Annotated in this window: 51 protein-coding genes and 2 riboswitches (1 of these 53 only partly in view); of the genes, 23 read left to right on the top strand and 28 right to left on the bottom strand. The window is 64.6% G+C overall.

The genetic code is table 11. From position 1 onward, the window contains the following. From AC1DB0_RS16415 to AC1DB0_RS16405, 3 genes are all read right to left on the bottom strand, one after another. A partial coding sequence (locus AC1DB0_RS16415) for a T6SS effector BTH_I2691 family protein (protein WP_476758705.1) occupies positions 1-2,473 on the bottom strand: 2,473 nt, incomplete at its 3' end. Next, positions 2,470-3,405: a hypothetical protein gene (locus AC1DB0_RS16410; RefSeq protein WP_476758542.1), complete on the bottom strand. Its 936-nt coding sequence runs from the start codon at positions 3,403-3,405 to the stop codon at positions 2,470-2,472. The genes AC1DB0_RS16415 and AC1DB0_RS16410, both read right to left, overlap by 4 nt. Next, positions 3,405-5,402: a type VI secretion system Vgr family protein gene (locus AC1DB0_RS16405; protein WP_476758704.1), complete on the bottom strand. Its 1,998-nt coding sequence runs from the start codon at positions 5,400-5,402 to the stop codon at positions 3,405-3,407. The genes AC1DB0_RS16410 and AC1DB0_RS16405 overlap by 1 nt, the downstream gene beginning before the upstream one ends. Positions 5,403-5,818: 416 nt before the next feature. On the opposite strand from AC1DB0_RS16405, the gene AC1DB0_RS16400 reads away from it, so the two are divergent. The 6 genes from AC1DB0_RS16400 (at position 5,819) to AC1DB0_RS16375 (ending at position 12,838) form a co-directional block, all read left to right on the top strand. Then, on the top strand, positions 5,819-7,090 hold the full coding sequence (locus tag AC1DB0_RS16400; protein ID WP_476757302.1) for a carboxylesterase family protein: 1,272 nt from the start codon (positions 5,819-5,821) through the stop codon (positions 7,088-7,090). Between the two features lie 109 nt (positions 7,091-7,199). Next, complete coding sequence (locus AC1DB0_RS16395) at positions 7,200-8,147, top strand: Bug family tripartite tricarboxylate transporter substrate binding protein (RefSeq protein WP_054422067.1); 948 nt, start codon at positions 7,200-7,202, stop codon at positions 8,145-8,147. 161 nt (positions 8,148-8,308) lie between these two features. Beyond that, complete coding sequence (locus AC1DB0_RS16390) at positions 8,309-9,697, top strand: amidohydrolase (protein ID WP_427946834.1); 1,389 nt, start codon at positions 8,309-8,311, stop codon at positions 9,695-9,697. A 289-nt stretch (positions 9,698-9,986) separates the two neighbouring features. After that, positions 9,987-10,964: a Bug family tripartite tricarboxylate transporter substrate binding protein gene (locus tag AC1DB0_RS16385; RefSeq protein WP_175171276.1), complete on the top strand. Its 978-nt coding sequence runs from the start codon at positions 9,987-9,989 to the stop codon at positions 10,962-10,964. Continuing rightward, positions 10,961-11,878: a BMP family lipoprotein gene (locus tag AC1DB0_RS16380; RefSeq protein WP_476757301.1), complete on the top strand. Its 918-nt coding sequence runs from the start codon at positions 10,961-10,963 to the stop codon at positions 11,876-11,878. Before AC1DB0_RS16385 ends, AC1DB0_RS16380 begins: the two co-directional genes overlap by 4 nt. Before the next feature lie 156 nt (positions 11,879-12,034). Next, entirely contained in the window at positions 12,035-12,838 is an 804-nt protein-coding gene (locus tag AC1DB0_RS16375) for an aspartate dehydrogenase (RefSeq protein WP_054422071.1), read from the top strand. Here AC1DB0_RS16375 and AC1DB0_RS16370 read toward each other — a convergent pair whose 3' ends face one another. Together AC1DB0_RS16370 and AC1DB0_RS16365 are read right to left on the bottom strand one after the other, a co-directional pair. Then, positions 12,839-14,671, bottom strand: coding sequence for an ABC transporter ATP-binding protein/permease (locus tag AC1DB0_RS16370; protein WP_476757300.1), 1,833 nt, complete (start codon positions 14,669-14,671; stop codon positions 12,839-12,841). It lies immediately after the preceding gene. A gap of 128 nt (positions 14,672-14,799) precedes the next feature. Beyond that, positions 14,800-15,687 (bottom strand): LysR family transcriptional regulator, encoded by an 888-nt coding sequence (locus AC1DB0_RS16365; RefSeq protein WP_175171279.1) that lies wholly within the window; start codon positions 15,685-15,687, stop codon positions 14,800-14,802. 181 nt (positions 15,688-15,868) lie between these two features. Here AC1DB0_RS16365 and AC1DB0_RS16360 point away from each other — a divergent pair, with 181 nt between their 5' ends. The 5 genes from AC1DB0_RS16360 to AC1DB0_RS16340 all read left to right on the top strand — a co-directional run bounded on the left by AC1DB0_RS16360 (position 15,869) and on the right by AC1DB0_RS16340 (position 18,945). Next, positions 15,869-16,705: an amidohydrolase family protein gene (locus tag AC1DB0_RS16360; protein ID WP_476757299.1), complete on the top strand. Its 837-nt coding sequence runs from the start codon at positions 15,869-15,871 to the stop codon at positions 16,703-16,705. Continuing rightward, positions 16,702-17,691, top strand: a complete 990-nt coding sequence (locus AC1DB0_RS16355) for a tripartite tricarboxylate transporter substrate binding protein (RefSeq protein ID WP_427946842.1) — start codon at positions 16,702-16,704, stop codon at positions 17,689-17,691. The genes AC1DB0_RS16360 and AC1DB0_RS16355 overlap by 4 nt, the downstream gene beginning before the upstream one ends. Positions 17,692-17,832: 141 nt before the next feature. Beyond that, complete coding sequence (locus AC1DB0_RS16350; protein WP_054422075.1) at positions 17,833-18,213, top strand: RNA-binding S4 domain-containing protein; 381 nt, start codon at positions 17,833-17,835, stop codon at positions 18,211-18,213. Further along, positions 18,213-18,575, top strand: coding sequence for a translation initiation factor Sui1 (locus AC1DB0_RS16345; protein WP_346550909.1), 363 nt, complete (start codon positions 18,213-18,215; stop codon positions 18,573-18,575). Before AC1DB0_RS16350 ends, AC1DB0_RS16345 begins: the two co-directional genes overlap by 1 nt. A 16-nt stretch (positions 18,576-18,591) precedes the next feature. Beyond that, positions 18,592-18,945, top strand: coding sequence for a DOPA 4,5-dioxygenase family protein (locus AC1DB0_RS16340; RefSeq protein WP_476757298.1), 354 nt, complete (start codon positions 18,592-18,594; stop codon positions 18,943-18,945). Between the two features lie 155 nt (positions 18,946-19,100). Here AC1DB0_RS16340 and ppk2 read toward each other — a convergent pair whose 3' ends face one another. After that, on the bottom strand, positions 19,101-20,336 hold the full coding sequence (ppk2, locus tag AC1DB0_RS16335) for a polyphosphate kinase 2 (protein WP_476757297.1): 1,236 nt from the start codon (positions 20,334-20,336) through the stop codon (positions 19,101-19,103). Between the two features lie 202 nt (positions 20,337-20,538). Here ppk2 and AC1DB0_RS16330 point away from each other — a divergent pair, with 202 nt between their 5' ends. Further along, a complete protein-coding gene (locus AC1DB0_RS16330; protein WP_476757296.1) occupies positions 20,539-21,138 on the top strand; it encodes a hypothetical protein in 600 nt (199 codons plus the stop codon). Here the strand turns inward: AC1DB0_RS16330 and AC1DB0_RS16325 are convergent. Further along, positions 21,113-22,303, bottom strand: a complete 1,191-nt coding sequence (locus AC1DB0_RS16325; RefSeq protein ID WP_054422078.1) for a trans-sulfuration enzyme family protein — start codon at positions 22,301-22,303, stop codon at positions 21,113-21,115. The two genes, AC1DB0_RS16330 and AC1DB0_RS16325, sit on opposite strands and share 26 nt — an antisense overlap. A 139-nt stretch (positions 22,304-22,442) precedes the next feature. On the opposite strand from AC1DB0_RS16325, the gene AC1DB0_RS16320 reads away from it, so the two are divergent. Continuing rightward, positions 22,443-23,261, top strand: a complete 819-nt coding sequence (locus tag AC1DB0_RS16320) for a hypothetical protein (protein WP_175171285.1) — start codon at positions 22,443-22,445, stop codon at positions 23,259-23,261. Positions 23,262-23,319: 58 nt separating this feature from the next. Here AC1DB0_RS16320 and AC1DB0_RS16315 read toward each other — a convergent pair whose 3' ends face one another. The 12 genes from AC1DB0_RS16315 to AC1DB0_RS16260 form a co-directional block, all read right to left on the bottom strand. Next, positions 23,320-23,976 carry a methionine ABC transporter permease gene (locus AC1DB0_RS16315; protein ID WP_054422080.1) on the bottom strand — a complete coding sequence of 219 codons (657 nt, stop codon included), beginning with the start codon at positions 23,974-23,976 and terminating at the stop codon, positions 23,320-23,322. After that, on the bottom strand, positions 23,957-25,063 hold the full coding sequence (locus AC1DB0_RS16310; protein WP_346550529.1) for a methionine ABC transporter ATP-binding protein: 1,107 nt from the start codon (positions 25,061-25,063) through the stop codon (positions 23,957-23,959). Before AC1DB0_RS16310 ends, AC1DB0_RS16315 begins: the two co-directional genes overlap by 20 nt. A gap of 13 nt (positions 25,064-25,076) precedes the next feature. After that, positions 25,077-25,838, bottom strand: coding sequence for a MetQ/NlpA family ABC transporter substrate-binding protein (locus AC1DB0_RS16305; RefSeq protein WP_054422429.1), 762 nt, complete (start codon positions 25,836-25,838; stop codon positions 25,077-25,079). A 337-nt stretch (positions 25,839-26,175) separates the two neighbouring features. Then, positions 26,176-26,601, bottom strand: coding sequence for a CopD family protein (locus tag AC1DB0_RS16300; protein ID WP_476757295.1), 426 nt, complete (start codon positions 26,599-26,601; stop codon positions 26,176-26,178). Between the two features lie 118 nt (positions 26,602-26,719). Beyond that, the gene (locus AC1DB0_RS16295; RefSeq protein ID WP_245636279.1) at positions 26,720-27,523 is read right to left on the bottom strand and encodes a DUF2242 domain-containing protein; all 804 of its coding nucleotides are present in this window, start codon (positions 27,521-27,523) and stop codon (positions 26,720-26,722) included. A 262-nt stretch (positions 27,524-27,785) separates the two neighbouring features. Next, complete coding sequence (locus tag AC1DB0_RS16290) at positions 27,786-28,763, bottom strand: ABC transporter ATP-binding protein (protein ID WP_054422084.1); 978 nt, start codon at positions 28,761-28,763, stop codon at positions 27,786-27,788. Next, positions 28,760-29,815 carry an ABC transporter ATP-binding protein gene (locus AC1DB0_RS16285; RefSeq protein ID WP_181953174.1) on the bottom strand — a complete coding sequence of 352 codons (1,056 nt, stop codon included), beginning with the start codon at positions 29,813-29,815 and terminating at the stop codon, positions 28,760-28,762. The genes AC1DB0_RS16290 and AC1DB0_RS16285 overlap by 4 nt, the downstream gene beginning before the upstream one ends. Further along, positions 29,812-30,708 (bottom strand): ABC transporter permease, encoded by an 897-nt coding sequence (locus tag AC1DB0_RS16280; protein ID WP_476757294.1) that lies wholly within the window; start codon positions 30,706-30,708, stop codon positions 29,812-29,814. Before AC1DB0_RS16280 ends, AC1DB0_RS16285 begins: the two co-directional genes overlap by 4 nt. A gap of 1 nt (position 30,709) precedes the next feature. Continuing rightward, positions 30,710-31,663: an ABC transporter permease gene (locus tag AC1DB0_RS16275; protein WP_054422086.1), complete on the bottom strand. Its 954-nt coding sequence runs from the start codon at positions 31,661-31,663 to the stop codon at positions 30,710-30,712. A 69-nt stretch (positions 31,664-31,732) separates the two neighbouring features. Continuing rightward, positions 31,733-33,400, bottom strand: coding sequence for an ABC transporter substrate-binding protein (locus AC1DB0_RS16270; RefSeq protein WP_476758703.1), 1,668 nt, complete (start codon positions 33,398-33,400; stop codon positions 31,733-31,735). Positions 33,401-33,860: 460 nt separating this feature from the next. Beyond that, entirely contained in the window at positions 33,861-35,132 is a 1,272-nt protein-coding gene (locus AC1DB0_RS16265) for a Zn-dependent hydrolase (protein WP_054422088.1), read from the bottom strand. 90 nt (positions 35,133-35,222) lie between these two features. Then, complete coding sequence (locus tag AC1DB0_RS16260) at positions 35,223-36,578, bottom strand: spinster family MFS transporter (protein WP_054422089.1); 1,356 nt, start codon at positions 36,576-36,578, stop codon at positions 35,223-35,225. Positions 36,579-36,672: 94 nt separating this feature from the next. Here AC1DB0_RS16260 and AC1DB0_RS16255 point away from each other — a divergent pair, with 94 nt between their 5' ends. From AC1DB0_RS16255 to AC1DB0_RS16240, 4 genes are read left to right on the top strand one after another with little or no spacing between them, the layout of a single operon-like run. Continuing rightward, positions 36,673-37,656, top strand: a complete 984-nt coding sequence (locus AC1DB0_RS16255) for an AraC-like ligand-binding domain-containing protein (protein WP_054422090.1) — start codon at positions 36,673-36,675, stop codon at positions 37,654-37,656. A gap of 18 nt (positions 37,657-37,674) precedes the next feature. After that, the gene (locus tag AC1DB0_RS16250) at positions 37,675-37,926 is read left to right on the top strand and encodes a hypothetical protein (protein WP_476757292.1); all 252 of its coding nucleotides are present in this window, start codon (positions 37,675-37,677) and stop codon (positions 37,924-37,926) included. Between the two features lie 2 nt (positions 37,927-37,928). Beyond that, a complete protein-coding gene (locus AC1DB0_RS16245; RefSeq protein WP_476757291.1) occupies positions 37,929-39,026 on the top strand; it encodes an NAD/NADP octopine/nopaline dehydrogenase family protein in 1,098 nt (365 codons plus the stop codon). Then, positions 39,020-40,039 (top strand): 3-hydroxybutyryl-CoA dehydrogenase, encoded by a 1,020-nt coding sequence (locus tag AC1DB0_RS16240; protein ID WP_476757290.1) that lies wholly within the window; start codon positions 39,020-39,022, stop codon positions 40,037-40,039. Before AC1DB0_RS16245 ends, AC1DB0_RS16240 begins: the two co-directional genes overlap by 7 nt. Before the next feature lie 59 nt (positions 40,040-40,098). Here AC1DB0_RS16240 and ampC read toward each other — a convergent pair whose 3' ends face one another. Continuing rightward, positions 40,099-41,244 (bottom strand): class C beta-lactamase, encoded by a 1,146-nt coding sequence (gene ampC / locus AC1DB0_RS16235; protein WP_476757310.1) that lies wholly within the window; start codon positions 41,242-41,244, stop codon positions 40,099-40,101. Between the two features lie 121 nt (positions 41,245-41,365). After that, positions 41,366-41,456: riboswitch (glycine riboswitch) on the top strand. Next, positions 41,457-41,556: riboswitch (glycine riboswitch) on the top strand. A 40-nt stretch (positions 41,557-41,596) separates the two neighbouring features. On the opposite strand from ampC, the gene AC1DB0_RS16230 reads away from it, so the two are divergent. Next, positions 41,597-42,826, top strand: a complete 1,230-nt coding sequence (locus AC1DB0_RS16230) for a D-amino acid dehydrogenase (protein WP_054422094.1) — start codon at positions 41,597-41,599, stop codon at positions 42,824-42,826. A 143-nt stretch (positions 42,827-42,969) separates the two neighbouring features. Here AC1DB0_RS16230 and AC1DB0_RS16225 read toward each other — a convergent pair whose 3' ends face one another. The 5 genes from AC1DB0_RS16225 to AC1DB0_RS16205 all read right to left on the bottom strand — a co-directional run bounded on the left by AC1DB0_RS16225 (position 42,970) and on the right by AC1DB0_RS16205 (position 48,683). Continuing rightward, on the bottom strand, positions 42,970-43,557 hold the full coding sequence (locus AC1DB0_RS16225; protein ID WP_175171297.1) for an SMI1/KNR4 family protein: 588 nt from the start codon (positions 43,555-43,557) through the stop codon (positions 42,970-42,972). Between the two features lie 39 nt (positions 43,558-43,596). After that, entirely contained in the window at positions 43,597-44,172 is a 576-nt protein-coding gene (locus tag AC1DB0_RS16220) for a M23 family metallopeptidase (RefSeq protein ID WP_441371554.1), read from the bottom strand. 534 nt (positions 44,173-44,706) lie between these two features. Further along, positions 44,707-45,924, bottom strand: a complete 1,218-nt coding sequence (locus AC1DB0_RS16215) for a lactonase family protein (protein ID WP_476757288.1) — start codon at positions 45,922-45,924, stop codon at positions 44,707-44,709. Positions 45,925-45,955: 31 nt separating this feature from the next. Beyond that, positions 45,956-47,476 carry an FAD-binding oxidoreductase gene (locus AC1DB0_RS16210; protein WP_476757287.1) on the bottom strand — a complete coding sequence of 507 codons (1,521 nt, stop codon included), beginning with the start codon at positions 47,474-47,476 and terminating at the stop codon, positions 45,956-45,958. Between the two features lie 232 nt (positions 47,477-47,708). Next, positions 47,709-48,683: a GlxA family transcriptional regulator gene (locus AC1DB0_RS16205; RefSeq protein WP_476758702.1), complete on the bottom strand. Its 975-nt coding sequence runs from the start codon at positions 48,681-48,683 to the stop codon at positions 47,709-47,711. A 171-nt stretch (positions 48,684-48,854) separates the two neighbouring features. On the opposite strand from AC1DB0_RS16205, the gene AC1DB0_RS16200 reads away from it, so the two are divergent. Then, a complete protein-coding gene (locus AC1DB0_RS16200; RefSeq protein ID WP_476757286.1) occupies positions 48,855-49,211 on the top strand; it encodes a DUF1428 domain-containing protein in 357 nt (118 codons plus the stop codon). 162 nt (positions 49,212-49,373) lie between these two features. Continuing rightward, the gene (locus AC1DB0_RS16195) at positions 49,374-49,871 is read left to right on the top strand and encodes a VOC family protein (protein WP_476757285.1); all 498 of its coding nucleotides are present in this window, start codon (positions 49,374-49,376) and stop codon (positions 49,869-49,871) included. A gap of 184 nt (positions 49,872-50,055) precedes the next feature. Here the strand turns inward: AC1DB0_RS16195 and AC1DB0_RS16190 are convergent, their stop codons facing one another. Both AC1DB0_RS16190 and AC1DB0_RS16185 read right to left on the bottom strand, forming a co-directional pair. Next, positions 50,056-50,571: a DUF1993 domain-containing protein gene (locus AC1DB0_RS16190; RefSeq protein ID WP_342067679.1), complete on the bottom strand. Its 516-nt coding sequence runs from the start codon at positions 50,569-50,571 to the stop codon at positions 50,056-50,058. Between the two features lie 207 nt (positions 50,572-50,778). After that, entirely contained in the window at positions 50,779-51,897 is a 1,119-nt protein-coding gene (locus tag AC1DB0_RS16185) for an extracellular catalytic domain type 1 short-chain-length polyhydroxyalkanoate depolymerase (protein WP_476757284.1), read from the bottom strand. Positions 51,898-52,385: 488 nt separating this feature from the next. Here AC1DB0_RS16185 and trhA point away from each other — a divergent pair, with 488 nt between their 5' ends. Then, positions 52,386-53,030: a PAQR family membrane homeostasis protein TrhA gene (trhA, locus tag AC1DB0_RS16180; RefSeq protein ID WP_054422432.1), complete on the top strand. Its 645-nt coding sequence runs from the start codon at positions 52,386-52,388 to the stop codon at positions 53,028-53,030. Between the two features lie 26 nt (positions 53,031-53,056). On the opposite strand, the gene AC1DB0_RS16175 is transcribed toward trhA, so the two are convergent. Continuing rightward, on the bottom strand, positions 53,057-53,824 hold the full coding sequence (locus AC1DB0_RS16175) for an AraC family transcriptional regulator (protein WP_476757283.1): 768 nt from the start codon (positions 53,822-53,824) through the stop codon (positions 53,057-53,059). A 109-nt stretch (positions 53,825-53,933) separates the two neighbouring features. Between AC1DB0_RS16175 and AC1DB0_RS16170 the strand changes: the two genes are divergently transcribed. Both AC1DB0_RS16170 and AC1DB0_RS16165 read left to right on the top strand, forming a co-directional pair. Further along, positions 53,934-54,749 (top strand): sulfite exporter TauE/SafE family protein, encoded by an 816-nt coding sequence (locus AC1DB0_RS16170; protein WP_476757309.1) that lies wholly within the window; start codon positions 53,934-53,936, stop codon positions 54,747-54,749. A gap of 299 nt (positions 54,750-55,048) precedes the next feature. Further along, positions 55,049-55,355, top strand: partial view of a DUF4168 domain-containing protein gene (locus tag AC1DB0_RS16165; RefSeq protein WP_054422105.1) — the 5' portion only. 92 nt of this gene lie beyond the right edge of the window; the window shows 307 of its 399 coding nt (coding positions 1-307); it begins with the start codon at positions 55,049-55,051; the stop codon falls past the right edge of the window.

The following is a 55,355-nucleotide window of genomic DNA, read 5'->3' as shown; positions in this document are numbered from 1 at the left end:
CCGCCGCAAAACTCCCCACCCCATCCGCCACCCCTCCCAACGCCGCTATCACTCCCCCTGCCTTGATCAGCGTCTTCCCCATCCCAATCGCCCTGGCCACGGCCCCACCTTCTACCGCCGCCACCCGTCGCATGAACGGCTGTACGCTCTCCGCGCCAATCCTCAGCGTCAATCCACCCGCCTCCACTCCTGCACCCAGCAACCCCACCCCCGCCCCATACAACGCGGCCATCGCTTCAGGGTGCCTTGCCCCAACCGTCTCCCGCGCCGCATCCAGGCTGGTTCGCACGCTGTCATGCAGGAAATACAAGCTGACCAGCGATAGCGCGCCATAACCCGACCCGACCGACAATCGCTTCAGACTCGTCAGGCCATTCTTGGCGAACTCCTGCGCGTGCGCCGCGCTTAGTTCCAGGCCTTTCAGCAATTGCGCAGCCGGGGCTTCCAGGTTCTTCATACCGGCCGAGATCTTTCGCATTGCGCCGTTTGACACCTTGCGGGCCGCATCTTCTGCTTGGCGGACGACCCCTTCCACGTGGCGCGCCGCGTTCTCTACTTGATTGCCCGCGACGGTCTTAAGGGCGTTGATTCGCTTGTGGACGTCTTCCGCACTGCCTTCGACCCACAACGTCACGTCAATCAACGTGTTTCTCACCGCTGGGTCCGGGATGCTGATCAAGCCTGCGAAGACGAACGCGCGCACGCGCCGGCTGGCGTCTTGTTGCAGGGACTCGCCGACGCGTTGCAGCTCTTCCGCGCAGATGGACAGCAATTCCCCCACCGTGAGTTGGATCACGACTTGGGTCATCTGCGCCTTGCGGTACAGCCATGTCCCGCCCACGTGAACCGCATCGACGGCGGACTTTGCACCCGCGCTCAGGTGTTGATGCAGGCGCTTGCTGGCGCCGTGCATGGCGGTGAGCAGTTGGTCGGCGGCGTCGGCGGCGCGGCCTTCGCGCCATGCGCCGATTTCCTTGCTGCTGATGATGCTTTTGACGGCATCGAAGTATTTTTTGCCAGCGTCGTTAGCCACCGCCCCTGCGCCGAAAATCGGCAGAAACGTGGTTTGCAGAAAGGTTTGATGGCCGTTCAAAGCCAGATAGGCAGCGCTGTTGGGATCGCTTAACAGCCCCTGCCACGCGGTGCCTGTTGGCCCCAGCGTTTCGGGTTCATTCGATGCGGGATCAGACGCCGGCATGGCATCCGTGATGCCTCCATCCAAACACGCCCCCACCGTGATCAAGCGCAGTTGCCGCGAACGTTCATCGGTATCGGAATAATCCATCGCCACGATGCGCTTCCACGCCGCGCTGCCGATCACCTGCGCCCAATCCTTGCCATACGCATCGATGTCGTGTTCAAACCGCTTGATGTCCCGGTCGTACCGCGCCTGAAAACTTGCCCGGCCGTGGCGGCGAGGTTCGGTGGGCGGATTCGTTTCCCAATAGCGTTCCTTTAATCGTTCCACGCGATCGGTGATCTTGTCTTGCACACGCTCTTGCCGTTCACGTGCGGGGTCCCAGAACACGGGTGGCGTGCCGGACTCGCTGGGCATGATGTCGAGCAAGGGTGTGGGGCTATCCAAGGTCTCRGCRTCGGCCTSTACGGCGTACAGCTGCTGAATCGCCAGCAGGCATTGCGAGGTCAGGTACGCGTAGCGGCGCTCCGGCTCTTCGGACCACAATCGCTTTTGCGTGTAAGCGGCCAGGCGGACGTTGTTAAGTTCTTCWGCCATGCCGATCGGGTCAGGCAGGATCAAGCCGCTCACGCCTTGCGGCAAGCGGTGTTGCCGTTCCATCAACGTCAAGTAGTTGCGCATGCCTGCGGCTTGCGCCAAACGTGATGACCAGCCATGAACGCTGCCGAAGTCGTCGACGCCGCTGGCATATTCCGCCACGTGCTCGTTCAACAGATGCGTATGTTCCAAGGCCAGCGCGGTGCCGCCGGCCGTGGGGTCTTCCCGCAGCTTCGGCAAATCTACGATGACAAACCGCTGGGGGTAATCGGCATTCAAGCCCTTGCCCGACTTGTACGCATCCAACACTGATGTCGGCCAAGGGTCTTGCGAATACGCGACCCAGGCGATTTTGTATTTATCAATGTCGATACCGATGAAGGACGCGGGAAGATTGTGCGCCGCCTGAACGCAGCGCTCGGCCAATGGCGCAGGCTCGGCGCGCGGCATTTCATAAGGGTTGAAATGCCGCATATGGCCCGCATCAGTCACTTGATAGGCATGCCAGACCCTGCGATCCAGCAGCACATACACATAGCCCTTGCGCATGATGCGCAGCGATTCTTGCAGACCGGAATGCGACAGCGCACCGCGCGTGCGTAAGAACGAATTTTTAGCCACCACCGCTGGACGCAGCAGCAGGATCGGCACGCCGTTGCGTTCACAGGCGTTGCAGCTGCCGGGCGGCAGCGGCATGGTTTCTTCGACGATGTCGATGAGCTGTTGGCTGAGCGTCATGCGCTTTCCCCCGTTTCGTTCAGGTAGGCGGCAATGCGGCTCCATGCCACGTCACCGTATGCGGCCAGTACGCCGGATGCGTGTCCGGGCGTCGCGCGAACCAATGCGTCACGCAACGGTTCAAACCTCAGCAATTGCGGATGGATCGTCTCTTGATGCAGGGCGAGCGCGAGGAGGTCATTTCTATCCGTGACGCCGCCTTGACGCGCCTGCCGTATCAGGCGGAATGCCAATGCCGCGGCCTGCGGCGGTAGCAGCGTCTTGCCTTGCCATCGTCGTGGCGCGAACGGCAACGGCGCTTGCAATGTTCGGCGCCATGCCGCAAGCAGCAACGCGATCAGCGGCGCCTCGCCCTGCGCCTCACGCGCAATCGCGGGTACAAGGGATGACGCGCCCGGCGCACCGCTCACCATGGCGATTTCGCCCCAGCTGGTCGGCAGCAACCATGCACGGATCGGCCACAGCGCACTGCCCAGCGAATCCGCCATCGATGCCGCCAGCAGCTCCAGGCGCAACGGTTCGAACCACGGCGACACGCCACCCGAGGCGCTGGCGGAAAACGTTAAACATCGCGCCGCGATGTGCTCGGCCAAGGCGTCGGCGGACAGCGGGCTCAGCAAACACCCGCAGCCATATCGCTTGCGATAGCCGGTCTCGGTCAAAGCAAGCCGTTCCGTAAGAGCCAGAAGATCCGCGGCAGGCGCGAGCCCCGGCCCGGCGAATCGAACCAGAATCGGACACGCCCCAACCGTATGCGCCAGGTCCGGCCTGGGGACGCTGACAAGCGCGTCATCCCCCAAGGCAGCGGCCAGCGATGACGGGCTTAGTGGATGATCCGGCGCACAACCCGCCAACGGATCGACGAGCAGATAAACAGAATCTTCCGGCGCTCTGTGCGCGGCGATTCGTTCCGCGATGACTGAGGCGGTCATCACGAACGTTCCTGGCAATCCGCCAACAGGCCTTCAACTGCCTGGCCTGCCATGGAAACCGAGTTGCCAGCCCCGCCCGATTGCGAGATGGGGCCCTTCAAGTTGATTGCCACGCCTTCAAAGGTGATGCCGCCGCCATCAATCGTGATCGTCCCGCCCGGCCCCTTTATGACGGCGCGCTCGGCAGACTGCAATTCATACACCACCGTCTTACGCGCAATCCGCTGACCCGCATGCAGCTGATGATGCCCCTGCACGGTGTGTTCCACATTCCCACCGGTTTCAATCCAGTGGTTCGCCGCGGTCTTGTCACGCCGGTTATTGCCGACATCTTCAGTCCGGTCCTTGCCCGTCATCACCGTGTGATTACGCCCGATCGTCAGAAAATCATCCTGGCCGATGTCGTGACGCCGGTCGTGCCCGATGTTCACTTGTTCATCGTTACCCACGGTTTCCTTGCGATCGTGGCCGATCACGATGGTCTCGTCGTGCTCCACCTGCTCGCTGCGGTCATGGCCGACGAAGGTGGTTTCGTTGTGGTTCACATGGATGTTCTGGTCTTTCTGGGCATGAACGTAGATCTCTTCCTGGTCCCGTTCGTCTTCAAAACGCAGCTCGTTATAGCCATCGCCCTTATGCGTCTGGCTTTTGATCGTCATGCGCGTTTTGTGACGCGGCAGTTCATACGGCGGCGGGTTGATCGACCGATGTGTGCGGCCCGTGATGATCGGCTGCGAACTATCGCCATCCAGAAAGCTGACGATGACTTCYTGCCCGATACGCGGAATGGCCATGTGGCCCCAGCCCGCGCCCGCCCAGTTCTGCGAGACGCGTATCCAGCAGGAGCTGTGTTCGTTGTGCTGGCCCAGGCGGTCCCACGGGAATTGCACTTTGACGCGGCCATAGGCGTCGCAGTAGATCTCTTCGTTGGGCGGCCCCACCACGCTGGCGATCTGGGGGCCATCGACYAGCGGCTTATAGCTGGGYTCGGGCTTCCAATCGACYTTGTCGGGCACGATATCGGCCGTGTAGTGATAGCGCGTGCCGTGTTCCGCGCCCGCGCTGTCTTCTTCCTGGCTGGTGTGCTGCACGCCGTGATGGCGCATGCGCACGGGCCGCCAGCCGTGGTTCCAGTCKTCRCGCGGGTGGCCGGTCAGGTCAAACGCCACGCCGGGTATCARRCGCGCATCGTCGCCTTCSACTTGCGCCATGCGCGCATCGCGGCGCAGGCCCAGCAGCCGGCTTTGTGTGAAGGGCTTGCCGGCTTCGTCGCGCTTGTAGCGGCCGGGATAGTCGTAGCGTTCGTAGCGGCGGTCTTGGTGTTGMARGTCTGACGCGAYGTGCGTGTGYTCTTGTTCGTACTGCGGGTGCGTGTAGGTGTAGTCGCGCTGGGTCTGGCGGGCGGTGCGCAGCTGCTCGGTATAGGTGAAACGATGCAGCGCGGGCTGAGCCGGGTCGCCGCCTGACAGCGGCACGTATACGACCGGGCCGCCAGCGATTTCGCCGTGGATGTAGATGCGGTCGCCGTGAATCAGCCGATGGATTTTCTCGGTATGTTCGTAGCGATGGAAGTAGCCTTCTTCGGCGGCCAGCCGGTTCAGAAATGCCAGATCGGTTTCACCCGCCTGCACGCAGTATTCGCGGGGCAAGTGCTCGTTCGTGGTGATCTGTTCGTAGTCGGTGATGCCGTGGCGCTTCAATACATCAGCCAGAATCTCTGGCACGGACAGCTGCTGAAACACACGCCAGTCCGAACACAAGGCCGCGCGCGCAAGTGATGGCTCGACCACGGCACGGTAGCGAGTGCGCCGAAGTCGATGGCGGGGTTGAAGCTGGATAGGTCCAATTCCAGCCGATAGGTCTCGGACAGCGCCTCGTCCAGCGTGAATTCGATGACGTCGAAGTCCAGACCGCGGCCAGAGGGCGTGAAGGTGAAGCGCAAATCGGATTGGCGGGGCATGGCGGCATCCTGAGCAAAGGCGCGGTGAATCGCGCAATACCGGACTAATGCAACATCCGTGCCAGCTTTCGCATCACGCTTTTAACGTCAATGAAATCAACGACATACACCGAATCCAGCAACACCATGCAAACCGCCGTAACCCGTTCTCCGCTGAAAACAGCACGTTTGCCGCGAAAATCGGGCCAGTTTTGACTCGATAATTTTCAAGCTCTTGATTCATAAGCATTTATCGGCGGGTCAAATCTGGCCCGATCGGGTCAAATTTGGCCCGCGCACGGGGAGACCTGCCTTACTGGCCGTACTCCACACGCCATTTCCACCAGCCATGCGCGTTCCGCATGGCCCCGTTCAAAACCGGCATATCCGCTACGCCCCTTTCGTCCCTACCATGAGTTCCACCGATGCGGCGCATGCCGCCGGTCAACACCACAACAACACAAGGGGCAGGACATGAGTGAAACCGTCCAGGCGGTGCTACGGGCTGGCACGCTGACCGGCGTACGCGATAACGACGGCGTCTGCCGCTACAGCGCGATTCCCTATGCGCAAGCGCCCGTGGGCCGTTTGCGCTTTGCGCCGCCCGAACCCGCAACGTGGCGCGGAGACCGCGACGCCACCCAGCCGGGACCCATTGCGCCGCAGATTCCGTCGCGCTTGCGCGGCGCGATGGGCGACTTCGACGTGCCGCAATCGGAAGACTGCCTGCATCTGACCGTCTGGACGCCGGGCGCCGACACCGCGCGGCGGCCCGTCGTGGTGTGGCTGCATGGCGGCGCATGGCAAAGCGGTGGCGGCGCGCTGGACTGGTATGACGGCGCGCGCGTGGCCGCAAGCGGCGGCATCGTGGTCGTGGCCGTGAACTATCGGCTGGCCGCGCTGGGATGGTTGTATGTGCCCGGCGAGACGGCCAACGCCGGCCTGCTGGATCAAGAGGCCGCCATTGATTGGGTGTTGGACAACATTCAAGACCTGGGCGGCGACCCAGAGCGCATCACGGTGATGGGACAGTCGGCGGGCGCGTCGTCGATCTGCGCGATGCTGGCGCGGCGGCCGCGTTTCTCACGCGCCATTCTGCAAAGCGCGGCGCTGGGCCGGGGCTTTCGCACGGCCGCGCAAGCCGAAACGTTGGGTCGCGCGTTCTTGCAGGCGGCCGGCGTTGACTCGCTGGAGGCGGCGCGCGAACTCCCGGTGTCCGCGTTGCTCACCGCTCAGCAAGCCCCCGCCGTGGCCGAAGCGTTGCAAGCCGAAGGCAGCCGCCGCAGCCAGTTCTGCCCGGTCCTGGACGGACACGTGCTGCCGCAAGACATTGCGCCGGCATTGAAGGCAGCAGCGTCCCGCGCGGATGTGCTGGTGGCGTACACCCGCGACGAGATGGCCGCCTTTCCCGGCCACGCGGCGGATGCTGCTGGCCGCGAACAAAGCGAACAGGTGTTCGGCGCGCCGTCGCGGCAATGGGCCACGGACGCCGTTGCGCTGGGCCGGCAAGCATGGCTGGCCCGTTTCGACGTTGCGCCCACATCGCGCTTTGGCGCCTGCCATTGCATTGAACTGCCGTTCGTCTTCGGCACCGTTGACGCTTTCGCCGCGGCGCCCATGCTCGCCGGGTTGCCCGGCAGCCACGCTGCGCAATTGACGCGGCTGACACAGAACGCCTGGATCGCATTCATCCGCGGCGATACGCCCGGCTGGCCCATGGCGCCACATCAGCAGATTCTGGCCTGAAGGCGGGCGGACAAGGGTCAAAGCTCACGTTCACCGCCCGAAGTTGCAGCCTGAGTTCATAGCTCGAATGCACCGACGCCGCACACACCAACAACACAAGGGGAATTCCATGTTCAAGCAAACCGCGCTGGCGCTTGCGCTGCTCGCGCCATTGGCCGCTCACGCCGTCTATCCCGACAAGCCCGTCAAGATCATCGTGTCCAACCCGCCGGGCGGGCCGGTGGATGTGATGTTGCGCGTGTTGGCCAGCAAACTGGGCGCGGCCTGGGGGCAGCCCGTTGTGGTTGAAAACCGGCCGGGCGCCTCGGGCATCATCAGCACCAGCGCGCTGGTGAAGTCCGCGCCCGACGGCTACACGCTGGGCATGGTGGTGGCGTCCACCGTCACCATCGTGCCGTTCGCGGTGGACAGCCTGCCGTTCGATACGCAGAAAGACTTGCAGCCCGTGTCGCTGGTGGCGCGCACGCCGTTCATTTTCATTGTTCCGAAAGACAGCCCCATCAAGTCCTGGGATGACTTCGTCCGCGAAAGCAAGACGCGCAGCTTGAGCGTGGGCTCGTTCTCCATTGGCACGGCGTTTCATCTGGTGTGGGAGCAGACGGCGCGGCGCGCCGGCATCAAGGCGCTGTACGTGCCGTCGTCGTCATCCGGCAAGACGCAGAACGATTTGATCGGCGGCCAGTTGGATGTGGGGCTGGATGCCCCGTCCAGTTCCAAAGGCCTGATCGATAGTGGCCGACTGCGCGCGCTGGCCATCACCAGCCCCGAGCGTTTCGGCGGGTTGCCCGACACGCCCACACTGAAAGAGTCTGGCTTGAACTACGCCCCGCAGCCGTGGATCGGCCTGATGGCGCCAGCGGGCGTGCCGAAGGACCGGGTCGCCCTGATCCAGAAGTCTGTCTCGGAAATTCTGAAGGAACCCGCCATGCGGGCGCAGATGGAAACGCTGGGCATGATTCCCATCGGCAGTACGCCGGACGTGCTGGCCGCCACGATTGAAGCGGATCGCGCCGAGATGGCGCCCTTGATCAAGGAGCTGGGCATCAAGCTGCAATAGCGCATTGCGCCCTCTACATCGCCAACGCCGCCTTCGCGAAAATTCCATCGGCCGGAATCAAAACGCGCCGATTTTAAGCATCCGTAACAAACACGCCGGCGGCGTGGCGCTTGGGTAAGATCCTCACCCAATAACAGGTTAACAACCACGAGGAGACCCCCATGCAAGCACGCAAGACGCTGTTCCGCCTGGCACCGTTGGCGCTGGCCGCCCATCTGTTGATGGCCGGCCCCGCCGCCGCGCAAAGCGCGCCCGGCACGCAAGGCCCGTTGCCGCCCGCGCCCAATGCGGCGCTGTCCGAACAGATCGACCAACGCGCACGCGCCATCGAAGACAAGCTCATCGCCTGGCGTCGCGACATCCACCAACACCCCGAACTGGGCAATCAGGAAACGCGCACGTCCAAGCTCGTCGCCGACCATCTGCGCGCGCTGGGCATGGAGGTGAAGACGGGCGTGGCGGGCACGGGCGTGGTTGCGGTGCTCAAGGGCGGCAAGCCCGGCCCCGTGGTGGCGTTGCGTGCCGACATGGACGCGCTGCCCGTGAAAGAACAGGTTGACGTGCCCTTTGCGTCCAAGGCCAAGGGCACCTATCTGGGCAAGGAAGTGGACGTGATGCACGCCTGCGGCCACGACACGCACACGGCCATCCTGATGGCCACGGCCGAAGTGCTGGCCGGCATGAAAGACCAATTGCCTGGCAGCGTGAAGTTCATCTTCCAGCCCGCCGAGGAAAGCCCCGCCGACTTCGAACCCGACGGCAAGAAAATCTGGGGCGCCAAGATGATGGTGCAGGAAGGCGTGCTGGAAAATCCGAAGGTGGACGCCATCTTCGGCCTGCACGTGTCCAGCGCCTATCCGGCCGGCTGGCTGTCGTGGCGCAGCGGCCCCGCCATGGCCGCGGCCGACCAGTTCTGGATCGACGTCACCGGCAAGCAGACGCACGGCGCGCGGCCGTGGTCGGGCATCGACCCCATCGTCGTCAGCTCGCAAATCATTCTGGGCTTGCAGACCATTCCCAGCCGTCAGATCAACAGCATGCTGGAGCCGGCCGTCATCACCGTGGGCGCCATCCATGGCGGCAACCGCATGAACATCGTGCCGGACAGCGTGGCCATGACGGGCACCATCCGCACGTATGACGAAGGCATGAAGAAGGACATCCACCAGCGCATCGCCCGCACCGCTGACATGATTGCGCAAAGCGCAGGCGCAAAGGCGGATGTGCGCGTGGTCGAGCTCTACAACGCCACCGTCAACAACCCCGCGCTGACCGAGAAAATGGGCTCCACGCTGCGGCGCGTGGCGGGCGAAGGCAACTACGGCCTGCAACCGAAGTCCACCGCATCGGAAGACTTTTCGTTCTATCAGGAGAAAGTGCCGGGCATGTTCTTCTACCTGGGCGTCACGCCCAAGGGCACGGATGTGGAGAAGGCCGCGCCGAATCACTCGCCGCGATTCTATGTGGATGAATCGGGCTTGATCAACGGCGTGCGCGCGTTGTCGAACCTGACGGTGGACTACATGGCTCACGCGCAGCAAGGCGGTTGAACTTGCGCGGGTAAGCCGTCGAAGACGCGTAGTACGACATGTAGTACGGCATGTAGTACGGCGGGTAGTACGGCGCGTAGTACGGCGCGTAGTACGGCGCGTAGTACGGCGTGTAGTACCGCATGTAGTACGGCATGTACTACCCGCCAGCCCCCTGCCCGCCGCCCCATCGTGCGGCGGGCAGGCATAACGCATAAGCAAACGGCTACAAATTCTTTGTCAGCCGATGTGCGGTTTTCTACAGTACGCCCCTTTGCCGCCCGCGCGGCGGCTCTGTAGAACCCACGCCATGCCGATTTCCCGACGAAAATTCATGCTTGCCAGCACGCTGGCGCTGCCCTTGGCGCGGCCGCGCATCGGGCGTGCGTCAGCTTGGCCCGACCGCCCTATCCGGCTCGTCGTCACCTTCCCGCCGGGCGGCGCAAGCGACATCGCGGCACGCATCATCGCGCCCGTTCTGGCTGAACGATTAGGCCAGCCCATCGTCATCGAGAACAAGCCGGGTGCAGGGTCCACCATCGGCGCAAACCTGGTTGCGCAAGCGCCCGCCGATGGCTACACGCTGCTGATGTCGAACTCGGCGCCCTTGTCGATTTCACCCGCGCTGCTGCCGCAAGGCGGCTATGACGCGATTCGCAGCTTTCAACACGTTGCCTACCTGGGCGCGGTGCCCACAGCGTTTGTCGTGCACCCGTCGGTGCCCGTGTCGGACTTCGCGCAACTGACCGCGTGGATCAAGGCGCAGGATGCGCCCGTGCAGTACGGCAGCGGCGGCCTGGCGTCGGTGGGCCAGATCGTCGGCGAACTCTATGCCCAGCAAACCGGCGCGCCGCTACAGCACATTCCGTACAAGGGATCGGGAGCCATGCGGAATGATCTGCTGGGCGGACAGATCCGCTTTGCGGTAGATGCGCTGCCGCAGAATCTGCCCTTTCTGAAGTCCGGCCAATTACGGCTGTTGGCGGTGACCACCGAGCAGCGCGTGCCGCAAGCGCCCGGCATTCCCGCCGTGGGCGAACTGGGGTATCCGGGATTGATCGCGGAGAACTTCATCGGCGTGTCTGGTCCGGCCGGGCTGCCCGACGCGGTGTCGCAACGCTTGAATGACGAGATCTCGCACGTGCTGGACACCCCCGACATCCGCAGCAAACTGGAAGCACAGGGCTTTGTGCTGAGCCACAAATCGCCTGCGGAATTCACCGACTTTGTGCGTCGGCAAGCGCAGGCCTGGGGACCGGTCGTGCGCGCAACGGGAGCCAGCCTGTGAGCGCACGCCGCATCCTCGTGCTGTTCGGCCATGCGGGCCGCGGCGGCTTTAACGAAGCCGCGGTAGAAGGCGCGGCGCGCGCCGCTCAGGCCGGCCTGCCTTTGCAAGTGGAATGGATCGCGGACAACGACATCGCCGCGCGCACGGCCCGCCTTGCGCAGCTGTGCACGAGCCACCCCGACCTGGTCGTCGTGCATGGCGGTCAGGGCGATGGGCCGGTGGCGGACGTGGCGCCGCGTTTTCCCGGCACGCAATTCGCCATCACGCAAGGCCATCACACCGCCGCCAACGTGGCGTCGTATGAAATCCTGCAAGAACACACCGCCTTTCTTGCGGGGGTGCTGGCCGGTTTACGCGCGGCCAATGGGCGCGCCGCGCATCTGTCGGGCGAACGCGTGCGCCCGGGCCTGAAGGGCCGCGCCGCCTATGCGGACGGCGTCAGGCGCGTGACGGGCCGCGACCCGCTGACCGCGTTTTGCGGCAATCAGCACGACCCGGAACTGGGTGCGACGTGGACCCGCGCTTTGGCGGGACGCGGCGCCCGCGTGGTGTTCGCCATGATGGACGGCGGACGCGATGGCGTGACGCGCACGTGCCGCGATACCGGCGTGTGGCAAATCGGAAACGTGCTGGACTGGGTGGCCCGCGACCCGCAGGTCTATCTGGCCTCGGCCCTGGCCGACTCTGGCTTATGCGTCGAGCGTGCGGTAGCCGACCATGCGGCGGGCGCGTTGGCGGTGGGCCGCGTCACCCGCTACGGCCTGGAAGAGGCGGCCGCGTTACGGCTGGTGCTGGGCGCCAAGGTGGGCGCGGAAGAACGCCGCACGCTGGATGACTGGGCGGGCAAGCTCGCATCCGGCGACGTCCACGTGGCGAACGACTACGCGGGCGCAGAGTTTGCGTTGTCGGCGTAGTCTGGCGCTGAGCGGGCTGCCCGCATTGCGGCCATTCCGCATTGACGCCCGCGCGGGCGCTGGATAAAGTGGCCGGCAACCTTGCGCCATCGGTGTCGATGGCGTTTTCTTTGATGCAGGGCTCGCGGTGCGCTGCGGCCTCATACGGGACTCTCCATGAACAACATCCGCGTCGGCATTGCCGGCTTCGGCGCCATCGGCCAGGCCGTGGCGCAATCCCTGGATGCCGGCCTGCCCGGCCTGTCGCTTGCCGCCATCGGGGTACGCGATCCCAGCGCCGCCCCCACCGTCGCGTGGACGAACGCCGCGCCGCGCTTCACCACCATTGACGCCTTGCACGAGTATTGCGACGTGGTCGTGGAATGCGCCCCCGCCGCCGTATTCCGCAACATCGCCGAACCCGTGCTGCGCGCCGGCAAGAAGCTGGTGGTGCTTAGTTCAGGCGCCCTGCTGCGCAACGATGACCTGATCGAACTCGCCCGCCAGCATCATGGCCAGATCATCGTGCCGTCGGGCGCCATCCTGGGGCTGGACGCCATCACCGCCGCCGCCGAAGGCGTCATCCATTCCGTCACGATGATCACCCGCAAGCCGGTGCAGGGCCTGCTGGGCGCGCCCTACCTCACCGACAACAACATCGACATCGCCGGCATCACCGAACCGCGCCTGATCTTCCGCGGTTCACCGCGTGAAGCCGCCATCGGCTTTCCCGCGAATTTGAACGTGGCGGTCAGCGTGTCGTTGGCCGGCATCGGGCCCGACCGCAGCACCCTGGAAATCTGGGCCGACCCGTCGCTGGAACGCAATGTGCACCGCGTGGAAGTCGTGTCTGACGCCGCCACGTTCTCGATGGAAATCCAGAACATCCCATCCGCCAACCCCAAGACGGGCCGCATCACCGCACAAAGCGTCGTCGCCGCCTTGCGCAAGCTGTCAGGGCCGTTGCGCGTAGGCACCTGATCAGGCCGCCGCCCGCAGTGGCGTTCCCGTGGCGGGCGGCGCCATCGGGCCGGCCGTCCAGCCACCCGCGCCATCCAGGTCCAGCCGGTGCGTATGAAACGGGTCCAGCGTGCTGCGATGCCCCACGCTGACCAGCATGCAATCAGGTAAAGCGCTGCGCAGCAGGCTGTACAGCATGTGCTCAAGCCCTTCATCGGTAGCGGATGTGGCTTCGTCCAGGAACACAATGGCTGGCCGGTTGAACAGCACGCGCGCAAACGCCACGCGCTGCTGTTCACCAATGGACAAGATGCGCGACCAGTCCGCCACCTCGTCCAGGCGCGCGCTTAAATGCCCCAGGTTGACTTGCCGCAGCGCATCGGCCAGCCGGGCGTCATCTTGCGGCAGGGCCACCCCCGGATACGCTACCGCGCTACGCAAGTCGCCCAAGGGCAAGTAAGGCCGCTGCGACAAGAACAAGGCCGACGCGCCTTCCGGCCGCCGCACATGGCCTTGCGCATACGGCCACAGCCCGGCAAGCGCACGCAGCAATGTCGTCTTGCCGCTGCCCGACGGGCCTTTGATCAGCAAGGTCTGGCCGGGACGCAAGCGCAGATTCAAGGTGTGCAGCAAGACGCCCCCATCAGGCCGGCGAACCGTGACGCCATTGATGTCCAATCCATCAGGCAAGGGTTCCGTCTGCACCGACGGCAAGGCGCGCGCCGCTTCGTTGGCGTCAAGAAACCCATTCAGACGGTCCAGCGTGGCGCGGTATTGCGCAAAGGTGTCGTACGACGTGCGAAAGAACGACAACGCGTCCTGCACCTGCCCGAACGCTTGGGACGTTTGCATCACGTCACCCAGCTTGATCGCGCCGGTAAAGAAGCGCGGCGCCTGCAAGATGAACGGAAACACCACCGCCACCTGACTCACCGACAGGTTGAAGCCATCGAACTTCAAGCCCCGGTAAACGCGCGCCCACAAGTTGGCGATGTAAGCGGTGAAACGCGTCCACAGGTTGCCGCGCTCGACGGCTTCGCCTTGATAGAACGCGACGTTCTCGGCGTTCTCACGCAAGCGCACCAGCGCATAACGGAAGTTAGCCGTGAGCCGCTCTGACAGGAAATTCAGTTTGATCAACGGCCGTCCGATCTTGAAGGCAAACCATGTGGCGACGATCACGTACAGGAATACGACAAACACCATGGCGCGCGGAATCTCCACGCCCGCCACCGTCAACGGGCCTGACAAGCCCCACAAGATGCCCGTGAACGCCACCAGCGACACCAGTGCGCTCAACGCGCCGATAGCCAGCGTGCGTGAACCCGTCACGAACATCGTGATGTCTTGTTCGATGCGCTGGTCGGGGTTGTCGACCGGTTCGTTGACGAAGTGGCCACGGTAGTACGCGCCCGCGCCCAGCCAATCGCGCGTCAGGTGGTCATTGAGCCAGACGCGCCAATGGATATCAAAGGCCTGGCCCGCGTAGCTGTCGGCCAGCGTGCGCACCACATGGACCGTGGCCAGCACGGCGAAGATGCCCAGAAAGCGCCAGAACGCGCTCTGGTCCAGCGCTTGCAGCGCGCTGTAGAAGCCGTTGTACCAAAACGAGAACAGCACCGTCATGCGCACGGCCGCCATCGCCAACAGCAGCAGCAACGCCAGCGTCAATAGCGGACGCCAGCTGCGGCGCGGGGTCAGATAGGGCCAGGCCAGGCGCCAGAACTTGCGCCCCCAATCGGTGGTGCGCGCAAGCACCACGGCAATCACCGCCATGGCGACGGCGGTGATGCCGAACGCGCGCGCCAGCCAGATTGCACTTTCCACAAGTTGTTGTTGCCAGTTCAGATCCATGGACACCCCCATCGTCGTTTCTGGTTAGACGGGGCGGGCGTGCCGGGTTCCGAAGAAAATGCCGTTTTAAGCCAGGCTTAAGCGTTCTGGCAGGGCAACTGAATGCGCAGTGAAAGCCAGCACTGTAATCAGCGTGCGGCCAGGTCCAGGTTGGCGAACATGTCGGCCAAGGTGGGGACGGAACGGGCGGGCCAGATGGCGCTCAGGTCGAAGCTGGGCAGCGTCTGCCCGTCGCGCACGTCGCAGAAACGCACCCCGCCAAAATTCATGGTGCGTATCCAGCTGGGCAACAAGGCCACGCCGCAACCGCCCGCCACGCAAGACAGCACTGTCAGCGTGCGGTTCGCTTCTTGGGCAACGTGCACATCGTGGCCGCCCTTGCGCATGGCATCCAGAATGCCCGCATAGAACGCGGGCAATTGCGCTTGCGGATACATCACCAGCCCGGCTCGCGCGATTTGCGCCATCGACACCTTGCCGTCTTCGGCAACGTCGAATTCGTCCGGCACGGCGGCTACCAGCCGGTCGCGCAGCAGTTGCCGTTCGCGCATGCGTCCGCCCACCGCCACCGGCGTATGCATCAGGCCGATATCGATCTCGCCCGTCTGCAAGGCTTCGGCTTGCTCGGCGTTGCTCATCTCTCGCAAGATGACGCGCACGCCCGGCGCTTGGCGGCGCATCTCGCGCAAGGCGCGCGGCAAGGTATCGAATAGCGCCGACGACACCAGCCCCACCGTCAACTGCCCGGCACTGCCCCGCCCGATCTCGCGCGCGCGGTGCGCTGCGGCGTCGATGCGCGCCACGCTGATGCGCACGTCTTCCAGAATCGCCAATGCCGCCGGGGTGGGCGCGGCGCCCTGGCGCGAACGCTCGAACAGCCGCACGCCCAGGTCTTTCTCCATGCGGCCCAAGGCCTGGCTCAAGGCGGGCTGCGCGATGCCCAGCCATTCCGACGCGCGGCTGACGCTGCCATGGTCCACCACTGCCAGGAAGTACCGCAGGTGCCGGGTTTCCATATCGTTTCGATATATATAAAGCCGATTTAGACAATGGAAAACTATACCCCGAGTTCCTAGAATTCCGGCTAATAGAAGCGCGTTGGGCCACGCCGCCTAAGCGAATAGCAGCCCTTGGCACCGCCCGCCGCAGAGAACAGAAGCGCTGGTCCACGCCCGGCGCCAAGAACAGGAGACCGCCTTGCCCCCGCATTCGACCGGCGCCGCCGTCGACACCCACGCGCACGTGTTCCGGCCCGGTTTGCCCCTGGCTGACGCCCGCCGCCACACCCCCGATTACGACGCCACGCCCACGCAGTACCTGGCGCTGCTGGATGCGCACGGCCTCTCTCATGGCGTGCTGGTCCAGCCCAGTTTCCTGGGCACCGACAACCACCACATGGTGGACGCGTTGCGCGCGGCGCCCGATCGGCTGCGCGGCGTGGCCGTGGTGTCCCCCGACATCACCGACGCCGCGCTGCAAACGCTGGCCGACGCCGGTGTCGTGGGCATCCGCCTGAACCTGATCGGCCTGCCCGCGCCCGAGCTGCACGCGCCGGCCTGGCAAGCCTTGCTGGCCCGCGTGAACGCGTTGGGCTGGCACGTTGAAGTCCATCTTCAAGCCCAGCGCCTGCCGGACGTCATGCCCACCCTGCTGGCGGCGGGATGCCGCGTGGTGGTGGACCACTTTGGCCGGCCCGACCCGGCGCTGGGCGTGTCCGACCCGGGCTTTCAGTATCTGCTGCAACAGGCGGACAGCGGACGCGTCTGGGTCAAGCTGTCCGCGCCGTATCGCAACTGGCAGGCCCCGGCTTGCGCGGCTTCGGGCTGGCTGGCCACGCAACAACTGCTGCTCGCCTTCACCCCCGAACGTTTGATGTGGGGCAGCGACTGGCCCCACACAGAGCATCGCCACGTGGCGTCCTACCCTGCCGCACGGCAGTGGCTGGACGCGTGGATCGACGACCCCACGCAACGGCGCATCGTGCTTGCCGATACGCCGTTGCAGCTATTCCAATTCCAAGGAGACAAAAAATGAACCCTCTGATCAAACGCGTGGCGCGCCGTGGCGGCTTGCTGGTTGCCGCCGGCCTGTTGGCGGGCGCCGCCAGTTCGGCGTCTGCCGCCTATCCTGAACGCGCCGTCACGCTGGTGGTGACCTATCCGCCCGGCGGCACCGTGGACGTCGTGGCCCGCTTGATCGGCCCCAAGCTCGCAGCCGAACTCGGCCAGCCCGTGGTGATTGAAAACCGCGGCGGCGCGGGCGGCATGATCGGCGGCGCGGTGGTGGCCAAGGCGCAACCCGACGGCTACACGCTGATGCTCGACGCCTCCAACCATGCGCAGAACCCCGCGCTGCATTCCAAGATGCAGTTCGACACACTGACCGCGTTTGCGCCCGTCTCGCTGCTGTTGCGCGTGCCGAACGTGCTGGTGGTGACGCCTACGTATGAAGTGAAAACGGTGGCTGACCTGATCAAGCTGGGTCAGCCCGGCGCCAAGGATCACGTGTACTTTGCGTCGGCCGGCCCCGGCTCGGCGCAGCATCTGGCGGGCGAATTGTTCAACCTGCTGGCCAAGACCCAGCTGCAACACGTGGCCTACAAGGGCGGCGGCCCGGCCATGATCGACGTGATGTCGGGCCAGGTGCCCGTCATGTTCGCCAGCATGGGTTCGGCGTGGCAGCACGTGAAGAACGGCAAGCTGCGCGCCGTGGCCGTGGGCGGCCTGGAACGTTCGAAGACCGCGCCCGATCTGCCCACCATTGCCGAGTCCGGCGTGCCGGGCTACGAGACTTATGAATGGAACGCGGTGTTCGCACCGGCCGGCACGCCGCCCGCCATCGTCGACCAGGTATCGCAGGCGCTGGCGAAGGTACTGAAAGACCCGGCCATTGCCGAACAATTGGCCGGCATTGGCGCCGAGCCCATAGGCTCGACCCCGGCCGAACTCGATACGTTCCGCCGCGCCGAAATTGCCAAATGGCAGCGCGTGGTGAAAGAAGCGAATCTGAAATTGGATTAAGCCGCGCGGGCGTACACGCCCGATGAACGGAGTTTGCACTGGCGCCCTGCGGGGCGCCATTTTTTCGCCGGGCGACGCACGGGGCTATCATTGCGCCTTGGGCAAACGCATTGCAGACCGCACATCGCAGAGAGCAGCAAGATGGACAAGATTCGACTCGACAAATGGCTGTGGGCCGCGCGCTTTTACAAGACGCGCAGCCTGGCCGTGCAAGAGATCGGCAAGGGCCGGGTCCTTGTCAACGACCAAGCGGCGAAGCCCGCGCGCGAAGTCGCACCCGGCGACCGCATTACGATCCGCAAGGAAGACCCGGCGCTACAGGTGCAGGTGGTGGCCGTCAGCGGCGTACGCGGCCCCGCCCCCGTCGCGCGCCTGCTCTATGAGGAAACCCCCGACAGCATCGCCGCCCGCGAACGTGCCGCCGAAATGCGCCGCCTGGCGCCCGAACCGGCGCTAGGCATCGAAACGGGCCGCCCGACCAAGCGCGACCGCCGCCTGATCGATCAGATGCGAGGCAAATGATGAAGCGCAGTTCAAGCGGCGGGCTGGTCTATTCCACCGAAAGCGGCCGCATGTGTCCCGAATGCCGCCAAGCGCTGGCGCAATGCCAGTGCAAGCCAGCCGCGCGCGCCGTGCCTGCGGGTGATGGCGTGGCGCGGGTCTCGCGCGAGACCAAGGGCCGGGGCGGCAAGAGCGTCACGCTGGTGCGGGGGTTGGCGCTGGAACCGATGGCGCTTGCGGTGCTGGGTAAGGAATTGCGCACGGCCTGCGGGTCGGGCGGCACCGTGAAAGACGGGGTGATCGAAGTGCAAGGAGACCACTGCGACCGCATCATCGACGCACTAACCACCCGCGGCCACCGCGCCAAGCGCGCTGGCGGCTGAACCTGACGAGACGACCATGAATGATCTGGCGGTAAACGGCGTGGCCAGTTGGCACGCGCATGTGTACTTCGACGCGGCCAGCCGCGATACCGCGTATGCGTTGCGCGAACGGGTGATTGCGCAGTTCGACGGCAAGATGGACATGGGGCGCTTTCATGAGCTCCCCGTCGGCCCGCATCCCCAATGGAGCTACCAGATTGCGTTCCCCCCGGCGCACTTCGCCGAGATCGCAACCTGGTTGACGCTGAACCATGGCGAGCTGGATGTCTTCATGCACCCCAACACCGGCGATTCACTGCGCGACCACCGCGACTGCGCAGTGTGGATCGGCCGCAGCTACACGCTGAATCTTCAGGCGCTGGGGGCTTGAACGAAGGCGGACTGAATACAGCCGCTTGAACCTAGGCCGCTTGAACGTGGCCAGCTTGAACTTGGCCCGCTTGAACTTGGCCCGCTTGAACTTGGCCCGCTTGAACTTGGCCCGCTTGAACTTGGGCAGCCTGATCACAGGCTGCCCAACTTGCTTTACAGCGCACGCCCCACGATCAGCGAATCCAATGCCATATCGGGTTCGCTGCTTTTGCCTTCATACGGCAGCCGGCTCAGCACGTAGCGCATGGCGTTAAGGCGCGCGCGCTTCTTGCAGTTCGACTTCACCACGATCCACGGCGCGTCCGCAGTGTCCGTATGCGCAAACATCGCTTCCTTGGCGCGCGTGTAGTCATCCCATTTATCCAGCGACGCCAAGTCCACCGGGCTCAGCTTCCATTGCTTGAGCGGGTGCACTTTGCGTTGCAGGAAGCGGCGGCGCTGCTCTTCCTGGCTGACCGAGAACCAGAACTTGATCAGGTGGATGCCGCTGGACACCAGATGGCGTTCGAAGTCAGGCACCTGACGCAGAAAATCCAGATACTCCTGCTGCGAGCAAAAGCCCATGACGCGTTCCACGCCGGCGCGGTTGTACCAGGACCTGTCGAACATCACGATCTCGCCCGCCGTGGGCAGGTGCTGCACATAGCGCTGGAAGTACCACTGGCCCTTTTCGGTATCAGACGGCTTTTCCAACGCGACCACGCGTGCGCCCCGCGGGTTCAGGTGTTCCATCATGCGCTTGATGGTGCCGCCCTTGCCGGCCGCGTCGCGCCCTTCGAACAGGATCACCACGCGCTGCCCGGTCGCTTTGACCCAGGCTTGCAGCTTCAACAATTCCACCTGCAGCTGGTACTTCTGCTTTTCATAATTGCGGCGCAGCATGCGATGGCGATACGGATAGATGCCTTCGCGCCAATCGGCGGCCAGCTCTTCATCAGGATTGCGGCGGCTGCCCGGCACTTGCGCATTGGCGTCCAGCAGCGCGCGATGCACGGCGCGCGCATCGTCCGCCGACAGTTCTTCGATGACCGAACGCAGCGCGTCGTGCGCCTGCGTATCCGCGCCGACGGTGTAGCGGCGCGCAATGTCCGACAGCACCGACACCGCTTCCTGACGCGCCGCATCTTCGCGCGCGGCGACTTTCTTGCGCGCCTGCAATGCCGGCTCGATGGCAGGCTTGTCGCCCGGTTCAATGGCGGCATCAATGGCCGGACCCGCACCCCGCGCATTCGCCTTGACGACAGCCGCCTCCTTGGCCGGCGTGCGGCGCGAAGTCGTGCCGCTGCCTGCGCGCACCGTGCGTTTGGCGGCGCCCTGCGTGCCGCTTGCGCGCGGCTTCGCGCTGATGGCGGTGTCTGATTCGGCGGCTTGCGGTGTCTTGTCTGTCATGTGTCCAGTCCTTGCTGCGCTTGTCGTTTTGCCCACACCGGCCGGCCAGTCGCCGGCAACCTGCGAGGCAAAGGCAACACCCTAACGCGCGCCTTCAGGCGTGGATTTGACGAGAATCAAACGTTGTAACATCTATTGCGATTTCATTGCAGCCGCGCCGTCCGATACACTGCCCGATCCGCCTTCAGCCTTCATCCTTGCCATGTGGTCACGCATCAAGCGGTTCTTGATCGGCCCGCCTCCGCCCGAAGACCCTTTCCGCAAAACCGTGCGGTTCGACGACACCGGTTTCACGCGCCAGTGCGAATTGGCGCGCGCGATGGGCTTGCAGGAGTTCTGGCCGTGGAGCGATGTCGAAGAATTCGGGTTCGCCTTCAGCAAGGCGATGTTCCCCGACCCCTGGTATGGCGACTACATGGAAAGCCTGTGGTTCCTGCGCTTGCGCTGCGAAGACGGCGATCTGATGCGCGTGGATCTGGAAGAAGACCAGCTCGCCATCGACCAGCTGCCGCCCGCACTGCTGCGCCATCTGCCGGGGCTGGATGTGGACGTGCTGCGCGAAGGCCTGGCCGTGGCCGGCCGCGGCCCGCGCCACTTCGACGGCGAAGGCATATGGGTGGCATGGCGGCGCACGTCGGCCCAACCGCCTCAGTCGCCTCAGCCGCCCCACTCGCCTCAGTCGCCCGACTCGCCGCCCCACTCGCCTCAGCCGCCCGACTCGGTCGACTCGCCGAATCCGCCGACTCGCGGTTACGGCACCGCCCCCCAGCCAGACCCTACACGCGATCCAGACCCTGCTTGAGATCCGCCAGGATATCTTCCGGCGTCTCCAGGCCCACGGACAAGCGCAACAACCCTTCGGACAAGCCATACTTCTCGCGGTCTTCCGCGGAATAGCTGGCATGCGTCATCGACGCCGGATGCTGGATCAGCGTTTCCGGGTCACCCAGGCTGACGGCGATACGCGCAAGCTTCAGGCTGTTCAGCAGATTGCGCCCCGCCGCCAGTCCGCCCTTCAGCTCAAACGCCACCAAACCGCCGCCCGCCGCCTGTTGGCGCAGCGCGATGTCCGCGCCCGCCGTGCCGGCAAGACCCGGATAAAACACATCCGCCACCGCCCGATGCTCGCGCAACAGCTTGGCCACCTTCAAGGCAGATTCGCTATGGCGTTGCACGCGCAGCTCCAGCGTCTTGATGCCGCGCAGCACCAGGAACGCGGTGAACGGCGACAACGTGGCCCCCGTGAAGTAGCGCAGGCCTTGCAGACGGATGGCGTCAATGTGCTCCTTGCGCCCCACCACCGCGCCCGCCAGCAAGTCGCCGTGGCCGCCCAGGTATTTGGTGGCCGAATGCAGCACGATGTCCGCACCATGTTCCAGCGGCCGTTGCAGCACGGGCGTGGCGAAGGTGTTGTCCACGATGGTCAGCAGGCCCTTGCCGCGCGCAATGGCGGACACGGCGGCGATGTCGACCAGGCGCAAGTTCGGATTGGCCGGCGTCTCGAAATACACGGCGCGCGTCTTGGGGCCGATGGCGGCGGCCACCGTCTCGGGCCGCGTGAAGTCCGCAAACACGGCGCGCACGCCAAAGCGCGTCAGCCCCTGTGTGAACAGCGTGAACGCCGTGCCGTAGACAATCTGGTCCACCACGATTTCGTCACCGCTTTGCAGCAGCGAAAACAGCGTGGCGGAAATCGCCGCCATGCCTGAAGCCGTGACCACGCCCGCCTCGGCGCCTTCCAGCGATGCCAGCCGCTCTTCCAGCAACGCCTGCGTGGGGTTGCGCGTGCGGCCATACACATAGCCCTGCTTCTCGCCCAGGCGAATCTGGTCGAAGGCTTCGATGCTGTCCTGCGTGTAGGTCGACGTCAGGTACAAAGGCGGCGACAAAGCGCCTTGCTCATCCAGCGGGTCGTAACCCAGGTGTATGGCGCGCGTGGCGAAGCCTTGCTTCAAGGTGTCAGACATGTGAACTCCTGTCATCAGATGGCGCAAAGGCATCCCGCCCTTGCAAGAAATTGCACGGTCCCGGCGCGGCCCGCAGGCGTTGACGGGTGCAGATCCACTCGTTACATTGCAAAGCAATGTCCCCAATTTTTGGTGCGCCATGACGTCGCAGGAATCGTCCCCGGAGTGCTCCCCGCGGCCGCCGAAGGGCCGGCCACGACGCCTGCGCATCGCCGTCGCGGTGGGCCTGGTGGTGCTGATATGCGCCGCGGTGACCGGGCTGAGCCAAATGCGCGACCGCGAACAGGAACGCGTGGCGACCGGCGAAATCCGCAAGGTGGCCGACACGCTCAACCTGATGGTCAGCGGCGCCGAAAGCGAATCCGGCGAACTGCCGTCCATCGACCCCACACCCAAGGCCACCGGCTTCTACGGCGAGATGGAGCGCGCCTTCAAGACCATTGCCAGCGAACGCCTTGCGCAGCACAAAGCCTATGTGCAAGAGCTCAAAACCATCGGCATGCCCCGCCTGCTGGATGCGCATCGCTTGGCGCAGGACGCCGGTCTGATCGAAAGCCGCATGATTCTGGAACAGGCCGAACGGCTGGTGCCGAAGTACCGGCAGCAAAGCCTGCAAGTGTTGAACAACATGCCCACACTGATCCGTTCGCTGGCCATCCGCGAACCGGAAAAGCAGAAGATGCTGCACACGCTCGATACGTCGCTGGCGCAACGCAACGAAAGCCTGGAGCAAGTCTGGCGCCTTGAAACGCGCATCCTGCAAGAGTTCGGCAAGATGATCACGCTGCTGGATGACAACCGCCAATACTGGTACGCCGACCACGACGAACTGATGTTTGTGCGCGATGCTGACCTGACGCGGTTCCATCAGCATCAGGCCGCGATTGGCAAGATGGCGACGGAGCAGGAACAGCTGGGCAAGCGGCAGTTGGCGAACGTGTTTTCGGCGTTGCGCTAGGCGCGGCCGCCATCGCCCTGCCTGCTGCCGCGCGCGCTTGGGGCTCATCCGCCCCGCCCTACCGCTTGTGGTCCGCCCGGCGTGACAACCATTCGCCGGTGAACTGCACGATCGACACCAGCGCGATCAGAATCACGATCACTTCAAACATCACGCGCGTTTCATAGCGTTCGTAGCCGTAGCGGATGGCCAGATCGCCCAGGCCGCCCGCCCCCACCGCGCCCGCCATCGCCGACGCGTTGATCATGGCGATGACGCTGACCGTCATGCCGCCGATGATGCCGGGCAAGGCCTCGGGCAGCAGCACATGGCGCACAATGTGCCAGCGCCGGCACCCCATGGCGCGCGCCGCTTCCACCAGCCCATGGTCCACATCATTCAGGCTGACCTGCGCAATGCGGGCAAAGAACGGCACCAGGTTGGCCGACAGCGGCACAATGGCCGCCCACGTGCCCAACGTGGTGCCCACCAGAAAGCGGGTGAACGGCAGCATGGCCACCAGCAAAATGATGAACGGGATGGCGCGGAACGTGTTCACCGTGATGGACAGCGCCTTGTTGAAGCGCGGCTTGGGATACAGGTTGCCGGGCGCGGTCACCGTCAGCACCACCGCCAGCGCCAGGCCGGACACGATTGCGATGACGGCGGACACGCTCACCATCGCCAGAGTCTGCAAGAACGCTTGCAGGTATTTATCAAGCATCGGCAGCGACATAACCCAGCACCTTGATCTGATCGGCCACTAGCGCGGCGCGCGCGGCCTCTTCCTGTAATGCGCCTGCTGGCACGGAAACCAGCAAGCTGCCCTGTGCGTGGCCGCTCAAGCGGTCCAGGCCGCCATGCAACAGCGTGGCGCCCGGCCCCATCGCGGCCAAGGCTTGCAATGACACGCCCTCCGGCCTGCCCTGCCCCGTGAAGCGCAGCCGCAAGATGGCGACGCCATCGCGGCCTTGCAGATCGGGCACCAGGCGCGCCGCCAGGTCCGCCGGCAGCTCATGCTGCAAGGGGCGCAGCAAGGCGCGCGTGGCATCCGCTTGCGGGTTGCCGAACACGCGCCAGACGTCGCCCAGCTCAACCTTGCGGCCGCCGTCCAGCACCAGCACCCGATGGCAAACCTCGCGGATCACCGCCATGTCGTGCGTGATCAGCACCACCGTCAGCCCCAGCTTGCGGTTGATGTCTTGCAATAGCGCCAGAATCGATTGCGTGGTCTCGGGGTCGAGCGCCGATGTGGCTTCATCGCACAGCAGGATTTCGGGTTCATGCACCAGCGCACGCGCAATCCCCACGCGCTGCTTCTGCCCGCCCGACAGCTTGGACGGATACACGTCGGCCTTGTCGCGCAGGCCCACCATGTCCAGCAAGGCCTCAACGCGCGCCCGCGCGGCGGCGGGTTTCACACCAGCCACACGCAAGGGCAGCGCAACGTTTTCAGCCACGGTCTTGGCGGACAGCAGATTGAAATGCTGGAAGATCATGCCGATGCGGCGGCGCAGGCCCACCAGCGCATCTTCATCCAGCTGGCCCACGTCCACGCCATCCACCTGCACGCGGCCCGCGGACGGGCGTTCAAGCATGTTGATGGAACGCAGCAGCGTGGACTTGCCCGCGCCGCTGCGCCCGATAATGCCAAACACCTCGCCGCGCGCCACCGAGAACGACACGTCGGCCAACGCCGTCACCACGCCTTGCGCGCTGGGATAGCGCTTCTGCAATCCGTCAAAGACGATGTGCGCGTCAGACGCAGCAGGGTCCCCGGCCGCCCGAGACGGCGCGGGTTGGGAAAATTCGTGTTGCATCATGGCCTTGCCCGGCTTAGAAAACCGGGATCACCGAGCCTTCGTACTTGCTCAGAATGAACTGGCGAACTTCCTCGGAGTGGTACGCCTTCACCAGCTCGGGCACCCACGGCGCGTTCTTGTCTTTTTCGCGCACGGCAATGATGTTCACGTAGGGATTGTTTTCTTTCTTCTCCACGGCAATGCCGTCACGCGTGGCGATCAGGCCGGCCTGGTACGCAAAGCTGTTGACGATGGCGGCGGTATCCACATCCGGCAACGAACGCGCCAGCACGACCGATGCACTTTCCACGAAGTTCAGTTTCTTGGGGTTGGACGTGACGTCCGCCAGCGTCGCCGTGCCTGTTGCCGGGTCAAAGCCGTCTTTCAAGGTAATCAAACCCTGATCGCGCAGGATGACCAGCGCGCGGGTCTGGTTGCTGGGGTCGTTCGGAATGCCCACCTTGGCGCCGTCCGGCAGCGCTTTCAGCGACTTGTATTTCTTGGAGTAGAAGGCGATGGGCGAGATCAGCGTGTTCGCCACCGGCACGATCTTGTAGCCGCGCTGCTTGATCTGGTCGTTCAAAAAGGGAATGTGCTGGAAGGCGTTGGCCTCCAGGTCACCGTTGTTCAGCGCCTCGTTGGGGCTGGCGGTGCCGGTAATGATCACGGGTTCCACAGCCAGGCCGTTCTTCTTGGCGACTTGCGTCACCACTTCCCAGATTTGCTCGTCCACGCCGCCACGCACGCCCACTTTCAGCGGCTTGGGGTCGGCCGAAAAGGCCGGGCCATGGAACATCGCCGCCGACGCCAGCACCGCGCCCACCAGCGCTTTCAGAAAGACGCGCGTGCGATTGACGCTTGGCGATGCGCCTTGCTCGGACGCCGCAGCTAGAAAACGGGTAGTCATGATGGAATCGCCTCTAAGTCAATGCAGTTATGAGAGAGACGATTCTAGGGAGGGCCCTGGCGGGCACGAACGAATACTTCGTTGAGTCCTTATTACAGGGATCTTTGGATATGGCCGGGCGGCATAAGCGATGCGCCCGGCCATGGCGCGCGGACGGTTGGCGCGTAGTTCAGGTCAGGTCAGGTCAGGTCTGGTCTGGTCTGGTCTGGTCTGGTCTGGTCGAAGCCTAGAACGGCTTGACCACCACCAGCGTCACGATGACTGCGCATGCGATGACGGTGAACGGCGCATACAGGTCGATCATCGGCGGGCGCTTCAGATTGCCCTTCACCATGCGGCGCAAGGCTGCGCTCTGGATGCCCAGCAACGCCGACAACGCCAGCGCGAAACCCAGCTTGACCCAGATCCAGTTCATGGCGAACCAGCCGAAAGTCATGGCCAGGTGCAGGCCGATCAGCCACGTGATGACCATGGCCGGGGTCGTGACCCACAGCGTCCAGCGCCGCAGCGCGCCAAGCATCTTGCGTTCTTTGGGCGCCTCGTCACCGTCATGCGGTTGCGACGACAAGAGGAACAGCGAGACGAACAGCGAGCCGACGATCCACGCAACGACGGCCGCCACGTGGGCCATTTTCAATAGTTGATAAGTCATGGCCCGCATTATCGCCGGATGCTCGGAGCCGGCAAGCGGCGCGCTGAACGCCCGTTTGCGTCAGCGCAAACCGGACGCGGCGATCAGGTGCAGGTGGCGGGCATATCGGAAGTGACGGTCAGTTGCCGGTGGCAGGGGCACCCGCCGCTGCCGGCGTCGAAACGGCAGGCGTCGTGGACGTGGCCGCCGGGGTCGTCGTCGGGGTGGTGGTCGTCGGCGAGGGGGCTGCCGTCGGCGCCGCAGGGGTCGTGGCCGTCGTACCGGACTCCGCGTTGCCTGCCGTGGACGGCGGCGTGGCATGCGGCGCTTCGGCTGCCGGCGTGGCCTTGTCCGGCGCGGCTTCCGTGGCCTTTGCTGCCCCAGGGGCCGGAGACGGACCGTTCGCCGCAGCCGGGTTCAAGGTGTCGGCCGGCGCATCTGGCGACACCACCGGATCGGCTGGAACCAGCGGTTTGGATTGCGAGGCGCGGGCGCGGCTGGGCGTCGGCACATGCGGCGCGGCGGCGGCTTCGGCATCCGGCAGGAAGCGCTGCAACAGCTGGAAGAAGCCTTCGTAGAACTTGGGCCGCGACACGGTCTGGCTGGCCGTCTTCACCAGCGAATCGTCGCTGGAGCCAAACGGCATCGACACCTGGCCCAGCACGCTCACGCCCACGCTGGCCGAACTGGTGGTGCGCTTGATGGAATAGCGATCCTGCACGGCATTGGCGAACACGGTGGCGCGCTGGTTGGCGCTGCCGTCCGAGGCGCAATCGATATTGAAATTGATCTGCGTGTGCAGCCCGTCTTCGCCCTGGAAGTTCTTGTGGCCCGACACACGCGCCGGATCGAAGCGGTCGATGTTGTAGCCCTGGCTCAGCAAGGCGCGGCGGCCCGCGTCGCAGGCCGTGTTGCTGGCGGTGGGAAAGGTGCGGGAAAACACGTCGTTCTGCGCGAAGTCTTCTCTTTCGTATGCCGCTTTGGGGGACGCGCAGCCCGCCAAAATTGCCGAAACGCAGACGAGCAGGGGAACAGACAAACGACGGGTAACGCAGGGCATGAGGGGTCCAGCTGTTGGCGTAAAGGGGGCATTATCGGCCACGAAGGGGGAATCTGGCGAATGGCCCACTACCGGCCGTGATGGGTTGAAACAGGTTTAACGGGGCCAGGGTGCGCCGCACTGCTCCGCCCCTATTTTAGAATTCCTACGCCACCCTTACGCAGCGCACCTCATGCCCCGCCGCCACCGGCACGATGTCAGGCACCTTCGCCAGGCATTGCGCTTCTGCCAGACTGCAACGCGGCGCAAACGAACACCCCGGCGGTAACGCGGCCAGGTCGGGCGGGGAACCTGGAATGGTTTCAAGCCGTTGCCCTTTTTGCATGGCGCCGTGCGCGCGGCCCTTCAACAGCGCCAGCGTGTACGGATGGCGCGGTGCGCGCAACAGGTCGGCCATGCTGCCCTGCTCCACAATGCGCCCGCCATACATCACGGCCACGCGGTCCGCAATTTCGGCGGCGGCGCCGATGTCATGGGTCACGAACACAATGGCCAGCCCCAGTTCGCGTTGCAGCTCGCGCAGCAACAGCAGAATCTGAATCTGCACCGTGGCGTCCAGCGCGGTGGTGGGCTCGTCGGCCAGCAACACCTTCGGATTGCAGGACAGCGCCAGCGCAATCATGGCGCGTTGGCGCATGCCGCCCGACATCTCATGCGGATACGCTTGCAGCCGGCGCTCGGGGCTGGGAATGCGCACGCGTTCGAACAATGACAGCGCCCGCGCGCGCGCCTCGGCGGCGCTCTTGCCGGTATGCCGGCGCACCATTTCCTCGATCTGGCGGCCCACGGTATAGACCGGGTCCAGCGCCAACAGCGGCTCCTGAAACACCATTGACACCACCGGGCCGCGCATGGCGGCCAGCTCGCGCGCATTCATCGCCAATACGTCGCGGCCATCCACCACCATTTCACCGCTGATGCGCGTGCGGCGCGGCGGGTGCAAGCGCATCAGCGCGCGCAGGGTCACGCTCTTGCCGGAGCCAGACTCACCGATCAGCGCCACCGCTTCGCCCCGCCCCACTTCCAGGTTCACGCCGTTCAAGGCATGCACGGTCTTGGCGCCCGCCTGAAACGCCACTTCCAGATTACGGATGCTGACCAAGGGGGATGTTGTCGCGGTCATGTCAGCGCTCCTGATGCGGCATAGCCGGAATCGGGTTGATGAATCAGGCAGCGCACGGCGTGGCCGTCTAGCTGTGTCATGGCGGGCGCCTCTGCCGCACAGGCCGCGCGCGCCAACGCGCAACGCGTATGGAAACGGCAACCCGAGGGCGGATCAATGGGGTTGGGCGGGTCGCCCGACAAGGGCGCCGATTCCGTGCGCTGCCCGGGTTCCATCGACGGCATCGAACGCAGCAGCGCCTGCGTGTAGGGATGACGGGGCGCATCAAACACCTGGTCCACCGGCCCCAGCTCTACGACTTCGCCCAGGTACATCACCATGACGCGGTCAGAGATGTACCGCACCACGTTCAGATCATGGCTGATGAACATATACGTCAGCCCGAAATCGTCTTTCAGGTCCAGCAGCAGGTTCAGCACCTGCGCTTCGACGGACTTGTCCAGCGCGGACACTGCCTCATCCAGAATCACCAGCCGCGGGTGCAAGGCCAGCGCGCGCGCGATGTTCACGCGCTGACGCTGGCCGCCCGACAGTTCATGCGGATAGCGGCCGGCAAAGCGTTGCGCGTCCAGCCCCACGCGGCCCAGCAGCCCGCGCGCAACCGCAATGGCGTCGCGCTTGGCGCTGCCATGCACCAGCGGGCCGAACGCCACCGAGTCCTCGATGGTCATGCGCGGGTTCAGCGACGAATAACTATCCTGAAACACCATCTGCGTCTGCCGCCGGAATTCGCGCAGCGCCAGCGCGCGCGACCCCACGGCCATGCCGTCAAACACCAGCTCGCCATGATCCTGCTTGATCAGCTGCATGACCAGCCGCGCGGTGGTCGACTTGCCGCAACCGGATTCGCCCACCACGCCCAGCGTTTCGCCTTTCTTCACATCGAAGTCCACGCCGTCCACCGCGCGCACGGCGTTGCCGCCCCGGCCGCGCGACAGCGGGTCACGCTTCAACGGAAAGTGTTTGATCAAACCGCGCACGCTCAGCAATGGCTGTGCGGGGCCGCCTACGTCTTCGTGCGTGACACGCACGGCGTCGATGACAGCGTTCATTCCTTGACCTCCATGGCCGAGCGCAGTCCGTCGGACAGCAGGTTGAAGGACATCGACGTGATGAAGATCATCACGCCCGGCAACGCCGCCACCCAAGGCTGCGTGTAGATGGCGGTGCGCAAGGTGTTCAGCATCAAGCCCCATTCCGGTTCAGGCGGACGCACGCCCAAGCCCAGGAACGACAGGCCCGACGCCAGAATCATCGACACCGAAATGAGGCTTGTGGAATACACGAAAATCGGCCCCAGCACGTTGGACAGCACATGCGCGCGTACGATCGTGAACGGCGATGCGCCCGATGCGCGCGCCGCGTCCACATAATCGCTGCGCCGCACTTGCGTGGTGACGCTTTCGGCCACGCGCACAATCTGCGGCACGAACACGATGGTCAGCGACAGGATGGCGTTGAAGATGCCCGCGCCCAACGTGCCTGACAGCGCAATGGCCAGCAGCACCGACGGAAACGCATAGAACACGTCCACCACCCGCATGATCAGCGTGCTGGTCCAGCCGCCCGCATAGCCCGCCAGGATGCCGATGGCGCTGCCCACGACGAACGCGGCAATCACCGGCACGATGCCCATGAACAGCGACAGGCGCGCGCCCAGCATCAGGCGGGACAGCATGTCGCGGCCCAGCTCGTCGGCGCCCAGCGGGTAGCCTTCGGTGCCGATGGGCCGCAGGCGTTTCAACATCGACGCCTGGAACGGATCGGCCGGCGTGATCCACGGCGCCAGGATGGCGATGATGATCAGCGCCAGGATGACGCCGCCCGCGGTCAGCGCCAGCGGGTCGCGCCGCAACCGGCGCAACACATTGGACCAATAGCCCGGCGACCGCGCCACGGAGGCCGTGACGGCCGCCGCGGTCAGGCTGGCAACGGAATCCGTCATATCAGCTCCTTTCGATACGAGGGTCGAACAGCCCTTGCAGGATGTCGACCGCCAGGTTCAGGATCACGAAGAACAACGCCAGCACCAGAATCGTTCCCTGCAACAAGGGCAGGTCGCGCTGGAAGATGGCGGCGTTGAGCAGGAAGCCCGTGCCGGGCCACGAGAACACCGTTTCGATCAGGATGGAGCCGCCCAGCAGATAGCCCAGTTGCAGGCCCATCACGGCCAGGGCCGTGGGCGCGCAATTCTTGACGACATGCAGGAACACGCCCAGGTCGGTCAGCCCGCGCGCGCGCAAACCCACCACAAATTCCTGCGACAGCGTCTCGGCCACCAGCGCGCGCACGGTGCGCGCGATGATGCCCATCGGAATCACCGACATCGTCACGGCCGGCAGAATCATGTGGCGAAAATGCGCCCAGTCCGCCGTCCATTCACCGGACCCGCCCGGCCCTGCCCCCGTGGGCGGCAGCCACATCAGCTGCGTGGAAAAGAGGATGACCAGCACCATGCCCAGCCAGTAGTGCGGCACGCTGACGCCAATGACCGACACGAAGGACGCCACGCGGTCCATCACCGAATTGCGGTAATAGCCGCCCACGAACCCCAGGAATGCGCCCACGATGAAACCCAGCAGCGTGGCCAGACACGCCAGCCGCAAGGTGTTGCCCACGGCTTTGAAGACCTCGGCGGCCACGGGGCGGCCGGTGGCAATCGACGTGCCCAGATCGCCATGCAACGCACGCCACAGCCAGCCGGCAAATTGCTCCACCAGCGGGCGGTCAAAACCATAGAGCTGCATCAGCTGCCGTTGCAGGTCGGCGGACGCGTCAGGCGGAAGAATGGAGACCAGCGGATCGCCGGGCGCCAGATGAATCAGCAGAAAGCAGAGCAGCGCGACCCCCACCATGATGGGCAGGGCGTACGCGATGCGCCGGATAAGGTAAGACAGCATAGGCGTCACCGGCTAGGGCGCTGGACGCCGCGCGCTCAAGGTGGCGCGCGGCGTCCAGCGCGTTCAAGATCAATCCATCGACATCGTGGCGATATCGATGAACCAGCTCTTGGGCTGCACCACGCCCTTGACCTTCGGCGAGATCGCGCGCGGGCCGACGTCATGCGCAATCCAGACGAACGGCGCTTCTTCCACCACGCGCGCATGCAACTTGGCCAGGGCCGCGTCGCGCTCGGCGGGTGCGAAGGTGGTGCGCGCATCCTTGATCAAGCCGTCGATCTCGGCGTTGCCGAAGTAGCCCCAGTTGTTGGAGGCCGGCGGAAAGGTCTTGGTGCTGACAAAGCGCACGATGGCAAAGAACGGGTCCATCGCCGCGAAGCTGACGTTGATGGCGTCGCTGCCGTTGGCCGACGGGTCCTTGGCGCCCTTGCGCCAGTTGGTGAACAGCGTGTTCCACTCGACCACGTCAAAGCTCACGTCGAAATAGCAGTCTTTCAGGTTCTGCTGCACGAACTCGTTCATGGGCAAAGGCTGCATCTGGCCGGAGCCGGACGCGGATGTCTGCACCTTCACCTTCACCGGCTTGGCCTTGGAGAAGCCGGCTTCCGTCATCAGCTTGCGTGCGGCGTCCGGGTCGTACTTGATGTCGAACTTGGGGTTGCCCCACCACGGATGGCCCGGCGGCACCGTCCCCTTGGGCTCGGCCATCATGCCGCCCAGCAGCTGCTTGAGTTCACCGCGGTTCACGCAAAGGTTGGCGGCTTGCCGCACGCGCGCATCCAGCCACGGCGAGCCTTCCTTGAACGACAACTGCCACGGCCACACGTGCGGCTGCTCGTTGGAATAGATGATGAAGCCGCGGCCCTTGATCGTGTCGAACGCGTCGGGCGCGGGCGCTTCAATCCAGTCCACCTGCCCGGACATCAGCGCCGCCGTGCGCGAGTTGGCTTCCGGCAGGGGCAGCATCACCACGCGGTCGATCTTTGGCCGGCGCTTTTCATCCCAGTACTGATCGTTCTTGACGACTTCCAAGCGCTCGCGCGGCACGAACTTGGCCATCTTGAAGGGGCCGGTGCCGGACGCGTCAGCCGCAAACGCGGCCCATGCCTTCTGCGAACGCTCGGCGGCATCGGTCACCGACGCGGGCACTTCCGCCAGCTTCTTGTTCCAGTGCGCGGGCGACGCCATGTACAGATTGGTCAGGTTGATCGGCAGGAAGGAATCCGGCTCGGTGGTGATCAGTTCCACCGTCAAGTCGTCGATCTTTTTCGCTGACTTCAACGTCGGCATGCGCGAGGCCGTGACGCCCACCTGGCTGGCGTCGAACTGCGGGGCGCTCTTGTCCAGCACCTTGCCCACGTTCCACACCACGGCATCCGCATTGAAGTCAGAGCCGTCGTGGAACTTCACGCCGGGGCGCAGCTTGAACACCCACTTTGTCTTGTCCGCCGCGTCCACCTCCCACGACACGGCAAGGTCCGGGATCAACACGCTGGGGCCGTCCTTCTGCGACAAGTCCCATTGCGTCAGGCCGTCGTACATCGGAATGCCGGTGAAGCGATTTCCCTCGAACCCCTGGTCTGGCTGACCCAGCGTGCGGGGGATGTCTCCGGCGGTCATGCCAATGCGCAGGACCTTTTCGGCGTGCGCCGATCCGGGGGCAATAACGGCGGCGCCGGCCGCCGTCAGCGCGAGCRCGGCGGCGAGGGATTTGATGCGGAAACTCCGTGTCTGCATTGTGGTTCTCCAATGTCTTGCATGGCGAGGAGCCGGATGAAGGAACCAACCCCGAACGCGCATTCCCCGCGAGGGTGCCGTGCGCGTGAACAGAGTTAGTACACAGAATTTGTATAAGCAATTTCTGTGCCATTTTGAGAACATCGCAGTGGTGTCAGGGATAGTCCCGAGCGGCCAGGCCAGGCCAGGCCCGGCCCGCCGCGGCGCGAGGCACGTCACACGCGCGGGCGTAGGCAGCCACGCGGGCAGAGGGCTATCGACAGGGAAACCAGCATGCGGCGCAGGCAAGCCGACGTCACAGAGAAGGCAGGCAGCGGGCCCGTGCAGGGCACCCAGCAGCCACCTAAAACACCTAAAAGAGCACCTAAAAGAGCACCTAAAAGAGCACCTAAAAGAGCACCTAAAAGGCACCAACGCAGCGCCGCGTGCGCCGCCTTGGTGCACCCTGCACGTCAACGCATCACGCGATGCCCGCTTGCGCCAGCATGGCGCGCAGCAGGACGTTGCATCCTGCTTCCAGGTGATCGGGGCGAGCGTCCTCGATTTCGTTGTGGCTGATGCCGTCCTTGCACGGCACGAAGATCATCGCGGTGGGCGCTACGCGAGCCACATACACGGCGTCGTGCCCCGCCCCGCTGACCACATCCATGGCCGACAAGGACAAGTCGCGCGCGCCGTCCCGCACCGACTGCACCAGCGCGGGGGCAAACGGTTGCGGCGCGAAGTACACCACCTGCTCGACGTCCGCCTTCACGCCCCGGTTGCCGGCCGCCGCCTGCACCGCCGCGCGCAAGGCGGCGTCCATGGCGGACAGCGTCACATCATCTGCCGCGCGCAGGTCCACCGTCAGGCGCACACGGCCGGGGATGACGTTGCGCGAATTGGGAAACACATCCATCCAGCCCACCGTGCCGCGCGCATCGGGCGCATGCGCCAACGCAATCTGGTTCACGGCCAGCACCAATTCCGAGGCAGCCAACAAGGCGTCGCGGCGCAGTGGCATCGGCGTGGGGCCGGCATGCGCTTCGACGCCCGTCAGCACCACGTCGTACCAGCGCTGCCCCAGCGCGCCGGTCACGACGCCGATCACGGTATCGGCCGCTTCCAGCACCGGGCCTTGCTCGATGTGCGCTTCGAAATAGGCGCCCACTTCGTTCGGGTTGGACGGCGGCACGGCGGTCTTGCCGTCGTAGCCGATGGCGGTCAAGGCATCCTGCACGCTGACGCCCTCGCGGTCTTCTTGCGACAACGCATGCTCCAACGTGAACGCACCGGCGTACACGCCCGAGCCCATCATCACCGGCACAAAGCGCGACCCCTCTTCGTTGGTCCACACGGCCAGCTCCAGCGGCGCTTCGGTCTGGATGTTCTCGTCGTTCAGCGTGCGCAACACTTCGAGGCCTGCCAGCACGCCGTAGTTGCCGTCAAACTTGCCGCCGGTGGGCTGGGTGTCGATGTGGCTGCCGGTCATGATGGCGGGCAAATCGTTGTTGCGGCCCGCACGGCGCGCGAAGATATTACCGATGGCATCCACGCGCACTTCACAGCCGGCCTCGCGCACCCAGCGCACGAACAGATCGCGGCCCTGGCGGTCAAGCTCGGTCAGCGCCAGCCGGCACACGCCGCCTTTTTCCGTGCCGCCGATCGCGGCCAGATCCATCAAGGACTGCCACAACCGTGCGCCATCCACGCGCAGGTCGGCCAGCGTTTCAGGTGCGGGGGCAAGGCTCATGGGGACTCCTGGTGACAAGTCGGCCGCGACACCTCGCGGCAATGGTTCGCCCGATTCTGCGCTGTGTACCAGCCCGATGCAAACGCCGGCCTACAAGGGATTCCCCTCACCCTCCTCGCGCGTCAGGCTCTGCCGATAGCTTCTGCAACCCGCCGCCAGCAGCACCACACACAGCACCGTCGCCCCGGCGATCAACAGCGAAAGCGACTGCCCCACCGCACCGGGATTCTTGAACAAACGGTCAGTCAACAAGGCCACCGCCGTCGTGCCCAGCCCCAGCCCGATCAGGTTCGATATCAGCAGGAACAGCGCCGACACCTGCGCGCGAATCTGATTCGGCGGCAGGATCTGCATCGCTGCGGTAGACGTGGGCATGGGAAACGACGCAAAGAACATCGCGGGCAGCAAGAGCGCCACCGACACGCCCACGCTGTCCACCTGTGTGAACGCCACCGCCGGCAACGCCATGCCCACGGCGCCGATCACGCCTGCGCGCAGCGGCGCATCGCGATAGCCGCGCTTGGCCAGCGCATCCATCAGCCAGCCGCCGCAGAACACGCCCGCGGTGTTGGCCACCAGCACCACCACGCCCAGCATGTACCCCACGTCCACGGGCGACATGCCGAACTTGCGCATGTAGAAGGCGGGCGTCCAGCCCAGCAGCGCAAACAGCACCATGGCGTAAAACGAAAAGCCCAGGTAGTGGCAAAAGAAGGTGCGGCGGTGGCGGCCCAGGAAACGGAAGGTGTCGCGGATGGTTGGTTTTTTTGCCTGGCCATCGGCGCTGCGGCGCAGGCCCAGCCGTTGCGGGTCACGCACCGTCAACAGAATCAGCAATGCCACCAGCAAGCCCGGCAGCCCCACGATGAAGAACGTCACCTGCCAGGGCCGCATCGCGCCTATCCACGGCACCACCACGCTGTCCACGCTCTTGAGCAGATTGATGACATAGCCGCCTATCAAAAACGCCATGCCGCCGCCGATGAACGAGCCGATCGAATAGATGCCCACGGCGCGGCCCAGCTTGTCGCGCGGAAACATGTCGCTAAGCATGGAATAGGTGGCGGGCGACAGCGCGGCCTCGCCCACGCCCACGCCAATGCGCGCCAGGAACATGTGCGCAAAGTTGCGCGACAGGCCACACGCGGCCGTCGCCAGGCTCCAGAACGCCACGCCTATCGCGATGATCTTCGGGCGCGAATAGCGGTCGGCCAGCAAGGCGATGGGGATGCCCATCACGGCGTAGAACAAGGAAAACGCCAAGCCGTGCAACAGGCTGAACTGCGTGTCTGACAGCTGAAGATCGTGCTTGATCGGTTCGATCATCAGCGCCAGGATCTGTCTGTCGACGAAGGAAAATATGTACGCTAGCATGCATATCACGACGACGTACCACTCGTAGGCGTAGCTTCGTTTCGTCACTTGCGGCAGCGTGGCGTCAGTCATTTTTTTCCCTGGTAGTTGTCCGTCTTTTGTAGGTCTTTGCGCAGCCAGGCTCTATACGCCGGACGCAACGACTGTTCCCACCGCGCAGGAAAGCATGTTCAACGACACCTATCCGCTGAACCGCCATTGCTTGCTGAACTCGGGCAACGCCGCCGAGGTCAAGGATCAGGTCAGCCAACACCTGTGGTCGCATCGCATGTGCGTCGCCCAGGGAAAACCCTTGCAGTCGCGTCTGTACGGCGTGTTCTTCGGCAACGCGGCGCTGTTCGATCTGCACTACGGCGCCGAAGTTGAAATTGACGCGGGCGACATCGCCAGCTACTACCTGATCCGCATCACGCTGCAAGGCTCGGGCCTTGTCACGCTGGGCAAGCGCAGCGCGTTGATGCAGGCGGGCAGCCTGACGATTTCGTCGCCATCCGAGCCCAGCGTGATCAGCATCGGCCGCGACTGCCGCAACCTGATCCTGCGTGTCGAACGCCAGGCGCTTGAGCACCAACTGCAACGCCTGCTTGACCGCCCCATCAAGCAGGCGCTGGTGTTTGATCTTGAAGTGGATGCCGACGCGCCGGGCCTGGCCGCCGTGCGCGAAACGCTGGACTATCTTTGCCGGCTGTACCAGCACCCCGCCATCGACGGCGTCACGCAGACGCTGGCAGCAGGGTTTTCCGATTACTTGCTGGCCTTGCTGCTGACCCAACTGCCTCATAACTATTCCGAGTCGCTGCGCGCCCAGCGCGGCCAGCCCCTGCCGCAGCATGTGCGGCGCGCGCGGGAATACATCGAGCACCATCTTGACGAGGCCATCTCGCTGGCGGATCTGGCCGCGCATTGCGGCGTATCGATCCGCACCTTGCAGAACGGATTCACCCAGTTCTTGAAGCAAAGCCCCAGCGACTATGTGCGCAACCAACGCCTGACGCTGGTGCATGCGGCGCTGGAAGCGGCGCGCGCGGGCGACAACGTCACCGACATTCTGCTGCGCCACGGCGTCACCAGCTTCGGGCATTTCGCAACCCATTACCGCAAGCGTTACGGCTGCCTGCCGTCGGATACCTTGCGCCAGCACAGGCCCTAGGCGTCAGCGCTGGCGGCCTTGGCTGCGCTGTCGGCCCTGGCTGCGCTGTCGGCCTTGGCTGCGCTGTCGGCCCTGGTTGCGCTGACCGGCCTGCGTGGCTCGGCTTGCGCGGCCCGGCCTGCGCGGCTCGGCCTGCGCGGCTCGGCCTGCGCGGCCCAGCCTGCGCGGCCCGACCATTCCCTTGCCGGATTGGAATGGCGCTTGCGCGTTTGGCGCAGCGCCGCGTGGCGCTCCGCCGCTAGGATCAAGGCTCCATCGAAGGAGCTTTGATCATGCGAATCAGCGTAATAGGCGGCGGCCACGGCTGCTACGCGGCGGCGGCCGAACTGGCGGAACGGGGGCACGAGGTGCGCTGGTGGCGCCGCGACACTGCCGCGTTCCAAGGCTTGCGAGACGCGGGCGCGCTGACCGTCACCGACTATCGCGGCACGCGCCAAGTACCGCTGGGCAAGGGGCCAGGCCAACTGGAACTAAGCGCCTCGCTGCCCGACGCAGTGGCCGACGCGCAAGTGCTTGTCGTCCCCCTGCCTTCAACCACGCACGACGCGCTGGCGCCGGCATTGGCGCCGCTGTTGCAAGACGGGCAAGTGGTGTTCCTGCCGCCCGGCACATTCGGCAGCTACGTCTTTGCGCGCGCCCAGAAAGACGCCGGCAACACCGCGCGCGTGGCCTATGCAGAAACCGGCACCCTGCCCTATCTGGCCCGCAAGCACGGGAACACGGTCGTGATCAGCGGCTACGCCACGCGGCTGCCCACGGGCGTGTTCCCCAGCCGCTTGTCGGACGAAGCGTTGGCGCGGTTGAAGCAGGCTTACCCCAGCATCGAACCCATTGAAGACGGCCTGTCCGGCGCGTTGATGAACGCTGGCCCCATCATCCACCCGCCACTCATCATGATGAACGCCGGGCCGTTGGAACACTTCGACAAATGGGACATCCACAACGAAGGCACGCAAGCGTCCATCCGCCGCGTGACTGACGCGCTGGACGCCGAACGCATCGCCATCCGTGTCGCGCTGGGCTACGCCGCGCCGCACTTCCCGCTGGCCGACCATTACGCCAGCGAGGGCGACGAATGGATGTACGGCCGCGGCGCGCACGGCAAGCTCACAGACAGCGGCGACTGGCGGGAAACCATCAACCTGCACACGCATCGCTACATGCTGGAAGACACGCGGCTGGGCCTGTCTTTCCTGGTGTCGATGGGACGTTGGGCAGGCGTGCCAACCCCGGTTGCACAGGGGCTGCTAAGCGTTGCCAGCGCCATCACCGGCCGCGACCTGTACGCCGAAGGCCGCACGCTGGAACGCCTGGGGTTGGACCGCCTGTCGCGCCGCGGCATGGCCGAGCTGCTGGCGCAAGGATGCTGAACATGGACGACAGAATCTGCGTGGTCGGCGCGGGCCGCATGGGCGAAGGCATTGCGTTGTCGTATGTGCACGCGGGGCGGGACGTGACGCTGATCGACATCAAGCCCCGCAGCGCGACCGAGCAAACCGAGCACGACGCACGCGTGCTGGCCAACCTGCAACGCGAACTGGCCACGATGACGCGGCTGGGCCTGCTGGATGCCGCCCAAGCTGACCTTGCCATGCGCCGCGTGCGCCTGTGCGGGCGCGATAGCGCGGCGGCTGACCTGTATGCGGCACGCATCGTCTTCGAAGCCGTGCCCGAACGGCTGGACGCCAAGCGCGATGCCTTCCTGTGGCTTGCGCAAGCCTGCGCGCCCCACACCGTCATCGCGTCCACCACATCCACCTTTCTGGTGACCGAACTGGCGGAACTCGTGGCAGGCCCGGAACGATTCCTGAACGCGCATTGGTTGAACCCCGCGCATCTGATCCCGCTGGTCGAAGTGAGCCGTGGCCCGAAGACCAGCAACGACGCGCTGCAACGCCTGCTGAACGTCTTGCGGCAAGCCGGCAAGGTGCCCGTGCAATGCGCCCCTGCCGCGGGCTACATCGTGCCGCGCATTCAGGCCTTGGCGATGAACGAAGCCGCCCGCATGGTCGATGAAGGCGTGGCCAGCGCCGAAGACATCGACACCGCCGTGCGGCTGGGTTTCGGCCTGCGCTTCTCGGTGCTGGGCCTGCTGGAATTCATCGATTGGGGCGGCGGCGACATCCTGTACTACGCCTCGCGCTATCTGTCCGCCGAAATCGGCCCGCGCTTCGCCGCGCCGGATGTCATCGCCCGCAACATGGAACAAGGGCGTAACGGGCTGCGCGATGGCCAGGGCTTTTACGACTACGCCGGGGTGGACGTGGATGCCTACAAGCTGGAACGCCTGGGCGAATTGTGCAAACGGCTGGAGCTGATGGGACTGCTGCCGCGCTTTGATGCGGCGAAGGCTGCCGCCGGTTCGAACCGGACCAGCGGTTAGCGGTTGGCGATTGGCGGATCGCAGTTCGCGGTTCGCGGGTCGCAGGTCGCAGACAGCGCTTAGCGGATCAATTCCTCCAGAATCTGATACGCCAGCCGCACACGCGCTTCGTTCGGATAGTTCTTGTTGGCCAGGATCACCACCCCGACCTTCCTGGCCGGCACGAACGCCACGTAACCGCCGAAACCGTTGGTCGACCCCGTCTTGTTGATCCACACATCATCGCGCGGCGCGGACGGCGGCGCGAGCGCGGTGACCGGGTGGCTCTGGCTGTTCAGCGTCCCCGCGTTGGCCGCCAGCAGCGCGTCCAGCGTGGCGGGATACGCCAATTGCTCCCACGCCAAGTCTTGCGTCATGTCGCCCACGCGGTAGTACCCGACATGCGTCTGGCGAATCGCGCGATGAATGGCATCATTGCCCGCGGCGTTCATGTTCGCATCCACAAAGCGGATCAAGTCACGCGCGCTCGTCTTCACGCCATACGCCTCGGCCGCCAGCACGCCCGGGTTCACGCGCACGGGCGCATCCTGCTTGTTGTAGCCCTGCGCATAATCGCCCATCTTCGCCGCCGGCACGTCGATGTAGGTGTGCGACAAGCCCAGCAACGGAAACAGCGTCTTTTCCATGGCCTGCGTGAACGGCTGATCCAGGCTTTTGGCCGCCACCACGCCCAACATGCCGATGCTGGGATTCGCATAAGTCCGGTAGGTGCCTGCGGCGTACTGCGGGGTCCAGGCTTTCAAGTAATCCATCAACTGCGCGTCATTGCACACCGCGTCCGGCACCTGCAACGGAAAGCCGCCACCCGTGTGCGTACCCAGATGAATCAGGTTCAGTTTGGCGAATGCCGAGCCCTGCAACGCGGGAACGAAACGCGCCGGGCTATCGCCCAGCGACAGCTTGCCCAGCGCTTCTGCGTAGGTGGCCAAGGTCGCCGTGTAGGTCTTGCTGATCGAACCCACTTCAAACAACGTGTCGGGGCTGACCTTCGCCTTTGTCTGACGCGACGCCACGCCGTACTGGTGAAATTCGTGGCGGCCGTCGCGGGTAATGGCAATCACCAGGCCCGGCACGTCGTGTTCCTGCATCAGCGCCTGCGCTGCGGCATCGATCTTTTGGTCGGTCGCAGAGGGCGCCGCCATCGCGGGCGGCACAGACGCCATCGATGAAAAAACGGCCAATGCCAACAACATCGTGCGTCGCATCGCGGGAAAGCTCATTCTTTTCGTCCTATTTTTATCAGACAGCTACGCGCGCCGCCGGCAACATAGTACTAACCCTGAATCAAATGCGACAGAAACTTGGCTATTCTCTACTCCGTCGTTTTAAAACCGCGTAGAAGAGACTGGCCCTTGCGGCCAGCGCCGACGGAGCAACCGCCCCGGAAACTCTCAGGCAACAGGACTGCGCGAGTCTAGACAATCTGGAGAGAGGCGCCGTGCGCGCCCACCGAAGGGGAACCCGCCGCCGTCAGCGCTGCGGGTGAAGCTCTCAGGTACAGAGACAGATGGGGTGCTGCGGCCTAGATGGGCCGCTGCCACACCGTCTGGAGCCATCATGCCCCGCATCGCCATCATTGGCGCCGGTATCACCGGCGTCACGTCCGCCTATGCCTTGTCCAAACTGGGTTACGACGTCACCGTCTACGACCGCCAGCGCTACCCCGCCATGGAAACGTCCTACGCCAACGGCGGGCAGCTATCGGCCAGCAACGCCGAAGTCTGGAACAGCACCGCCACCATCCTGAAAGGATTGCGCTGGATGTTGCGCAAGAACGCCCCGCTGCTGCTCAACCCCAAGTTCAGCTGGCACAAGTATTCGTGGCTGGCGCAGTTCATGGCGCAAATCCCGAACTACCGCGACAACACCATCGCCACCACCCGCCTGGCCATCGAAGCGCGCCAACACTTGTTCGACATGGCCGATGCAGAAGGCATTGATTTCGACCTGGAACGCCGGGGCATCCTGCACATCTATCACGACGCCGCTAGTTTCGACACCGCGCGCCGTTCGAATGCATTGCTGGAAGCGGGCGGGCTTGAACGCTACGCAGTGTCCAGCAGCGAAGCGCGAGACATCGAACCCACCCTGCAAACCGGTTGCTACGGCGGCTTCTACACGCCATCCGACGCCACCGGCGACATCCACAAATTCACGCGCGGCCTGGCCGCCGCCTGCGAACGCCGGGGCGTCACCTTCGTGCAAGACGCCGACATCGACAACATCAGCCGCGACAGCCGGCCGTACGTGCTCGACATCCTGCGCAACGGCGGCACACAACGCGAGCAACACGAAGCCCACGCCATCGTCGTCTGCGCGGGCGCCGCCAGCCGCAAATTCGCCCAGCAACTGGGTGATTCGCTGAACATCTATCCGGTCAAGGGCTATTCCATCAGCGTCCACCTGGACGACGCAGAAAGCCAGGCCGCCGCGCCGCGCGTCAGCCTGCTGGACGAAGCCGCAAAAATCGTCACCAGCCGCCTGGGCGACCGCTTCCGCGTGGCCGGCACGGCGGAATTCAACGGCTTCAACATGGACATCCGCGCCGAACGCGTCCAACCCCTGATCGACTGGACCCGCAAGCACTTCCCCAACGTGAAGACGTCCCGCGTGGTGCCCTGGTGCGGCCTGCGCCCCATGACCCCCAACATGATGCCGCGCGTCGGCCCCGGCAAACGGCCCGGCGTGTTCTACAACACCGGACACGGGCATTTGGGGTGGACGCTGTCGGCAGCAACGGCGCAGATGCTGGCGGCGAGCGTGGGGCGTGCGCTGCCGGTGGGGTGAGGAAGGGGGGATTGCGGTAAGCCGAGAAGCGCAGAGGACAAGATCGTTGCGCTTCGCACGATGGGCCCGCGGAAGGCATTTCACCTTCTGCGGGTTTCAACGCGTTAGCCGCGCCGGGTCAATTCGTGCACGGGCAAAAAGCCTTACCCCTGCAAGGTCTCGAAAAACGATTCAGCCTCATCACCATTCCCAAGCACCTTGGCAGCTTCACGAATCGCCGCCTCCCGATACTTCGGCTTAAGTTCCCAATCATCGTCCCGCAAGTCTTCATCGGCGTCATGAAACACGACGCCAATCGCAGCCGCTGCCGCCGCGAACGTCAGCAGGTCAGGCGCAAATTCATCGGCGGTCCAAGACCCCGCGCCATGGCGCGCGAACAGTATCTGTCCGGTTTGAGTCTCCAGAATGAACGGGTCGGCGTTCATATCTGCGATCACCAGCCATTCATCCCGCCAATCGGCTACGCGCTGGCCGTTTGACGCATCCCATCGATAACCGGCTTGCAGCGTCCACAGGCGATGCAGCGGCGGAAAACTGATTGCGGTCTCTGACAGCGTGATGCCCACCGGGCCGACGTTCTCGTGATAGGTCTCGCCCCAGGGGCCGATCTGCTCGTAGAAGTCAGCCAATGATTCAGGCAACGGAATATCGCCGGTCCATGCGCTGCGGGGTTGCGGGCGCAGTTCGCCGAACAGGGAAAATTGTTCTCGGATCTTGGGAATGGAAATCATGGCGGCAATGGGCAAATGCGGGAAGACGAATGCCGGGGATTATCGCCGCTCGGTAACGGTGCGAGAAACCGAAGGGGCCGCCATCAGTAAGTCATAGGGGTTGATTGCCCCGCCGTCATAAATTCCATAGTGCAAATGCGGCGGTGTGCCCTTGGCGTTGCCGGTATTGCCCACATACCCCAGCACATCGCCTGGCGCGACCAATTGTCCGCGCTGGATATCTGCATAGCCGTCCAGGTGCGCGTAGTAATGCCGCTGGCGGCCGGGCCCCAGCACCCACACCACTTGCCCGCCCAGATTGTTGGTGCCGACCTGCATGACGACGCCTTCCGTCGTGGACAGCACGGGCGTCCCGCGCGCCGCAAAGATGTCGATGCCTTCATGCCGCCGCCCGCCCGCACGCGCCGCGCCCCAGGTATCGGCCAGCCGCGCAGGCGTGACGCCCTGCACAGGAACCGGCAAAGCGGAAGGCGCTTCCTGCCATGCCAGCCGCGCCATATGCCACGGCGCGCGCGCGGCATCCGGCAGCCGCGGCCATGCCCAAACTGCCAGCGCGGCGCCTAAAGCCAGGACGACGACACGCCGAAGAAAACGCCATAGGGGGTGTGCATTCATGAAGGGTTCGACGCTTGCCGGACGGCGGGGTTCCCCGCCCAAGCGCAATGCGAAGTCGCTATGCGCCTGAGCCTAACTTCTGGTTTCCTACTTTTTCAGATAGCTCTTGTTGCCGGAGTCCGTCATGCAATAGCGGCCTCCACGCGGACCTGTGCAATAGGTTCCGCTCCGGCAACTGCAACCTGACGATGACGCACCGGGCGCAGCCGGTGGTGCCGGCATCAGACGTTGCATGCCCGATCCCCGCTCGGCTGAGCACGAACGCTTGGATGCGCTGACAGAACCGTCATTGCAAACGAAAGTCTCGCCCTGACAATGCGACACGCCGCCCTTGCGTCCACTGCAAGGCTGATTGGCCGCCAGGGCCGGCGCGCAAAGCACTAACGCAAGTCCCAAAGCGATCCCGTGCAAGGATCTCCGAATCCAGCAAGCAGGCACGTCTGTCTCCCGTCAGAACGAGTGGCTTCAACGTGGCGCCATGCTGCATGGCTTGTCACAGCGCCGGGCGGCGTATCGTAACGCAGCCCGTGCGCCTTACACGAACACCAGACAAACCGGCGTCGCCACCTGGGCGACCACGTCCGGGTCTCCCAGGCGCCCGCTCGCACCATCTACGCGCAGGCGCAGAATCGAGTCGCCCTTTTGGTTTAGCGCATACACGCTGCCGCCGTCTGGCGACATGCTTAGCGCGCGCGGGAAGCGCAGCCCTTCGGTCCAGGTTTGCACACGGGTCAGCGCGCCGTCTGCGCCGACGGCGAAGACGGCGATGCTGTCTGCCTGGGGGTGGTCGTTCTGCACGCGGCGCGTGGACGCATAGAGGTAGCGGCCGGACGGATGGATCAGCAGAGACGCCGCATTGGCCACGCCGGTGAAGCCTGCGGGCGTGGCCGGCACGATGTGGCGCGGTTCCAGGACGCGGCCTGCACGGGCGTCGTATCCCAAGCACGCGATCGTGGCGTCCAGCTCGTTGACGACATACAGCAGCTTGCCGCCAGGATGCAGCGCGAGGTGCCGGGGGCCGCTGCCGGCCGGCAATGCCGTGCGGCCGGCCAGCGCCATGCGGCCCTCTTCCAGGGTGAACAGATTGATGCGGTCACTGCCCAGGTCGGTGGCCAGCACGCGTTGGCCGGTGGGGTCGAACAACACCATGTGCGGATGCGCGGATTCCTGTTCCGGGCGCGGGCCGGAACCGGTTTCCTTGACGATGCCTGAGACGGAATCCAGCGACCCGTCGAGATGGATTGGCAACACGTTATAGGTGCCACCCAGGTACTGCGCGGTGACCAGATGGCGGCCGTCGGGCGATACGGCCAAGTGTGCGGGCGCGGTGCTGGCCAACGACAGCGGCTGCCGGTTCAGCAGGTGCAACGTGCCATCGTTCTCATTGATGGCATAGGCTTCCGCGGTGCCTCGGGGCAGGCCTTCCCAGTGATCGATTTCATTGATGGCGTACAGAAATCGTTGTGACGGATGGACCGCAAGGAACGACGGATTGACGCTTTGCACGACCTGAACCAGGCGCCATTCGTCCGCGCGCAATGCAAAGACGTGGATACCTGCGGAAGGCGGCCCGCCGGCGGTGCCGCCCGGCGCGTCATGCGTGTAGGTGCCCACGTAGGCAAAGCGGGCAGGGTCCGCGGCAGATGCCGTGGCGCCCATCGCCGACAGCCACGGCCCCACCGCGCCTGCGGCCGATAAGCCGCCGGCGAACTGAATGAAGGATCTGCGCGGCGCACTCGAAAGGGAGTTCATGACAGGTTCCGGCAAGGCAAGCCGCGCGCCATCATGGGCGCACCGACATCGCGTGGTGGAAGATATTGTTGGGATCGTAGCGGCGCTTGACCTGTTGCAGGAAGGGGTACAACCCGCCGTCGCCGTAATACAGCTGCGGCCAGAACGGATAGGCCAGCATGTCGCGGTCGGGGTAGTTGATGTAGCACCCCTGATAGCGGCTGCCCGGATACGGCGTGCCTGCGTAGGCCGCGTCCAGCCCCGGGCCGGTATAAACGTCGCGATAGAAATCCGCCATCCAGCGCAAGTGCATGGCGTCGTGATCGGCGTTGTTCCAATAGGTTTGATACTGAAGCTTCATGACGGAGCCGCGCTGATGAACGGCCGTGTCCCGTAAGCGTTCAGGCCGGTTGATGGCGCCTCCATACGAATCCACCTGCAACAGCGACTGCCGCAGATCGGCGCCAGGCACGTCACGCGTCAGGTGCGCGTAAATGCGCGCGGACTCGTGCGCCGTGAAGTTGCCCTTCATATAGGCCGACTTGTATTTGCCCCGCTGGTTCGGCCCCGAGCCGTTCAGCGTTTGCGTGGCCGCGAGCCAGTCATAGCGGATGACGGTGTGGGGTTCGCTACAGAGCAAGTCGCCGCCCAAGCGCGGACGCGGCAGGCCCGGCGTGGTGGCGCGCGCGGCAACGGGCGAACACGGGCGAAGGCGGACGAGGAAGTCTTGCAGCACGCTCAAGTTACGGCACGTGCCATCCGGATTGCAGAACTGCACAATCATCACGATCTGCCCGGCGGCTTGATGCGTGAGCTTCAGCAATGAAAACATGCCCCAGGTGTCGGCGTCCCGGCCCCGCGTATCCCAGTAGCTGCCGTAGAGATCCAGCAACTGCGCAAAGCGGGCGGGCGTCATGCCCGCCCAGTCGAACGCAACGGTGGCGATGGCCACTTCGCGCGGCGCTTGCGGCAGCGTGGCGAAACCATAGCTGGTGATGACGCCAAAGTTTCCGCCGCCCGCACCGCGGCAGGCGCGGAACAAGTCCGCCTCGTGCGTGGCGTTGACCGTGCGCGGCACGACTTGCCCTCTGGCGTCCACAGTAAGGATGTCGACGGCGCTTAGCCAATCGGACGCCAGCCCTTGCAGGCGTGACAACAAGCCGTAACCCCCGCCGCTGATGTGGCCGCCCGCCCCCACCGAATAGCAGGAGCCGCCGGGCAGCGACACGCCGTAGCGCTTGTACAAGTCTTGATCGCCATTCCAGTTTTGTGAGCCGGCCGCAATGCGTAGCAACCCATCGGCCGATGGCGGCACGCGGTCAAGCAGGCTCAAGTCCAGGATGGCGCCGCCCGGGTTATTCGAGACGAAGTCTTCGTAGCAATGGCCACCGCTGCGCACCGTGGGGCGCATGCCTGCGGCGACGATGCGGGCCAATGCAGCGGCCGCCTCTTCGGGGGTTTCACAGAGTTCGATGCGGGAGGGGGCCTCGCCGGGCTGGGCCGGCCACCGCAGGTTGAAGCCTTTTTTAAGGGTGGTGTAGCGGGGATCGCCCGGCATTACGCTGATGCTCATCTTGACTCGCCTCCCGGGCCGCATGCTTGGCCACGACGCGTCAAGGATAGGCCGAGAGCCCGCCGAAGATCTGTAAGAGGAGTCCGATTTTTCAACGTCCGATATTTCGACGTCCGATGTTTCCACGTCCGATTTTTCAACGTCCGATTTTTCAACGTCCGTTTTTTCAACGTCCGATGTTTGGGCCGCCGGCGCATCGACGATCGCTGCACCGCCCGTCCCCTTGCGGCGTCTACTGATACCGCTCGCGATATCCCACGGGCGACATGCCGCAATACTTGTTGAAGATGTCGCGAAACGCTTTGGTGTCGTTGTAGCCGACCTCATACATGACTTCGGCCACGCTTTTGCGCGAACTCTCCAAGCACTTCTTGGCCGCTTCCACGCGCACGCGCTGCACGTACTCGACGATGCTGTTGCCGGTGGCCTGACGAAAGCGGCGTTCCAATGTGCGGCGGCCCAGCGCGTGACGATCGGCCAGATCTTCCACCGTGATTTTTTCTGTATAGCGCCCTTCGATATACGTCTGCACCGCGCGCACGACGTCGTCAGCGTGGGCCTTCTGGCCCATGAACACGGCGAACGGCAATTGGCTTTGCCGGCTCCAGTCCAGCTGAAAATACTTGGCGCACCAGATGGCGGTGTCGCGGTCGGTGTATTTTTCGATCAGGTGCAAGACCAGATGCGCGGCGGAGAAGGCGCCGCCGCTGGTGTAGACGCCGTTTTCGGCCATGACGACGCGGTCGCTCGTCCACTGCACGTTGGGGAACAGGCTGGCGTACAGATTCTGCGCCACCCAATGCACGACGGCCTGTTGGCCATCCAGCACGCCGCCCGCCGCCAACAATGCAGCACCCATGCACAGGCTGGCCACTTCGCCGCCGTTGCGGTGATGGCGGGCCAACCAATCGATGAGTTCGCGGTTGGACAACACGGCGTCGGACACCGCGCCCAGCAAGGGCGGCGCAATGCAGATATCAACGTCTGGCGCATCGGCCAGCACCATATYGGCCTGCACCCGGATGCGCCCGTCATCCAGGCTGACTTCACGCGTGAGCGCCAGCGTGCGCACCGTGAATTGGGGCGGGCGGCCATGCGCGGCAAGGTATTCGTTGGCCACCAGGAAACCGTGGCGCGCAGTTTCCAACGAGGCGATATTCGCACCCGTCGGCAAAAGAAAGGCGACGTTTTTCATGCCGATAAGCATACGCCTGAGAGGTGTCGCAATCCACCCGCAAGAATGTCGCAAATCCCTATCTGAAACCGTCGTCAATCCCGATACAGTGGCATCTACCGGCTGCCAGGCCGGGCAGGCATCGGCCCTGGCCAGCGGGCGTGGCCGGCGCCTGTAGAACAACAGGGATCAAAGGAGTGGCAGATGGAAAAGTACATAGATGGTTACCTGCTTGCCGTGCCCAAAGCGAACTTGTCTACCTACGTCGACATGGCCAACAAGGCCAAGGTGGTGTGGCTGGAACATGGGGCGCTGGATTACCGCGAATGCGTGGCCGACGACATCGACAAGGAAGGGTTTGCGTCGTTCTCGAAGGCGGCTGGCGTGCAGGACGGAGAAACGGTGGTGTTCGCCTGGATTCTTTACGAGAACAAGGCTGAACGCGACCGCATCAACGAGAAAGTGATGGCCGACCCCCGCTTGAACGATATGGCCTGCGAAGGCGTGTTCGATTTCAAGCGGATGCATTGGGGCGGATTCAGCACCTTGGTCGCCAAGTAAAAAATAAAACGGGCGGCGTGTCGATATTGGCACTCCCCGTTCGTCGTAGTAGCAGGAGGACTCGCCCCCACATCGCATTGCATTGCACTGCATCGCACTGCATTGCATTGCGGCAGGCCGGTCCGTCCCCCACCGCTCATTCAACGTATTTGGAGACGCATCATGGCTACCCCTGCAACGCAACCCATTCCCGAAGGCATGCACACCGTCACCGCGCACATCGTGTGCGAAGGCGCGTCGGACGCGATCGCTTTCTACAAGAAGGCGTTCAATGCCGAAGAGCTGGCACGCCTGCCCGGCCCCAACGGCAAGATCATGCACGCGGCCATCCGCATCGGCGATTCCGTGGTGATGCTGATGGATGACTTTCCCGAATGGGGCAGCCTGGGTCCGAAGGCGCTGAAGGGTTCGCCCGTGACGCTGCACCTGTATGTCAAAGACGTGGACGCCGCCATGAAGCAGGCGACGGATGCGGGCGCCACCATTGCAATGCCCGTTGCCGACATGTTCTGGGGCGACCGCTATGGCCAGGTGATCGACCCTTGCGGTCACCGCTGGTCGATCGCCACGCACAAGTTCGATTATTCGCCCGAAGAAATCCAGCAGAACATGGCGAAGATGGGTGAGATGAGCGGTTGCGGCGACGCGGCTAAAAAATAAGCCCTGCGTCCGGGCCGGCACGACGCCGTCCCGGCCGGCATGGGCCTGGCTGCTTGGACCGGCTTGCTTGGACCGGCTTGCTTGGACCGGCTTGCGTGGACCGACCTGCGTGGGCCGGCCTGCGTGGACCGAGAGCTGCATGGACGGGCCTGCTTGCACCCGCCTGCATGGACCTGCATGAACGCTATTGAGGCGTGTACGGTCCCAGGAAATCCAGCTTGCCGATTTTGACTCCCGCATTGCGCAAGATCGCATACGCGGTCGTCACGTGGAAATAGAAGTTGGGCAGCGCGAACGTCAGCAGATACGTATCGCCCTGGAACTCGGGTTTGAAGTCGCCGAAGTTCACGACGATCTTGCGGGATTCCGCGCCTTCGACTTGCTCGGGCGTCACCGTTTGCAGATAGGCGATGGTGTCGGCGATGCGCTGCTGCAATTGCGCAAACGTCGTTTCCTCATCCGGAAACTTGGGCGCCTGCCCTTGCGACAAGCGCTGAACGGCAAATTTGGCGGCGTCGCTGGCGCGCTGGATCTGGCCGGACAAGGGATACATGTCGGGTGCGAGCCGCGCGTTGACGAGTTCAGACGGATCGAGCCCCGCGGCGTCGGCGTGGGCCGCTGCTTTTTCCAGCAACGAGGCCAGCACGGTCATGCCGCGGATGAAGACAGGCACAGAGACCTGATAGACAGAAAGAGTCATGGCGATAATTTCCAAAGTTGGCCCACGCTAGGGGCCGGCCTGAACGGCGCCCACTCGGGCGCTTTACGGGTCAGGGGGGTCACGGGAATCAGGGGGATCGGGGATGCGCAGATCTTACTGCCGCGCCCTGCCGAATCCCGCCCGTGCCCGTCGACATCAGCATTCTCAAAAGACGAACAATCGTCACGAATGACGAACTTTCACGCCCTACGGCGCAATCTTCCCGGCCCCAGTGCGCCGCAGGCTTTGAAAGAACCGCCAGACCAGCGCCGATGCATCCGGCCCGCCGCCCGCATGGTATTTCACCGAGGCATCGCCGCCGCTCCACGCATGTTCCAGCCGCGTGATTTCGCATAGCCGCAATACGGTCTTGCGTCCGCGCATCATGTCCAGCCGACGGTACGCCTTTTCGGTGCCCAGGCCCAGCACGCGTTCCATCGGCACGTCTTCCGGACGCAGATCATTCAAGGCGCGGAATTGTTCGAACAATTGCTTGGCATTGCGCGGCGCTACCGCCGGGTCCAGCTGACCTTGCAGGATCAGCGCTGGCATGCCCAATTGGAAAACGGCGGGGTCCGACACGCCTTCCAGAATGGGCAACAACGGTTTCACCGACCCGCGCCGCATCGTGCTGATGCCGTTGGCGGCGGTGTGCGCGTCGCCCACGACCGGGCCGGAATGCATGGCCACCGCGGCAACCAGCGACGGATGCCGCAAGGCGACAAGCGCCGCCATGCCCGCCCCCGCCGACATCCCGGCGACGTAGACGCGTTCGGGGTCCAGCCCATGGCGCGCGACTTCGGACCGGATCAACGCCGCGATCAGATCGGCCTCGCCCCCGCCATGCTGGTCATCGGGCTGAAACCAGCGCCAACAACGCTGCACCTGGCGCGTCATGGACTGTTGCGGATACAGCACCATGAAGCCGCCGGCATCCGCCCATTGATTCATGCGCGTGCCACGCGCAAAGGACAGTGACGTCTGCCGGCAGCCGTGCAGCATCACCACCACCGGCAGGCCGGTCTTGGCCGCGGCAAGCGGGGTGTAGCGAGCGAAAGCCAACTGCCGCCCTGCCCCATCGGAGAACTGCCGCGAGGCTTCCCAGCGCCCGCCGCCCAGCGATGAGACAGCAGGCGTGCGTGACGGGTTGCTGGCGGATGCAGAGCTGGCGGACGATGTGCCGCCCGCCGCTGGCTTGGCCGTCGACTTGCGGGCCGCAGGGCGCTTGCGGGCGGGCTTGGGCGACGCCATGCGTAACGCGGCGCGCTGGAGCTTGCTTAATTTCTTGGCGGCTTTGAAAAACAGACTGGTAAAACTGCGTGCCATTGCGAGGCCTCGGCCAGTAAACCTTCTCTTAGAACCTCGGGGCCGGGCCGGGACCGCCCGTCAGCAATTGCAGACAGGACATCAACGCGACGGCGATGGTGAGTATTGACAATACCCTGAGCACTTTACTGGAGTCGGGACGCGTCAACATCTCTGTCATGCGTGTGATGATGTAAGCCCMTACCATTAAGCCAATTGCCGGAATCATGGTGCCTCCCCTTGGAGATCTGTTTGCGGACGGGCTCGTGCGCTGCCGCGTGTGCGAGCCCAGAAAAAAGAACGTCTGCACCGCCTCTTGGGGCGGATCATTTTGTGCGTGAAATGTATCACACAGTAACTTTCGCGCCGCCCATCAAACGGTGATCAACGCCGCCTTGCTTGCCCTACATCAAACGGGCCCCGCATCGCAGGCAACGAGAGGCGCCGCGCACTTGAGCACACGCCGCAAAGCGCCTAAGGTGGACACTTCGCATCAACAAGACGCATTCATGTTCCCCAACGACAGACCCCAGACTCTGGGCGAAGAAATCGCCAACACCATCAGCCATGGCGTAGGCGCGGCCGCCGCCGTCGCCTCTGCCCCCATCCTCATGATTGCCGCCGTGCGTCAGGGCGACGCCGCGTTCATCGCGGGCGCGGCGGTCTTTGCGGTGTCGATGTGCCTGCTGTATCTGGCGTCCACCATCTATCACGCGCTGCCGCGGTGCCGCGCCAAACAGATCTTCAATGTGCTGGACCACTCGGCCATCTATCTGCTGATCGCCGGCACCTATACGCCGTTTGCCTTGGGTGCGTTGCGCGGCCCTTGGGGTTGGACGTTGTTCGGACTCGTCTGGGGGCTGGCGCTCTTGGGCGTGGGGCTTAAGGCCAGCAAGCGCCTGAACCGGCCCGCGATTTCCACCGGGCTGTATCTGGCGATGGGGTGGATCGTCGTCATTGCGGTGAACCCGCTGATCGAACGCGTGCCCACGGGCGGACTGTGGTGGCTGGTTGCGGGCGGCCTGGCGTATACAGGCGGCGTGGTGTTCTTCGTGTTCGACAACCGCTGGCGCTACAGCCATTTCATCTGGCATCTGTTCGTGCTGGCGGGCACGGTATGCCACTTCTTCGCGGTGCTCTGGTACGCCGCATAGGGTCCGCCGCGTAGCGCGCCCCTGCCCTAACCCTGGCGCAGAAACTCAGTCGGCGAGCGGCCCAGCACCCGGCGGAACATCGTTGAGAATGCCGCCGGGCTTTGGTAGCCGAAGTCCAGCGCAATGGCGGTCACGGCTTCGCCTGCCGCCAGCCGCGCCAGCGCCAGCACCACGCACGCGCGCTGACGCCATTCCGAAAACGACATGCCCGTGTGCGCGTGGAAATGGCGGCTGAACGTGCGCGGGCTCATGTGCAGGCGGTCGGCCCACCCTTGCGGGGGCTGACGGGCATGGGGCGCGGCGATGAAGGCGCGGCACAAGGCCGCCAGCCGCTTGTCGCGCGGCACCGGGATGTGCAACGGCAACACGGAAGCCCTGTCCACTTCGTGCACCAGCAGCGCGGCCAGCGCGCCGTCGCGGCCCGCCAGCTCGTAGTCGGCGGGCATATCCACCGCGTCCAGCAATAGTTGCCGCAATAGCGGCGACACCTCAATCACTTCACACGCAGTGCGCTGCGCACGCGCCGACCCCGGTTCCAGGTACGCGCTGCGCGTGCTGACGTCCAGCATGCGCACCTGATGCGTGACCCCTGCCGGTATCCACACGGCGCGTTGCGGCGGCACCACCCAGTTGCCATCGCGCGTGGTCACCTGCATGACGCCGGTTGCGCCATACAGCAGTTGCGCGCGCCTGTGCGCGTGCGCAGGCAGCAGCGTGCCTGGCGCGTAGTCGTTGCCGATGGCGACGACCGCGCGGTCCAGGAAATCGTAGTGATCGATGTGCGTGTTGCGCATGGCAGGCGATGACGCGTTGGCCGAAACGCAAACATTATTGTCCAATCCTCGAAAGCAGGCCACGCCGCGCCGCCGTATCGTCATCTTTTTCCGCAACCGGACGAACGGCATGCTGTATGTGATCTTGGCAATATTTGGCTGCGCCAGCGGCGTTACCACCGTGCTGTTTGGCTTTGGCGGCGGCTTTGTAGTGGTGCCCGTGCTGTACGGCGTGTTGACGGCCACGCATGGCGCGAACGACGCCATCGGCCAATCGGCCATGCACATCGCGGTGGCCACCTCCACCTGCGTGATGATCGTCAATTCCATTGCGGCCACGCGCAAGCATCAGCGCGCGGGCAATATCCTGCGCGCCTATGTATGGCCGCTGGCGGGCTTTATCGCCGTGGGCGCCTTGCTGGGCGCGTGGGCCGCCACGCGCGCCAGCGGCGATCTGGTGCGCGTGGCGTTCATCGTCTATCTGGGCGTGACGATTCTGGACTGCGTGCTGCGCCAGGGCTTCATGGCGCAGCACGCCGCACAAACACCCCGGCCGCTGGGCCAGGGCGTGGTGGTGGGTGGCGGCGTGGTCATCGGCGCCATCGCCACGTTTCTGGGCGTGGGCGGCAGCGTGATGACCGTGCCCCTGTTGCGCCGGCGTGGCTTGCCGATGGCCAAGGCCGCCGCCATGGCCAACCCGTTGACGCTGCCCGTCGCGCTGGTGGGCACCGTGGCCTACATGGCGGCCGCGCGCAGCCTGCCCGCCGCGCTCGCGCCCTGGATCGTGGGCTATGTGGATCTGCTGGCGTTCGCCGCGCTGGCGCTGGGGTCGCTGATCGGCATCCGCCTGGGCGCGCCGCTGATCCCGCGCATTCCCGACCGCTTGCATGCGCGGGTCTACATCCTGCTGCTCGCGCTGGTGATGCTGAGCATGCTGCTGATTTAAGCGGGTGACTGCGTTGAGCGCGCTGCTGATCTGAGCGCGCCGCTGAGACAAGCCGGCGGCTGATTTCGGCGCGCCACGCACGATTCTTCGGCCTCGCCCACACACCTAAGGAAACATCGCGGCCAGCAGCGACTACGAAACCGCGCAAAACGTTTCCGCACCGCCCCCGGGGGCCGCCCTCCCACAGAAGCCACCCCATATCGTGGCGTGCCGACACAGGAAAACACATCGCGAAACTTGTCCCGCGGCCGGTCACGTCGTCATCATGGTCGGACTCTTAACCGGAACAAGGAGGTTTCATGCAGCGTTCCACTTACGCATTCCTATCCGCCGCCATGTTGACGACGGCGTTGTCCGGTGCTCCCGCCCTGGCGCAGAACGCCAGCCAGCCGCCGGCGGCTCAACCGCAGATGGCCCCCGCCATCGCCCAGCCCACCGACCAGCAGTTGCAGCGCTTTGCCTCGGCATCGCAGAAGGTGTCGGGCGTGGTTGACGAGTACCGTCCCAAGGTCGACGCCGCGAAAACGGACGACGCCAAGCAAAAGGTGGTCCAGGAAGCGGACGCCAAGATGGTGCAGTTGGTGCGTGCCGATGGGCTGACCGTCG

The sequence above is a fragment of the Achromobacter sp. 10T422 genome (genome assembly GCF_056394065.1).
Note: the sequence above shows the minus strand (reverse complement) of the source record. Positions and strands in the feature narration are given on the sequence as shown.

Coding starts and splice junctions, on each gene's coding strand:
- AC1DB0_RS16410 (WP_476758542.1), bottom strand. CDS start 3,405: ATGACCGCCTCAGTCATCGCGGAACGAATCGCCGCGCACAGAGCGCCG.
- AC1DB0_RS16400 (WP_476757302.1), top strand. CDS start 5,819: ATGAGTGAAACCGTCCAGGCGGTGCTACGGGCTGGCACGCTGACCGGC.
- AC1DB0_RS16395 (WP_054422067.1), top strand. CDS start 7,200: ATGTTCAAGCAAACCGCGCTGGCGCTTGCGCTGCTCGCGCCATTGGCC.
- AC1DB0_RS16390 (WP_427946834.1), top strand. CDS start 8,309: ATGCAAGCACGCAAGACGCTGTTCCGCCTGGCACCGTTGGCGCTGGCC.
- AC1DB0_RS16385 (WP_175171276.1), top strand. CDS start 9,987: ATGCCGATTTCCCGACGAAAATTCATGCTTGCCAGCACGCTGGCGCTG.
- AC1DB0_RS16375 (WP_054422071.1), top strand. CDS start 12,035: ATGAACAACATCCGCGTCGGCATTGCCGGCTTCGGCGCCATCGGCCAG.
- AC1DB0_RS16370 (WP_476757300.1), bottom strand. CDS start 14,671: ATGGATCTGAACTGGCAACAACAACTTGTGGAAAGTGCAATCTGGCTG.
- AC1DB0_RS16365 (WP_175171279.1), bottom strand. CDS start 15,687: ATGGAAACCCGGCACCTGCGGTACTTCCTGGCAGTGGTGGACCATGGC.
- AC1DB0_RS16355 (WP_427946842.1), top strand. CDS start 16,702: ATGAACCCTCTGATCAAACGCGTGGCGCGCCGTGGCGGCTTGCTGGTT.
- AC1DB0_RS16350 (WP_054422075.1), top strand. CDS start 17,833: ATGGACAAGATTCGACTCGACAAATGGCTGTGGGCCGCGCGCTTTTAC.
- AC1DB0_RS16345 (WP_346550909.1), top strand. CDS start 18,213: ATGAAGCGCAGTTCAAGCGGCGGGCTGGTCTATTCCACCGAAAGCGGC.
- AC1DB0_RS16340 (WP_476757298.1), top strand. CDS start 18,592: ATGAATGATCTGGCGGTAAACGGCGTGGCCAGTTGGCACGCGCATGTG.
- ppk2 (WP_476757297.1), bottom strand. CDS start 20,336: ATGACAGACAAGACACCGCAAGCCGCCGAATCAGACACCGCCATCAGC.
- AC1DB0_RS16330 (WP_476757296.1), top strand. CDS start 20,539: ATGTGGTCACGCATCAAGCGGTTCTTGATCGGCCCGCCTCCGCCCGAA.
- AC1DB0_RS16325 (WP_054422078.1), bottom strand. CDS start 22,303: ATGTCTGACACCTTGAAGCAAGGCTTCGCCACGCGCGCCATACACCTG.
- AC1DB0_RS16320 (WP_175171285.1), top strand. CDS start 22,443: ATGACGTCGCAGGAATCGTCCCCGGAGTGCTCCCCGCGGCCGCCGAAG.
- AC1DB0_RS16315 (WP_054422080.1), bottom strand. CDS start 23,976: ATGTCGCTGCCGATGCTTGATAAATACCTGCAAGCGTTCTTGCAGACT.
- AC1DB0_RS16310 (WP_346550529.1), bottom strand. CDS start 25,063: ATGATGCAACACGAATTTTCCCAACCCGCGCCGTCTCGGGCGGCCGGG.
- AC1DB0_RS16305 (WP_054422429.1), bottom strand. CDS start 25,838: ATGTTCCATGGCCCGGCCTTTTCGGCCGACCCCAAGCCGCTGAAAGTG.
- AC1DB0_RS16300 (WP_476757295.1), bottom strand. CDS start 26,601: ATGACTTATCAACTATTGAAAATGGCCCACGTGGCGGCCGTCGTTGCG.
- AC1DB0_RS16290 (WP_054422084.1), bottom strand. CDS start 28,763: ATGACCGCGACAACATCCCCCTTGGTCAGCATCCGTAATCTGGAAGTG.
- AC1DB0_RS16285 (WP_181953174.1), bottom strand. CDS start 29,815: ATGAACGCTGTCATCGACGCCGTGCGTGTCACGCACGAAGACGTAGGC.
- AC1DB0_RS16280 (WP_476757294.1), bottom strand. CDS start 30,708: ATGACGGATTCCGTTGCCAGCCTGACCGCGGCGGCCGTCACGGCCTCC.
- AC1DB0_RS16275 (WP_054422086.1), bottom strand. CDS start 31,663: ATGCTGTCTTACCTTATCCGGCGCATCGCGTACGCCCTGCCCATCATG.
- AC1DB0_RS16265 (WP_054422088.1), bottom strand. CDS start 35,132: ATGAGCCTTGCCCCCGCACCTGAAACGCTGGCCGACCTGCGCGTGGAT.
- AC1DB0_RS16260 (WP_054422089.1), bottom strand. CDS start 36,578: ATGACTGACGCCACGCTGCCGCAAGTGACGAAACGAAGCTACGCCTAC.
- AC1DB0_RS16255 (WP_054422090.1), top strand. CDS start 36,673: ATGTTCAACGACACCTATCCGCTGAACCGCCATTGCTTGCTGAACTCG.
- AC1DB0_RS16245 (WP_476757291.1), top strand. CDS start 37,929: ATGCGAATCAGCGTAATAGGCGGCGGCCACGGCTGCTACGCGGCGGCG.
- AC1DB0_RS16240 (WP_476757290.1), top strand. CDS start 39,020: ATGCTGAACATGGACGACAGAATCTGCGTGGTCGGCGCGGGCCGCATG.
- ampC (WP_476757310.1), bottom strand. CDS start 41,244: ATGCGACGCACGATGTTGTTGGCATTGGCCGTTTTTTCATCGATGGCG.
- AC1DB0_RS16230 (WP_054422094.1), top strand. CDS start 41,597: ATGCCCCGCATCGCCATCATTGGCGCCGGTATCACCGGCGTCACGTCC.
- AC1DB0_RS16225 (WP_175171297.1), bottom strand. CDS start 43,557: ATGATTTCCATTCCCAAGATCCGAGAACAATTTTCCCTGTTCGGCGAA.
- AC1DB0_RS16220 (WP_441371554.1), bottom strand. CDS start 44,172: ATGAATGCACACCCCCTATGGCGTTTTCTTCGGCGTGTCGTCGTCCTG.
- AC1DB0_RS16215 (WP_476757288.1), bottom strand. CDS start 45,924: ATGAACTCCCTTTCGAGTGCGCCGCGCAGATCCTTCATTCAGTTCGCC.
- AC1DB0_RS16210 (WP_476757287.1), bottom strand. CDS start 47,476: ATGAGCATCAGCGTAATGCCGGGCGATCCCCGCTACACCACCCTTAAA.
- AC1DB0_RS16200 (WP_476757286.1), top strand. CDS start 48,855: ATGGAAAAGTACATAGATGGTTACCTGCTTGCCGTGCCCAAAGCGAAC.
- AC1DB0_RS16195 (WP_476757285.1), top strand. CDS start 49,374: ATGGCTACCCCTGCAACGCAACCCATTCCCGAAGGCATGCACACCGTC.
- AC1DB0_RS16190 (WP_342067679.1), bottom strand. CDS start 50,571: ATGACTCTTTCTGTCTATCAGGTCTCTGTGCCTGTCTTCATCCGCGGC.
- AC1DB0_RS16185 (WP_476757284.1), bottom strand. CDS start 51,897: ATGGCACGCAGTTTTACCAGTCTGTTTTTCAAAGCCGCCAAGAAATTA.
- trhA (WP_054422432.1), top strand. CDS start 52,386: ATGTTCCCCAACGACAGACCCCAGACTCTGGGCGAAGAAATCGCCAAC.
- AC1DB0_RS16175 (WP_476757283.1), bottom strand. CDS start 53,824: ATGCGCAACACGCACATCGATCACTACGATTTCCTGGACCGCGCGGTC.
- AC1DB0_RS16170 (WP_476757309.1), top strand. CDS start 53,934: ATGCTGTATGTGATCTTGGCAATATTTGGCTGCGCCAGCGGCGTTACC.